The following is a 56,640-nucleotide window of genomic DNA, read 5'->3' as shown; positions in this document are numbered from 1 at the left end:
AGCTCGCTCAGGGCGCCAAGCCCGGCGAGGGCGGCCAGCTGCCGCCGACCAAGGTGTACCCGTGGGTGGCCCGCACCCGTCATGCGACGGCCGGCGTCGGCCTCATCTCCCCGCCGCCGCACCACGACATCTACTCGATCGAAGACCTCAAGCAGCTCATCTTCGACCTGAAGCGGGCGAACCCCGAGGCGCGCATCCACACGAAGCTCGTGAGCCAGTCGGGTATCGGCGCGGTGTCGGCCGGCGTGGCCAAGGCGCTCAGCGACGTCATCCTGGTCTCCGGCCACGACGGCGGAACGGGCGCGAGTCCCTTGAACTCCCTCAAGCACGCGGGAACGCCGTGGGAGCTCGGTCTCGCCGAGACACAGCAGACGCTCATGCTCAACGGCATGCGCGACCGCGTCGTGGTGCAGGTCGACGGTCAGCTCAAGACCGGCCGCGATGTGATCATCGGCGCGCTGCTGGGTGCGGAGGAATTCGGCTTCGCTACCGCGCCACTCGTGGTCAGCGGGTGCATCATGATGCGCGTCTGCCACCTCGACACCTGCCCGGTGGGCGTCGCGACCCAGAACCCGGTGCTGCGCGAGCGGTTCACGGGCAAGCCGGAGTTCGTCGTCAACTTCATGGAGTTCATCGCCGAAGAGGTGCGTGAGCTCCTCGCCGAGCTCGGCTACCGCTCGATCGACGAGATCGTCGGCCGCGCCGACCTCATCGAGGTCAACGCCGCGGTCGAGCACTGGAAGGCCGAAGGACTCGACCTGACCCCGGTGCTGGAAGGACCGGTGTTCCCGGCGGGCGAACCGCGTCGCAGCGGTCGCACGCAGGATCACGAGCTGGAGAAGCACTTCGACGTGCAGTTGATCGACATCGCCAAGGGCGCACTGCTCAACGGCGAGCCTGTCGTAGTCGAGTTGCCCATCGCCAACACCGAGCGCGCCGTCGGCACCATGCTGGGGCACCAGGTGACCTCCCGGCACGGCGCCGCCGGTCTGCCCGAGGGCACGATCGACGTGACGCTGCACGGCACCGCAGGACAGTCGCTGGGTGCCTTCCTTCCGCCGGGAATCGTGCTGCGCCTGGAGGGCGACGCGAACGACTACGTCGGCAAGGGACTCTCGGGCGGCGACATCACGATCCGTCCGCCGCGCGGAGCTGCCATCGCGCCTCATGAGAACGTGATCGCCGGCAACGTGATCGGCTACGGCGCGACCTCGGGGACGATGTTCATCTCGGGTGTCGTCGGTGAGCGGTTCCTCGTCCGCAACTCGGGCGCGACCGCGGTCGTCGAGGGCGTGGGAGACCACGCGCTGGAATACATGACCGGCGGGCTCGCGGTGATCCTCGGATCGACCGGACGCAACTTCGGTGCCGGTATGTCCGGGGGAGTGGCGTACGTGCACGCGCTCGACACGAGCAAGGTGAACGCGCAGTCGCTCGGCAGCGGGGAGCTCCTGCTCGAACCGCTCGACCGTGCCGACCTCGAGGTGCTGCGCAGCCTGCTGGTCGCGCACGTCGAACGCACGGCCTCGCCGCGAGCGTCCGCGCTTCTCGAGAGCTTCGAGGAGACCGCTGCAGAGTTCGTGAAGGTGCTGCCTCGTGACTTCGCCGCCGTGCGGAGCATGCGCGAGGAAGCGCTGGCCGAAGGGATCGACCCCGACGGCGACATCGTGTGGAACCGCATCCTGGAGGTGACCGGTGGCTGACCCCAAAGGCTTTCTGAAGGTGACCGAGCGGGAACTTCCCGCCCGTCGCCCCGTGCCCGTGCGCATCATGGACTGGAAAGAGGTCTATGAGCCCGGCGACAAGCAGGTCCTGCGTCGTCAGGCCGGTCGCTGCATGGACTGCGGTGTGCCGTTCTGCCATCAGGGCTGCCCGCTCGGCAACCTGATCCCCGAGTGGAACGACCTGACGTGGCGTGGCGAGGGTCGCGAGGCGATCGAGCGGCTCCACGCCACGAACAACTTCCCGGAGTTCACCGGTCGTCTGTGCCCCGCTCCGTGCGAAAGCTCGTGCGTGCTCGGCATCAACCAGCCCGCCGTGACCATCAAGCAGATCGAGGTCTCGATCATCGATGAGGCCTTCGCCAAGGGCTGGGTCGAGGCGGAACCGCCGGAGCGTCTGACCGGCAAGACGGTCGCGGTCGTCGGATCGGGGCCCGCGGGTCTCGCCGCCGCCCAGCAGCTCACGCGTGCAGGCCACACGGTCGCGGTCTTCGAGCGCGACGACCGCATCGGTGGTCTGCTGCGCTACGGCATCCCGGACTTCAAGATGGAGAAGTCGCAGCTCGAGTCGCGCCTGCGCCAGATGCAGGAGGAGGGCACCCGCTTCCGCGCGGGTGTCGAGATCGGCAAGGACATCTCCTGGCCCGACCTGCGCGCCCGCTACGACGCAGTCGTCATCGCGACGGGTTCCACGGTTCCGCGCGATCTCGCGATCCCCGGACGCGACCTCGACGGCGTGCATTTCGCCATGGAGTACCTCGTCGAGTCCAATCACGCAGTCGCCGGCGACAAGGTCACCGACCAGATCAGCGCCGAGGGCAAGCACGTCATCGTGATCGGCGGCGGCGACACCGGGGCCGACTGCATCGGTACCGCACACCGTCAGGGCGCGCTGAGCGTCACCAACCTCGCGATCGGCAAGCAGCCGGGCGACGCACGTCCCGACCACCAGCCGTGGCCGATGATGCCGACGCTCTTCGAGGTGTCCTCTGCGCACGAGGAAGGCGGCGAGCGGGTGTTCCTCGCGTCCACCGTCGAGTTCCTCGGCAACGAGGTGGGCGAGGTCCGTGCGCTGCGCGTCGCCGAGACCGAGTACATCGACGGTCGTCGTGTTCCCAAGAGCGGCACCGAGCGCGAGATCCCGGCCGACCTGATCCTGATCGCCATGGGCTTCACCGGACCGGAGCAGGACGGGTATACCGACGAGACGCTTCCGCAGGTCACCGACCGCGGCGCATTCCGTCGCGACTCCGGCTACGAGTCGACGGTTCCCGGCGTGTTCGTGGCCGGCGACGCCGGCCGTGGACAGTCGCTCATCGTCTGGGCCATCGCCGAGGGCCGCGCGGCCGCCGCGAACGTCGATCGGTTCCTGATGGGCACCACGGTTCTTCCCGAGCCGGTGCGCCCGAGCGATGTCGCGATCGGTCTCCAGCCCGCGTAGGCTGAGGCCGGCACCGTCGCCTGATTCACCTTCCCCCACTTCTACCCTGGAGAAATCTTTGAGACGCGCGAAAATCGTCGCCACCCTGGGCCCCGCCACCTCCACCTATGAGACGGTGCGTGCACTGATCGACGCGGGGGTGGATGTCGCTCGACTGAACCTCAGCCACGGCGACTACTCCGTGCACGAGAACAACTACGCCAACGTGCGGCGTGCCGCAGAGGACGCCGGCCGTCCGGTCGCGATCCTCGTCGACCTGCAGGGACCGAAGATCCGTCTCGGCAAGTTCGAGGACGGCCCCTACGAGCTCGCCAAGGGCGACATCTTCAAGATCACCACCGAAGACATCATCGGCAACAAGGAGATCTCCGGGACCACCTTCAAGGGGCTCCCGCAGGATGTGAAGCCCGGTGACTTCCTCCTCATCGACGACGGCAAGGTGCGCGTCGAGGTCGTGGAGACCGACGGCGTGACCGTGACGACGAAGGTCATCGTCGCCGGAGCGGTGTCGAACAACAAGGGCATCAACCTGCCCGGCGTCGCCGTGAACGTCCCCGCACTGAGCGAGAAGGACGAGGACGACCTGCGCTGGGGTCTGCGCATCGGCGCCGACCTGATCGCGCTGTCGTTCGTGCGCAATGCCTCCGACGTCACCCGTGTGCACGAGATCATGGCGGAGGAGGGCGTTCGCGTCCCCGTCATCGCGAAGGTCGAGAAGCCGCAGGCGGTCGACGCACTCGAAGAGATCGTCGACGCGTTCGACTCGATCATGGTCGCCCGAGGCGACCTGGGCGTCGAGCTTCCGCTCGAGGCCGTCCCGATCGTGCAGAAGCGCGCGGTCGAGATCGCCCGCCGCATGGCGAAGCCGGTCATCGTCGCGACGCAGATGCTCGAGTCGATGATCAGCAGCCCCGTCCCCACGCGCGCCGAGACCTCGGACGTCGCGAACGCCGTCCTCGACGGTGCGGACGCGGTCATGCTCTCCGGCGAGACAAGCGTCGGGGACTACCCGGTCGTGGTCGTCGAGACGATGGCGCGGATCATCGCATCCACCGAGGAGCACGGCCTGGAGCGTATCGCGCCGCTGACGACCAAGCCCCGCACGCAGGGTGGTGCGATCACGCTGGCCGCCCTCGAGGTCGCCGAGTTCGTCGACGCGAAGTTCCTCTGCGTGTTCACGCAGTCGGGCGACTCCGCTCGTCGTCTGTCGCGTCTGCGCTCGCGCATCCCCATGATCGCGTTCACGCCGGAGCCGGACATCCGCCGTCGTATGGCGCTCACGTGGGGCATCCGCTCGACCCTGGTCGACATGGTGCAGCACACCGACCTGATGTATCACCAGGTCGACGAGTATCTGCTCGGCAACGGACTCGCTGAGGAAGGGGACAAGGTCGTCGTGATCTCCGGTTCCCCTCCCGGAATCATCGGATCGACGAACGACCTCCGCGTGCACAAGGTCGGCGATGCGATCCGCGGTGCAGCCCCGATCTACAAGGCCGGCGTCTGACATTCAGCATCCAGAGGGGGCGAGACTTCGGTCTCGCCCCCTCTGTCGTGCGGTCGGGTAGTTTTTCCCTCATGAGTCGAAGCCGTCTGCCGAGGAGCACGTCATCAGCGTGCTGAGGAACGCGGGCTGGTGGCTGGCCGACTACGCGTACGCGGGCTACTGGCAGTTGCGTGCGACGTTCGATCGCACATCTCCCGCGACCTTCGCCTCAGGGAGCGCTGCGCACATCGTCGTGCTTCCGGGTGTGTACGAGACCTGGAAGTTCATGCAGCCCCTCGTGGGGCAGATGCACGCGCGCGGCCACGCCGTCCACATCGTCGACACGCTTCGTCGGAACGAGCGTCCGGTCGCCGACATCGCGGCGGCTGTCGCGGAGTTCCTGGAGCGCCAAGGGCTCACCGACGTGATCCTGGTCGCACACAGCAAGGGAGGGCTCGCCGGCAAGCTCGTCATGACCGGCCCGGCGGGGGAGCGGGTGCGCTCGATGCTCGCGATCGCTACGCCGTTCGGCGGCTCGCGCTACGCCCGTCTGATGCTGTCGCGCACCCTGCGCGCCTTCTCGCCGGAAGACCCATCGATCGTGGACATCGCCCGGCAGCTCACGGTCAATGAACGGATCGTGTCGATCTATGCGGCGTTCGATCCCCACATACCGGAGGGGAGCGAGCTGGCCGGGGCCAAGAACGTCCGACTCGAGACCGGAGGACACTTCCGGATCCTTGCGCATCCTCGAGTCCTGGCCGAACTGGCCGTGCTGGCCGAGTAGTCGCTTCAGCGCGAGGTGAAAGAAAGGAACGCGGCGATCAGGCCCGCGAGAACCAGGATGCCGATCGCGACACCGTGGACGACCCGACCGGCGACGAGCATCGGGAGGTCACGTCCGTCGTAGGACGCGGGATTGAACATCAAGCGCCGTGCACCGTGGCTCCAGCGGATGCGGAAACCGATGCCGCGGAGCGCCTGCGATGGGGCGGCGAAGGTCTGGCCACGCGCTTCGCGCGATGCCTTCCACGTCGCCTGTACCGCGTACCAGGCGATGACGAAGAACGGCATCACCAGGGATGCTGCCCACGCGATGAGCGCGACGCCGATCAGGAGTCCCGCCCCCGAACCGAGCGAGCGGTACAGGAACACGCCGAGGGCGGCGAGCCCCACTGCCGCGGGAACGAGCAGCAGACCCCAGCCCCAGCCGGGATGGAGTTCGACCGGCTGAGGGCGAGTGATCACTTCGTCTTCGGGCCAGGTCATCGCAGTCCCCTCCGGTCATCGCGTCCGCAGGCCCGGGACACGAGGTCGATCTGAGGCTGTGCGAGTGATTCAGCGGTCTCGACCGCGATTCGTGTGCCGGCGGTGGGACTCGAACCCACACGCCCTTTCGGACAAAGCATTTTGAGTGCTCCGCGTCTGCCATTCCGCCACGCCGGCTCGTGTGTCGCGTCTACGACTTTAGCGCAGGGTCGGGGCGCGATCCTCCGCCGCGAGCACCTACAGCCCGCGCACGGACCTCTCCACTAGGATGGTTCTGTGACAGAGCAAGAAGAGCAGGCCGAGCAGCCCACGTCATCCGCCCCGCGACGCGTCGTCGTCGCCGAGGATGAGTCGCTGATCCGCCTCGACATCGTCGAGATCCTCCGCGACAACGGCTTCGATGTCGTCGGTGAAGCCGGTGACGGCGAGACCGCGGTCGCGCTCGCGACCGAGCTGCGCCCCGACCTCGTCATCATGGACGTGAAGATGCCTCAGCTCGACGGCATCAGCGCCGCCGAGAAGCTGCACAAGGGCAACATCGCGCCGGTCGTCCTCCTCACGGCGTTCAGCCAGAAGGAGCTCGTCGAGCGGGCCAGCGAAGCAGGCGCACTCGCCTACGTCGTGAAGCCGTTCACGCCGAACGACCTGCTGCCCGCGATCGAGATCGCCCTCGCCCGCCACGAGCAGATCATCACGCTCGAGGCCGAGGTCGCCGACATGGTCGAGCGCTTCGAGACCCGCAAGCTCGTCGACCGCGCCAAGGGCCTGCTCAACGAGAAGATGGGCCTGAGCGAGCCTGAGGCGTTCCGCTGGATCCAGAAGGCATCCATGGACCGTCGTCTGACCATGCAGGACGTCGCCAAGGCCATCATCGAGCAGCTCGCCCCCAAGAAGTAGCGGTGAGCGCCGGAGTCCTCCGGCTCGATGGCGAGCACATCCTGCGGCCCGTCCGTATCGGTGACGGTGCAGCGCTCTCGAGGGCGTATCTGTCGAACCGGGAGCACCTCGCACCGTGGGAGCCGACTCGTGGCGAGTCCTTCTTCACGATCGACTCCCAGGAGCGCCACGCTCAGGAGTGCGTCACCGACGCCGCGTCCGGCCGTAGCATCCGTTTCGTGATCGAGTCGGACGACGGTGAGATCCGTGGACGGATGAACATCAACAACATCGTCCGTGGCGCGTTCTGGAGCGCCGACCTCGGCTATTGGGTCGACGCCGCGAGGCAGCACCGCGGACTCGCGACCCGCGCGGTGTCACAGATCCTGGAGTATTCGCGCATGGAGCTGCGCCTCCACCGGATGCAGGCCGCGACACTGCTGCACAACATCGGATCCCAGCGTGTGCTGCTCGGAAACGGTTTCGAGCGCATCGGACTGGCTCCGAAGTACCTCCGCATCGCGGGGGAGTGGCAGGATCACGTACTGTTCCAGCGACTGCTGGAGGAGCCGCTCAGCGCTCGGCGGGAACGTCCTTGATCATGTTGGTGATGCGGATCGTCGAGCAGCGCCGACCCTGATCGTCGGTCACCACGATCTCGTGCACGGTGATGCTCCGGCCCAGGTGCACGGGCGTGCACACGCCGGTCACGACTCCGGAAGTGGCCGAGCGCGTGTGGGTGGCGTTGATGTCGACGCCGACCGCGAGCCGCCCGACGCCGGCGTGGAGGTTCGCGGCCATCGAGCCGAGCGATTCTCCGAGCACCACGTACGCGCCGCCGTGCATGAGCCCGACCGGCTGCGTGTTGCCCTCGACGGGAATCGTCGCCACGCAGCGTTCGACGCTGAACTCGACGAACTCCATGCCCATCTTCTCGGCCAGAGCACCCATCCCGCGGGCCGTGGCCCAGTCGAGTCCTTCGCTCGTCGCGACGTCGCTCATGCATCCTCCTCAGCGGGTGTCTGTCGTCCTCGTTAGGCTGACAGGGTGACGGACTCCGCAAAGCCTACCCTCATGGTCGTCGACGGCCATTCGCTCGCCTATCGTGCCTTCTTCGCCCTTCCGGTCGAGAACTTCACGACCAAGGACAACCAGCACACGAACGGGATCTACGGGTTCCTGTCGATGCTGGTGAACCTCATCAAAGCCGAGCAGCCGACGCACCTGGCCATCGCCTTCGACACCTCGCGGCACTCGTTCCGCACCGATGAGTATCCGGAGTACAAGGCCACGCGCTCCGAGTCGCCGCAGGAGTTCAAGGGACAGATCCCGCTCCTGCAGGACTGCCTCGCCGCCATGTCGATACCGGTTCTGACGAAAGAGGGGATCGAGGCCGACGACATACTCGCGACGCTCGCGTCCCAGGGTGCGGAACAGGGCTACGACGTGCTGGTCGTCTCGGGCGACCGCGACACCATCCAGCTCGTCAACGACGATGTCACGCTGCTCTACCCCTCGGTGCAGGGCGTCTCCCAGCTCAAGCGGTATGACCCGACGACCGTCCAGGAGCGTTACGGGGTCCGGCCCGAGCAGTACCCCGACATCGCGGCACTGGTCGGCGAGACCAGCGACAACCTTCCCGGTGTGCCGAAGGTCGGCGAGAAGACTGCGGTCAAGTGGCTCACGCAGTTCGGCTCGCTCGACGAGCTGATCGCACGGGCCGATGAGATCAAGGGCGTGGTCGGCGGCAACCTCCGCGATCACATCGAAGACGTGCGTCGCAATCGCAAGCTCAACCGTCTGCTCACCGACGTCGAGCTTCCGGTCGGACCTGCTGATCTCGAGGTCGCCCCGATCGACGCACAGGCGGTGCGCGACATCTTCGCGCGTCTGGAGTTCCGCACCCTCCTGCCGCGGGTGTTCGAGGCCGTCGGCGCCGGCGAAGTCGCCGATGATCCTGCCTCCGTCGTCGTCCTCCCTGTGCCGGTCGACGTCGCGCCCGCCGATCTCGCGGCCTGGGCCGCAGCGCAGGACGGCGATGTCTCCCTCCGCGTCACCACCCAGGGCGGCGCCCCGGTGCGCATCGGTGCGGCCACGCTGACCGATCTGCGCGAGGCCGACTGGACGGACACCGCTGCCGAAGCCCTGCGCGAGTGGATCGAATCCAACGCGCCGAAGGTGCTCCACGATGCGAAGCCACAGGTCAAGGCGCTGATCCGTCAGGGCCTCCGCCTCCGCGGCCTTTCGTACGACACGAGTCTCGCCGGCTGGCTGCTGCGCCCCAGTTTCCCGGACAAGACCCTCGCCGACCTGGTCGAGCGCTACCTGGGCGAGAAGCTGCCCGAAGCAGACCCGTCCCAGCTCGTGCCCGAGACCGAGGGTGCGACGCCCTCGCAGGAGGCCTGGTTCGCCCTGCGCGTCGCCGATGCGCTGCGGGAAGACATCCCGGAGTCGGTCGGCACGGTCCTCGTCGACATCGAGCTGCCGACGCTGCTCACCCTCGCCGACATGGAGGTCGCCGGCGTGGCGGTCTCCCACGAAGTGCTCTCGACCTTCTCCGGCGAGCTCGCCACGCGCGCCGAGGGGCTCGCGCAGGAGGCGTTCTCCGTCGTCGGGCGCGAGTTCAATCTCGGCTCGCCGAAGCAGCTCCAGGAGGTGCTGTTCGAAGACCTCCAGCTCCCGAAGACCCGCAAGACGAAGACGGGGTATTCGACGGATGCCGCGGTCCTCGCCGACCTGCAGGAAAGCCACCCACATCCGTTCCTGAGCCTGCTGCTGCAGCACCGCGAAGCCACAAAGCTCCGTCAGATCATCGAATCGCTCGACACGGCGATCGGCGATGACCACCGCGTCCACACGACGTATGTGCAGACCGGAAGTCAGACCGGACGGCTCTCCAGTACCGACCCCAACCTGCAGAACATCCCGGTGCGCACCGAGGAATCCCGCCGCATCCGCAGCGCGTTCGAGGTCGGAGAGGGCTACGAGGCTCTCCTCACCGCCGACTACTCGCAGATCGAGATGCGCATCATGGCGCACCTCTCGGGCGACGAGGGGCTGATCGAGGCCTTCAACAGCGGGGAAGACCTGCACCGTTTCGTGGGCGCACGGGTGTTCGGCGTCGATCCGAGCGATGTGACGCCCGCCATGCGCACCAAGGTCAAGGCGATGTCGTACGGCTTGGTCTACGGACTCTCGGCGTTCGGGCTGTCCAAGCAGCTGCGCATCGAGCAGTCCGAGGCCAAGCAGCTCATGGTCGAGTACTTCGCCCGTTTCGGAGCAGTGCGCGACTATCTGCGTGCGTCGGTCATGAAGGCCAAGGAAGTCGGCTACACCGAGACGATCTTCGGTCGTCGCCGTCCGTTCCCCGACCTCGCGAGCCCGAACCGGGTGCTGCGGGAGAACGCCGAGCGTGCGGCGCTCAACGCGCCGATCCAGGGCAGCGCGGCCGACATCATGAAGATCGCGCTGCTGCACATCCACGACGATCTGCGGTCCGAACAGCTCTCCTCGCGGGTGCTGCTGCAGATCCACGATGAGCTCGTGGTCGAGGTCGCTCCGGGGGAGTGGGATGCCACCGAGCGCATCGTCCGCGCGCGCATGGGAGATGCGGCCGAGCTGACCGTGCCGCTCGACGTGCAGGTCGGCCGTGGTCGCGACTGGAACGAAGCCGCGCACTGACCTCCGGCGGTGGAAGGGGGGCGGGGATTAGGCTGGCAGCTATGACTTCAGCTCCTCGCACCCCCTCCGCCATCGACGCCGTCGCCGATGAATGGGTCGACAAGATCGCGGTTCTGGCGCCCACTCTCGGCACCTACATCGGCCGCGACGAGGTGAACGATCGTTTCGGCGATCTGAGCCCGGCCGGCCATGAGGAGATCGCCGCGGCGACCCGATCGACCCTCGACAAGCTGTCTGCTCTCACGCCCGTCGACGCGATCGACGAGGTCACCAAGACCGATCTCAGCGCGGAGCTCCGCCTGGACCTCGAGCTTCACGACGCCAAGTGGCATCTGCGCGACCTCAACGTCATCGCCTCCGCGGCGCAGGACGTGCGCTCGGTGTTCGACCTGATGCCGACGTCGACAGTCGAGGACTGGGACGTCGTCGCGACGCGCCTGGCCGCCGTCCCCGGCGCTCTCCGCGGCTACGTCGAGACGCTTCGCACCGGCATCGCCGAGGGCGTCATGCCCGCACGTCGTCAGGTGGTCGAGGTCGCCACCCAGATCGACCGCTACACCGCCGATGACGGGTTCTTCGCTGCCTTCGTGGCGGAAGCCGACCCGGACGAGGGTCAGCTTCCCGCCTCCCTGGCTCGTACGCTCGCCGACAATTCCGCCGCCGCACGGGTCGCCTACGACGAGCTACGTCGATTCCTGGCGGAGGAGCTCGCCCCGGCCGCCGGCGACGTCGATGCCGTGGGGCGTGAGCTGTACGCGCTCAACTCCCGCCGGTTCCTCGGCGCGACGATCGATCTCGACGAGACGTACGAGTGGGGCCGTGAGGAGCTCGCGCGCATGGTGGCGGAGCAGACCGCGATCGCGAACGAGATCCTTCCCGGAGCCTCGGTCGAAGAGGCCGCTGCTCATCTCGAGGCCGATCCCACCCGCAAGCTCGTCGGCACGGAAGCGCTGCAGAAGTGGATGCAGGAGACCAGCGACCGTGCGGTCGCCGAACTCGGCGCCTCGCACTTCGACATCCCGGAGGCTATCCGCACACTGGAGTGCATGATCGCCCCGACGCAGGAGGGTGGGATCTACTACACCGGCCCGACGGACGACTTCTCCCGTCCCGGTCGCATGTGGTGGTCCGTTCCCGAGGGTGTCACGGAGTTCGACACCTGGCGCGAACTCACCACCGTCTTCCACGAGGGTGTGCCCGGCCATCACCTCCAGATCGCGCAGGCGGTCTACAACCGTGCCGAGCTCAACTCCTGGCGCCGTCTGCTCGCGGGCACCTCGGGCCATGCCGAGGGATGGGCGCTCTATGCGGAGCGTCTGATGGAGCAGCTCGGATACCTCGACGACCCGGCCGACCGTCTCGGCATGCTCGACGGACAGCGGATGCGCGCGGCCAGGGTCGTCCTCGACATCGGCGTGCACCTGGGCAAGCCGCGCCTCGACGGTACCGGCGTGTGGGATGCCGAGTACGCGCTCGACTTCATGCGCCGGAACGTCAACATGTCCGACCAGTTCGTGCAGTTCGAAGTGAACCGGTACCTCGGCTGGCCGGGCCAGGCGCCCTCGTACAAGGTGGGGCAGCGCATCTGGGAGCAGGTTCGCGACGGCGTGCGTGCCGCCGAGGGCGACGCCTTCTCCTTCAAGGACTTCCACAAGAGGGCGCTCGACCTCGGCGGCGTCGGACTCGACACGCTGCGCACCGCGCTGTTGCCGCGCTGACGGGAATGCGGCCGAGCTATCGCGTGTTCATTCACGTGAATAGGAAGGCATGACATGAGCATCGAATTCGGGCTGGACACCTTCGGGGACATCACCAGGAACGCGGATGGGGAGCTCCTCACCGCGGCTCAGACGATCCGCAACATCGTGGCGCAGGCGGAGCTCGCAGACACCGTCGGTGTGAACTTCTTCGGGGTGGGGGAGCACCACCGCACGGAGTTCGCCGTCTCCGCGCCCGAGATGGTGCTCGCCGCCATCGCCGCGCGCACCGAGCACATCCGACTCGGCACCGCGGTCACCGTGCTGTCGTCCGACGACCCGGTGCGCGTGTTCGAACGGTTTTCGACTCTCGATGCACTCTCGAACGGGCGGGCCGAGGTCGTCCTGGGTCGAGGCTCGTTCATCGAGTCCTTCCCGCTGTTCGGCTACGACCTCCGCGACTACGACGCACTGTTCGAGCAGAAGCTCGAGCTCTTCGTCGAACTGCTCAAGGAGGAACCGGTCACCTGGTCCGGGACGATGCGCGCCTCTCTGGAGAACGCGAACGTGTTCCCGAAGACCGAGAACGGCCTGCGCACGTGGGTCGGCGTCGGCGGCAGCCCGGAGTCGGTCGTGCGGGTCGCCCGCCACGGCCTCGGTCTGATGCTGGCGATCATCGGGGGCCCGGCGCACCGGTTCAAGCCGTTCGTGGACCTCTACCACCGCTCGGTCGCCTCGTTCGGCACGACGTCGCATCCGATCTCGGTGCACTCTCCGGGGCACATCGCCGAGACGGACGCCGAAGCGTGGGATGCTGCCTACTCCGGCTTCGAGGCGATGAACAACACGATCGGGCGGGAGCGCGGATGGCCCGCCTACAGTCGCGCGCGATTCCAGAACGACGTCGGACCGGAAGGTGCGATCTACGCGGGGTCACCGGACCGGGTGGCCGCGAAGATCGCCGATACGATCACCACTCTCGGACTCGGCCGCTTCGACCTGAAGTACGCCACCGGCACGCTGTCCCACGACTCGATGATGCGCAGCATCGAGCTGTACGGCACCGAGGTGATCCCGCGGGTCCGCAAGCTCCTCGCCGACCGCGACTGAGTCGTCATCCGGGCGGGGCGGGGGGTTGCGCCGGCTCTACGATGAGGAGCATGGCCAACACCGCCCTGCCGAGCCGCACCTCGCTCGCTGAGCGCCTGGACGGGCTCCCGTTCACGCGCCGTCACCTCCGCCTGCTGACCGGTTCCGGACTCGGCTGGGCGTTGGATGCCATGGATGTCGGCCTCATCTCCTTTATCCTCGCCGCTCTCACCACGCAGTGGGATCTGAGCAAGACCGACGCCGGCTGGATCGCCTCCATCGGGTTCGTCGGGATGGCGATCGGCGCCACTCTCGGTGGGCTTCTGGCCGATCGGTTCGGACGAAGGCAGGTGTTCGCGCTCACTCTGCTGGTATACGGCGTCGCCACGGGCGCGAGCGCACTCGTCGGTGGACTCGCCGCCCTCCTCGTCCTGCGGTTCCTCGTCGGTCTGGGCCTGGGCGCCGAACTTCCCGTCGCGTCGACGTACGTGAGTGAATTCGCTCCCGCGCGCATCCGAGGACGTCTGATCGTCGTGTTGGAGGCCTTCTGGGCGTTGGGCTGGACTGCCGCGGCGGTGATCGGGTTCCTCGTCATCCCGGCCTCCGACGATGGATGGCGATGGGCATTCGCGCTGGGCGCCATCCCCGCGGTCTATGCACTGTTCGTTCGTTGGCGGATGCCGGAGTCGCCGCGCTGGCTGGCCTCCCGCGGACGCATCGCGGAAGCGGACCGCATCGTCTCGGCGTTCGAGGCGGATGCCGGCGTCGTTTCGGCACCGGCGATTCGGAAGGAACCACCCTCTCGTGCGATCGCGATCACGGCGCGCGCACGCCTCGCAACCCTGTGGAACCCGGAGTTCCGGCTACGGACGCTGTGCCTGTGGCTGGTCTGGCTCGGGGTCAACTTCGCCTACTACGGCGCCTTCATCTGGATCCCCAGCATCCTCGTCGACGCGGGCTTCGACCTCGTCAAGTCCTTCGGCTTCACCCTCATCATCACGCTCGCCCAGCTCCCCGGATACGCTGTCGCCGCCTGGCTGATCGAGGTCTGGGGGAGACGCCTGACCCTCTCGGTCTTCCTGGTGGGTTCGGCCGTTTCGGCCGTGATCTTCGGTACGGCGTCCACCGAGGGCGCGATCATCGGCGCGGGAATGGCGCTGTCCTTCTTCAACCTCGGCGCCTGGGGCGCGCTCTACGCGGTGACGCCCGAGATCTACCCCACGTCTCTGCGGGGGACCGGAGCGGGATGGGCGGCCGGGATCGGTCGAATCGCCTCGATCGTGGCGCCGCTGTCCGTCCCCGTCATCCTTCTCGCCGGGGGAGCGCCCCTGCTGTTCGCGGTGTTCGGCGTGTGCTTCCTCGGCGCAGCCGCCGCCGCCTGGGGATTGGTCGACCGCGGCGGAGAGGCTCTCGACGACCGCTGACGACGCGGGCGCATCCGCTGCGAAGCGACCGCCGTGTCGTCGGGCCGCAATAGGCTGGGACGATGGCAGATGTGCGCTTCGTGGCTATCGGCGACTCGTTCACAGAGGGCGTCGGCGACGTTCTCCCGAACGGGCAGGAGCGCGGCTGGGCCGATCTCGCGGCGCAGGGGTGGGCGGACGCCGTCGGGCACCCGATCCAGTACGCGAATCTCGCCATCCGCGGCAAGCTGGCCTGGCCGATCGTCGAGCAGCAACTCGAACCCGCGCTGGCTCTGCGACCCACTCACCTCTCGTTCAACGGCGGTGGCAACGACATGCTGCGCCCTCGTACCGATGTCGAACACATCGCGGATGCGTTCAGCCGGGTGCTGCGCCGGTGCGACGAGGAGGGTGTGACGATGATCCTCCTCTCCGGCGCGAACCCCAGCGGGCAGCTTCCGATGGGGTCGCTGGTGCAGCGCAGAGGGGATCTGCTCTCCGAGGCGGTGATACGTCGGATCGAAGAACGTCCCGACGTCATCCGAGCGCTCAACTGGCCGGACCGGGAGCTCTCCCGGGGCGCGTACTGGGCCGATGATCGTCTGCACATGAACGCGGCCGGACATCACCGCGTGGCCGCCCGGGTGCTCCACGCGCTGGGCTTCGAGCCTCCGGAGACCTGGTGGGCGCCGAGCGATCGCCTGGGAGCCGGTCCCTCCGGTCTCGCGTACTACCGAGAGTTCGTCGGTCCGTGGGTGCGGCGTCGTGTGACACGCACGTCATCCGGAGACGGCCGTGCCGCGAAGTATCCCACCTGGGTCGAACGGATTCCCTCGTGAGACCCGCCTGGCTACGGCGGATAGGGTCGTGAGCGACCTCGAACTGGCTCGCATCCACGCGGGCGTCATGACCTTGAACGATGCCCGTCGTAAAGAGCAGCGTGTGGTCGAGCTCGAGCCGTTCGAGATCGGGATCTATCCGGTCACGGAGGAACAGCTCGCCGACGTTCTCGACGTCCCCATGCGCCATCCGCGGCGCCCCGCATCCGATCTCTCGTGGCTGCGAGCCGTGCACTTCTGCAATGCCGCGTCCGAGTGGGAAGGCCTCGACCGGGTGTACCTGTTCGATGGCGAGGATGTGAGCTGGGACACCACCGCAGACGGCTACCGCCTGCCGACCGAAGCGGAGTGGGAGTTCGCGTGCCGCGCCGGCTCTACGGGTCCGCACTACGCGCCCCTCGCCGACGCCGCGTGGACGAGTGCGGACGGCGTGTCCACTCCGCAGGACGTCGGCGGCAAGCTCCCGAACCTGAACGGTCTCTTCGACACGCTCGGCAATGTCTGGGAATGGTGCTGGGACCTGCTGGATCCTGCCCGTTACGACGACTATCGCGTGTTCCGCGGCGGAGGGTTCGCCGACGACGCGTGGAGCGTTCGCGCGTCGGTGCGTCGTGGGGGAGCGCCGCGCATGCATCACGAGGACGTGGGTCTCCGGCTTGCGCGGGGAGCCTTCGACATTCCGGGGGAGGCCCAGGGGTGGTCGGCCCAGGGAGACCGGGAACGAGCCGTGCAGGACGGCCCCTTGCCTTCCGGGTGGACGCCACGCAGGCAGTGAGCCGCGCCGCCGGGCGACTTCTGCAGAGGACGCAACGACGGTGCGGTGATCGCCCGTTTGGTCGGTCGTCCCACGAGTGAAAAGCTGGACGCATGGCATCCGCGTACTCGCTCATCGTCTCTCAGGGTCGCGTCGCCGACCGTACCGACGGCGCCCTCATCGGTGCTCATCGAGTCGGCGAGGCGGTGTCGTCGTTGCTCGGTCTCGTCCCTCAGATCGTCGGAACGCCGACGGCGAGCACGGAAGACGATTGGTCCGTCGCGCTCCCGCAAGCGGAAGAGACACTGACCGGACTGCGCGATGCGCTGCGGAGTGCCCTCAGCGCAGGAGCGACACCGCTGCTCATCACCAACACCTGCGCGGCGAGTCTCGGCACGCTTCCGACGGTCGCCGAGCACCATCCCGATGCGATGCTGCTGTGGATCGACGCGCACGGCGACTTCAACACCCCGGAAACGACGGGGTCCGGTTACCTGGGCGGAATGGTTCTCGCGGCGGCATGCGGGCTGTGGGACAGCGGCCACGGATCAGGGCTCGATCCGAGGCAGGTCGTCGTTGTCGGCGGACGCGACATCGACCCGGCCGAGGGCGAGCTGCTCGCCGGCGCGGGCGTGACGGTGCTCGCCCCCTCCGAGAGCACACCGGAGCGGGTGCTGGAGCTCGTCTCCGGTCGGCCCGTGTGGATCCACGTCGACTGGGACGTGCTCGAACCGGGGTACATCCCGGCCGCGTACCGCGTCGGAGGTGGTCTGCTGCCGCACCAGATCGCGGCGATCTTCGCCGCTCTGTCATCGGGCTCCGTCCGAGGCGTCGAGCTCGCGGAGTTCGAAGCCGGCGACACAGAGGTTCCCGAACGCGTGAGCGTCGAGCTGATCGTCGAGACGCTGCAGCACCTGCTCCGCTGAGTCCCCAGCACGACGCCACCCCCGCCGGCGAGTCAGCCCCGCCCTGCGTCACCATGTAACGCTTCGGATCATCCGGCACGGCGAAGCCGCACGGGGCGTGGAGCCCGCGTGCGGTGGACGTCGTGAGAAGCGGCGCTCAGCGACGACGCTCAGGGTCGAGGCCCATCCGGATCCGCGTCCGCTTGCGCTCGACGAGGATGAAGGTCGTACCGATGATCCAGAGGGGGATCGGCATGAGGAAGGCGAGGCGGAACGCCTCGAGCGTGTATGTCTCGGGCGTACCCGCGCCCTGAAGGTCGAGAGCGAGTCCGATCAGGAAGATCGCGATGAGAGCGGCGATGAACCCGCCGGCGTTGGTGACGCCGGTGGCGGTGCTCAAACGATGGCTCGGGTTGTGGGTGCGGGCATGATCGAACGCGATCATGGACGCGGGCCCACCGGTTGCCAGCGCGACGGCGAGAACGTAGAGCAGCCAGATGGGAGCGGTGTCGGGCAGCGCGATGACAGCGATCCAGGCGGCCATCTGCACACCGACCGCGGGAAGCACGAGCGCGAGCGAGCGGTGATTGGGCAATCGACGGGAGAGATCTCCGATGATGGGCCCGAGAAGCATGCCGGAAACGACATATACAGAGATGATCCCCGCAGCATGTGCGGCATCGAGGCCTTCGGCCGCTGTGAGGAACGGCATTCCCCACAGCAGGACGAACGCGGTACCCGCGAACGGCGTGGTGAAATGCGACCAGAAGGCGAGGCGGGTTCCCGGGTGAGCCCACGCCGCGCGGATGCCGACGCCCGTGTCGATCGCGGAGGTGACAACGCGGATCACGCCCGTGTCGGTGTTCACGGTGACGTCGGCGCCGCGCTCGGCCGGGTGATTGCGGATGACGAGCGCCACGAGGATCGTGAACAGCACTCCGAGCCCGGCGATGCTGCCGAACGTGATGCTCCATGTCGTCGCATGCAGCAGTGCAGCGAGGGGGACCAGGGCGATCAGCTGACCGGTCTGCCCGATGATCCCGGTGAACTGCACCATGATCGGACCCCGCTGCGCGGGAAACCAGGTCGCGACGAGTCGTAGCACCGCAGGGAAGATGGCCGCGTCGCCGGCACCGAGTAGAACCCGCGCGAAGATCGCGATACCGATGCTGGGGGAGAGGGCCATGGTGAGCTGCCCCGCCGCCATCAGCAGCATGCCGATCGTCATGATCGGGCGAGAACCGAAGCGGTCGAGCAGGACCCCGATCGGAATCTGCATCCCTCCGTAGACCGCGAGCTGCACGACGGCGAACAGTGCGAGTGTCGACGCATCCGCGTCGAAGCGGTCAGCGGCCTCCACTCCGACGGCACCGAGCGACGTGCGGTTCGTGATGGAAAGCACATAGGCCGCGACACCGACGGACCAGATGATCCATGCGCGAACTCCTGGTGTGGACACGGGGGAGTGGGGGACCTGCGGCACGTATCAACGCTACTCCTGCGACGGCGGCGCCCCGTCCGTGGTCGATGTCGGAGGTGGCGACTAGCGTGACGCCATGACCAGTTCACCGCTGCACCACTCACTCGACTACGTCGAACTCGTCGTCACGGATCTCGAAGCATCGAAGCGGTTCTTCGCCGAGGCGTTCGCGTGGAGCTTCACCGACTACGGGCCGGGCTATGCCGGCATCATGTCGCCGCGAGGTGACGGCAGCGAGGTCGGTGGGCTCCTGCTCGCCGACGAGCCGCGTCCGGCCGGAGGCCCGCTGGTACTGCTCTACTCGGACGACCTCGACGCGACGATGAGCGGCATCATCGCCGCCGGTGGCACGATTCTGCAAGACCCGTACGCGTTCCCCGGCGGAAGACGCCTGCACTTCTCCGACCCCAGCGGCAACGAGCTCGGCGTCTGGTCCGCGCAGTAGATTCACGTCCCGCTCAGGGGGGATGCCTCTACCGCGAATCAGAGGAGCGCTGGCTGAGCCGGCGGTGGCCATCCTGACGCGATCTGACATAATGTGCATTATCGGCTATAGATCAACCGAGACCGTGCTCCAGGAGATCGAACGCCGATGGCGCAGGAAGACCTCACGAGGCTCAGCCGACACGCGCCGCCGAGTTCAGGCCACACGCAACTCCCGCATCCGATCGCCCCGGAGACGGAACCCGGTATCGGCGTCGACTTCTCGACTTCGCAGTTACCTTGTCGCGAGCGACGCAACCTTTCCTGCGGATTGCTCGCATTCCCACACGTAACACGCCCGCGCCCCATGCCAGCCCCACGCACTCGCCGAGTATGTCCTCGCGCGCGGCATCAATGCCGTCATATGTAAGATGTTACGCGATACAGTATTGGTGACGGCGACAGATCAGCTGATCCCCTCGAGCGAAGGACACCGATGAACTCTCGAACGACACGCGTGACAAGAGGACGCTGCATCGCTCGCCGACTCGCACTGGGATTGGTCGCGATCCTCGTTGGGAGCGTGCCGGCGCTGTTCGCCACCGCTGCCGCGACTGCGGCGCCCGTGACGGCGATCACCGGCGTAGAGATCATGAACGCGCCACCCCTTATGACGGAAACGCCCTACACGGTCGAAGCGACCTGGGCGGTGGATGACACCGCGATGGCGGGCGACACCTTCAGCCTCGATTTTCCCGATTCGATGTCCGGATACGCGGCGTCCTTCGCACTGCGGGACGACGACGGAGCTGAGGTCGGAAGCTGCGTCGTCTCGTCCGGGTCTTTCCTCTGCACACTCGGGGACTATGTCGAGACCCACACGAACGTAAGCGGTTCGCTGCACTTCCAGGCACGTTTCACATCTGCATTCGATGACGAGTCCGTCGTCTTCACCGCGGACAACGGCCTGACGTTCGACATGGCGACTCCCGGCGGCGTGGGCGACAACGCTGCCAGCCTCCCCCAGAGTCCGGAGAAATGGGGATCCGTCAACTTCGACGGAGAGTCCATGACGTGGGCTCTGAACATCCCGGCCGAGGTCTTGGCGTCGGCCGACGGCCAACCTGTGACGATCGTTGATGAGTACGACGAGCAGCTCACCTTCGATCCGGCGGCGACCTCCGCACGCTGGACTCTCGACTCGGACTGGGGCGACGACGTCTGGCACACCGTTTCGCACGGCACGGGCGCGGGGACCTACTCCCTCGTCGCGGATGCGGCCTCTCACACTTTCACGGTGACCTTCAACGAACCGGTGACCAGCGATGACCGCGTCTACCAGTTCATCACCGTGATGGACTTTCCGTCCGGCGTCCAAGATGGCGAGGCTTTCGGCAACAGCATGACGGTCGCCGGTCGTACGGTCACCGCAACCCCCGTCGCCTACGTCGCGTCCGGAGGTGACGGTGACGGTGACGGTCTCGGTGGGTTCGATGTGACCAAGACCGTGAGCGGGAACGGCGCGAATGCGGTCGATGGGGCTCAGTACACGATCGACTACTCGTTCATCGTTTCCGGTTCCGCGACGACCGGCGAGTTCGGGCTCACGGATGGCGCGACCGGTGGACTCACCGACCTGCCCGTGGGCACAGCCGTCACACTCTCTGAGGCTGCTGCCGCGGGCGAGGACGTCATCTACGGAACGCCGATCTACACCGGTACCGGCGTCAGAGACAACCGCGACGGCACAGCGACGTTCACGATCACCGACGACACCGTCGCGATCAGCCTGGAGAACCCGGTGTCGCTGGTTCCGCCCACGGACCCGCCTTCGGTCCCAGATTCGCCCGTGAGCCCTGGCACGCCGGGCAGTCCCGGCACGCCGAACGTCCCGGAAGGACAGGACGGCTCACTCGCCGTCACCGGCGCTGACGCCACTCCCCTGGTTCTGATCGGTGCCGCCACCCTGCTGACAGGCGCCCTTCTCCTGATCGTGCGCAGGGTTCGTCGCAGAGGCTGACGGTCCGGGCCGATGCGAGGATGGGAAGCATGAAGCCCGCCCTCAGCATCAACGGCCTGGCCAACGCCCGGGATCTCGGTGGGCTCGAGCGCGTCGACGGAACGACCACGCCCGATCGCATCTTCATTCGCGCCGAACGTCTCGATGAAGTCGATGCTTCCGGGTGGGAGGCTCTGCTCGCATACGGAGTGCGTACCGTCATCGATCTCCGTCGCCCCGACGAGTCCAGCGGCGAGGTGCCGTCTCCGCTCGCCCACGTACGGGTGGACCTCGACGGCGACGACGTCGGTTTCTGGGCGCCCTATGAAGCGGACGGACGGTGGGGAACGCCGCTCTACTACCTGGCACATCTGCAAGAGCTGCCTCATCGCCTCGCTGAGGTGCTCACCGCGATGGCATCCGCCGACGATGGTGCGATCCTCTTCCACTGCTCTGCCGGGTGGGACAGAACGGGGCTCGTAGCCGCGGTGCTCCTCCGTGCGCTCGACGTCACCAGTGATGCAGCCGTTCGCGACTACATGGGATCGTTCGCGAACGCCGAACGGATGGCGCTCCTGCACCGACGCTCGTTCGAGGTCGAGGAAAGACACCAGATCCTCGGCCGTTTCGGGCACACACCCGATTCGGCGTTCCGCGACATGTACGAGAACCTTCGCATCGACGACTGGTTCGCGGAAGCCGGCCTCGACCATGAGACGCGCACTGCGATCACGACGTGGCGGGGCGCGGTTCCGCGAACCTGATCGGCCTCATGCACTCATGGCTCAGGCGCCGACGTACTCTGCGAGGTGCTCCCCCGTCACTGTCGACTTCTGGGATACCAGATCCTTCGGCGCTCCCTCGAAGACGACCCGTCCGCCATCGTGGCCGGCGCCAGGGCCGATGTCGATGATCCAGTCGGCATGTGCCATGACCGCCTGGTGGTGCTCGATGACGATCACGGTCTTCCCCGAGTCGACGAGTCGATCGAGCAGTCCGAGGATCTTGTCGACGTCTGCGAGGTGCAGGCCGGTCGTCGGCTCGTCGAGCACATAGACGTCGCCCTTCTCCCCCATCTGGATCGCTAGCTTGATCCGCTGGCGTTCGCCGCCCGACAGAGTGGACAGCGGCTGCCCGAGCGACAGGTACCCGAGCCCCACGTCTTCCATGCGGCCGAGGATCGCCGTGGCGGCGGGGAGGGTGGACTCCCCTTCGCTGAAGAACACTCGCGCCTCGGCGACTGACAGATCGAGAACCTCGGTGATGTCCTTTCCCGCGAGCTTGTACTCGAGGACGCCTGCCTGGAAGCGCTTGCCGTCGCAGTCCTCGCACGGGGTCTCGATCGTGTCCATGAATCCGAGCTCGGTGATGATGACACCCGCGCCCTTGCACGAGGGGCAGGCGCCCTCGGAGTTGGCGCTGAACAGGGCGGGCTTCACACCGTTCGCCTTCGCGAACGCCTTTCGGATCGGTTCGAGCAGCCCCGTGTACGTCGCCGGGTTGCTCCGCCGGGAGCCCTTGATCGCGGCCTGATCGATCGCCACGACTCCGTCGCGCTTCGACACCGAGCCGTGGATGAGCGAGCTCTTTCCCGACCCGGCGACACCGGTCACGACAGTGAGGACACCGGTGGGGATGTCGACATCGACGTTCTGCAGATTGTTCGCCGTGGCGCCACGCACCTCGATCGCCCCCGATGCCGACCGCACAGCATCCTTCAGCTGCGCCCGGTCATCGAGATGGTCTCCCGTCTTGGTGCCGCTCGCCTTCAATCCCTCGACCGTGCCCTCGAAGCAGACCTCTCCACCGGCGCTTCCCGCGCCCGGACCCAGATCGACGACATGGTCCCCGATCGCGATGGTCTCCGGTTTGTGTTCGACGACCAGGACGGTGTTGCCCTTGTCGCGCAGCTGGAGCAGCAGTCCGTTCATGCGCTGGATGTCGTGCGGGTGCAAACCGATGGTCGGCTCGTCGAAGACGTACGTGATGTCGGTCAGGGACGAGCCGAGGTGACGCAACATCTTGATCCGCTGCGCCTCTCCCCCGGACAATGTGCCCGACGGTCGCTCCAGGCTGAGGTATCCCAGGCCGAGCGTCACGAAGGCGTCCAGGTTCGCGCTGAGCGCCTGGAGCAGCGGTCCGGCTCCGGGAAGATCGAGTCCGCGGACCCAGGCGGCGAGGTCCGTGACCTGCATCCGGCAGGCATCGGCGATGCTGATGCCGTCGATCTTCGAGGAACGCGCGCCCTCCGTCAGCCGGGTCCCATCGCACTCGGGACAGACCGCGAACGTGGCGACGCGCTCGACGAAGGCGCGGATGTGCGGCTGCAACGCGTCGAGATCCTTCGAGAGCATCGCCTTCGTGATCTTCGGAATCAGACCCTCATAGGTCATGTTGATCCCCGAGATCTTCACCTTCGTCACCTCGCCGTAGAGGAAGAGATGGCGCTGCTTCTCGGTGAACTGCGCGATCGGCTTGTCGGCGGGGTAGAACCCGGACTGCGAGAACCCCTTCACCATCCAGCCGTCAGCGGTGTATCCCGGCACCATGATCGCGCCCTCGTCGAGCGACTTCGACTCATCGACGATCTGAGCCAGGTCGAGGTCGGAGACTGCTCCCCTGCCCTCGCACCGTGGGCACATGCCCCCGAGGTAGATCGCATCCTTCACGATCTTCTTCTCTCCCCCGGGCCCGGTCATCACTCCGCTGGCCTTCTGAGTGGGGATGTTGAAGGAGAACGCCGTCGGACCGCCGATGTACGGCTGGCCGAGCTTGCTGAACAGGATGCGGAGCATCGCGTTCGCATCGGTGACGGTACCGACGGTCGACCGCGGGTTCGCGCCGAGACGCTCCTGGTCGACGATGATCGCGGTGGTCAGTCCCTCCAGGACGTCGACATCCGGGCGCGGCACCGACGGCATGAACCCCTGCACGAACGCGCTGTAAGTCTCATCGATCATGCGCCGGGACTCGGCGGCGATCGTGTCGAAGACGAGCGAGCTCTTGCCCGACCCTGACACCCCGGTGAAGACCGTCAGCCGCCGCTTCGGGATGTCGACGCTCACGTCTTTCAGATTGTTCTCACGTGCGCCCTGCACGCGGATCAGGTCATGGGTGTCCGCGGGGTGCTGGTCGTCGGTCATCTGCGTCCTTCGTGAATCGGAGAGTGTTCAGGCTGCTTGATTGATACGCAGCAGGTTGCCCGCGGGGTCGCGGAACGCGCAGTCGCGCACGCCATACGGCTGATCCATCGGCTCCTGCACGACGTCGGCACCGCTGTCGACGAGGCGGGAGAACAGATCGTCGACGTCATCGCTCGCGAGGGTCAGCGCCGCGTAGCTGCCCTTGGCGATGAGCTCGAGTATCGTCTGACGCTCGGTCTCCGTGATTCCCGGGTCGGTTGCCGGCGGATGCAGCACGATCGAGGTCTCCGGCTGACCCTCGGGACCGACCGTGAGCCAGCGGAGACCGTCGTAGCCGACGTCGTTGCGCACCTCGAACCCGAGGGCGTCCCGGTAGAACGTGAGAGCGGCCTCGGCGTCGGTGTGGGGAAGGAAGGCGTAATGGATGCTGATCTTCATGGTGTTCACGTTAGATGCGTGTCGGTGCGCGGTGCTTCTTGATTCCTGATCGGTCTGGTGACCTGCTTCACCTGGAACGAGGGAATCCCCTCGACGTTCGCGGCGCGTTCACGGTACACGCTGGGTGGGACACCCACCAGCTCCGAGAATCTCGTGCTGAAGGTTCCGAGCGACGAGCACCCGACTTCGAAGCACACTTCCGTCACCGTGAGGTCTCCGCGTCGCAGCAGTGCCATCGCGCGTTCGATCCGACGCGTCATCAGATAGGAGTAAGGCGACTCGCCGTATGCCTCCCGGAAGCACCGGCTGAGGTGCCCCGCCGACATGTGCACTCCGCGCGCGAGCGCCTCCACATCGAGGGGTTTCGCGTACTCCCGATCGATCCGGTCTCTAACCTTGCGCATCACGATGAGCTCGCGCAAACGCGTCTCGTCCGGGCCTGTCACCCGTCGATCCTGTCATGTCGCCCCGAGTCCCGCGATGACTTCGAGCAACACGGTCGGCGGAGCTTGCCCCACGTCTGCCTGCGAGAGCGCTACCCTGAGGGTGCATCCTCACAGGAACTTCTCAGAAAGGGGTCCCCACCATGTCTGAACCACTCACCCAGGCGAAGTCACTGTTCAAGTCGATCCGTGTCTCGCTGGCCGTAGCGGGCGTTCTCGCTCTCCTCGCCGGAATCGTCCTCCTGGTCTGGCCGGTGAAGTCCGCGGTCATCGTGACGGCGATCTTCGCCTCCTACCTCGTCATCGCCGGCCTGGTCTACATCGGCCTCGGGATCTTCTCGGGCGCGAAGGGCGGATGGGCTCGCGTGGGACACATCGTCCTCGGCCTGCTCTACGTCGTCGCCGGCGTCATCGCGTTCTTCAACCTGAGCGCCGCGGCGGCAACGCTGGCCTTCGTCGTCGTGATCTTCATCGGTGTCAGCTGGATCGTCGACGGCGTCGTCGCCCTGACGCTCCTCGGCAGCGACGGCTCGCGGGTATGGACCGTCCTGTACGCCATCCTCAGCATCATCGCGGGAATCATCGTGCTGTTCTCGCCGCTGATCGCCGGGTTCGCCTTCTGGCTGCTGCTCGGCATCTCGCTGATCGTGCTCGGAATCATCCAGATCGTGCGTGCCATCACGCTCGGCAAGGATGAGAAGGAGTACGTCGCCGCTGTCCAGGGAGAGCCCGTCAGCTGACGTCTCCCCCCATCGCCGAATCGGCCCCGTCCTGCGTCAGCAGGACGGGGCCGATTCTCGTCTGCGGCTACTCGGCGACGAACGCGCTCACATCTCCGACGAGCCGCGTGTTGTCGGAGGGCACCGGGTCGACCGCGGCCTTGGCTACCTCGGCGGCGAATTCGGAGACGTTGTAGAGCTTGCCGGCCGATTCCCGGCGTTCGGCGATCGCGCCCGGGTTCGCCCGCTCCAGCAGGGTGGCGGTGATCGTGCCCTCGATCATGTCGCCGGAGACGACCGTGAAGCCGATCCCCTTCTCGGCGAGAGCCGGGATGAGCTCACGGAGTGCATCCTCCCCTGCTCGCTTCGACAGGGCTACCGGTTCGTACTCCGGCATGGTCGGTGTCGTCCGGATGAAGTGCGCCTGGTGGCTGGTGACGAACACGACGCGCGCCCCGTCGCCCAACAGAGGGGTCGCCGCGTTCAGCACGTTGAGCTGCGCATCCCGGTTGAGCGTGAGCGCGTAGTCCTCGGCCATCCCCGACTCCATGCCACCGGAGGCGTTCAGTACGAGGACATCCAGACGTCCGTACTCCGCGCGGACGGCGTCGAACATCTGGGCCACCGATGCGGGATCGGTGAGGTCGGCCCCCACCACGAGCGCCCGACGTCCGAGCTCGCGCAGCTGCGCGGCGAGCTTCTCGGCGCGCGGTGCCTTGTTGCGGAAGTTGATGACGACATCCGCGCCGGCCTCGGCGAGGTAGCGGACGGTGTCTGCGCCGATCCCGCGTGATGAGCCGGTGACGAGCGCCACCTTGCCGTCGAGGGAACCTGCGGGAAGAACGTCGGTCACGGTGACTCCTCATGATGCGCGAAAAGGCCGTGATCGCACGGCTCACTCACACTATCAAGGGAGCGCTGTGGCACCCGGATCGGCGGTCCCCCGCGTGATACGTTGACCACAAAGGAGGCCGCATGGACAACTTCACGACATTCGTCACGTTCATCGACCAATGGGCTTGGATCGGCTGGCTGGTCCTGATCGCCGTGTTCCTCGTCATCGAGATGCTCTCGTTGGACTTCACGTTCCTCATGCTCAGCTTCGGCAGTGTCGTCGGACTGTTGACTGATCTGCTGGGTGTCCCGGTCTGGGTGCAGGTGATCATCGCGGCCGTGGCGGCGGCAGCGTTCATCCTCTTCCTCCGACCGCCGTTGCTCAAGCGCCTCCGGCGCGGCGAAGACCCGACGAAGTCCAACGTGGACGCTCTCGTCGATCTGCGCGGCATCGCGCTGGCCGAGATCACGCAGATCTCCGGCCAGGCGAAGCTCGCCAACGGCGACACCTGGACCGCGCGCACCGCTACGCCGGTCGCCATCCCTCAGGGAGCCCCGATCGCCGTGAGCGCGATCAACGGCGCGACCGCCATCGTCCGACCCGTCAACGACTAGGAGAACCCCCTTGGACGACGCATCGTTCATTCCCGCAGCGATCGGCTGGATCCTCGCCATCGCGGTGATCATCTTCGTGGTGGTCACCGTCGCACGCGCCATCAGGATCATCCCCCAGGCGACGGCCGGCGTCGTCGAACGCCTCGGCCGCTATCACAAGACCCTCACCCCCGGACTCAACATCCTGGTCCCCTTCATCGACCGGCTCCGGCCGCTGATCGACATGCGTGAGCAGGTCGTCTCGTTCCCGCCGCAGCCGGTGATCACCGAGGACAACCTCGTCGTCTCGATCGACACGGTCGTGTACTTCCAGGTGACGGATGCCCGCGCGGCGACGTATGAGATCGCCAACTACCTCGGCGCCGTCGAGCAGCTCACCACGACGACGCTGCGAAACGTCGTCGGTGGCCTCAACCTCGAGGAAGCCCTGACCAGCCGTGACAACATCAACGGCCAGCTCCGGGTGGTGCTCGACGAGGCGACCGGCAAGTGGGGCATCCGCGTGGGCCGCGTCGAGCTCAAGGCGATCGATCCGCCCATCTCCATTCAGGACTCCATGGAGAAGCAGATGCGCGCTGAGCGTGACCGTCGCGCCGCGATCCTGACGGCGGAGGGCACCAAGCAGTCGGCGATCCTCGAGGCAGAAGGCGCTCGCCAGGCCGAGATCCTCCGAGCCGAGGGTGACAAGCAGGCCGCCGTCCTCCGCGCCCAGGGTGAGGCCGAGGCGATCCAGAACGTCTTCACCGCCATCCACCAGGGTGCGCCCGACGACAAGCTCCTCGCCTACCAGTACCTCCAGATGCTGCCGAAGATCAGCGAGGGACAGTCCAACAAGCTGTGGATCATCCCGAGTGAGCTCACCGAGGCGCTCAAGGGCATCGGCAGCGCGTTCACGCCGAAGCCGGGTCAGGGCCCGACGAACACGCTTCCCGGCGCGTGACCCACCCGTACTTCACGAAAGCGCGGCATCCTCGGGTCCTCGCTCACCGCGGTCTGGTCACCGCGGAGGGCGAGGATTCGGGCATCTGGGAGAACTCCGCTGCTGCCTTCGCCGCCGCACACGCGGCGGGCGCCGAGTATGTCGAGACCGACTGCCAGGTCACGGCGGATGGCGATGTGGTGCTGTTCCACGACTCGACACTTGAGAGGCTCGTCGGTGACACGCGAGCAGTGCGGGACGTGCGCACGCTGGAGCTACGCGAGATCCTCTCCGCCCACGGCGGACTGCTCACGGTGGCGGAGGCGCTCGACTCGTTTCCCGATGTGCGCTTCAACATCGATGTGAAGACACCCGCCGCTGTCGAACCGCTCGGACCGATTCTGGTCGAACACACCCACCGCGTGCTCGTCACGAGTTTCTCAGACGCGAGCCGCCGCGCCGCCGTCTCCTCCGTCTTGCGGGCCGGCGCCTCGCTTCGGCCCGCGACATCGGGCGGAAGCCGCACGATCGCGGGGCTTCGCGCGCTGTCCGCGCTCCGCCTCTCCTCCGCACGCGTGCTCCAGGGAATCGACGCGCTCCAGATCCCCGAGCGACACGGAGCGCTCACCGTGCTCACCCCTGCCCTCGTCCGCGCCGCCCACCGACGCGGTGTCGAGATACATGTGTGGACGGTCAACGATCCCGCCGATATGCGCCGTCTCGTTGCCGCCGGAGTCGATGGGATCGTCTCGGATCGGTCTGACGTCGCCCTTCGGACTCTGTCCTGAACCGACGACTCCCGACGCGACCCATAACCTCCGGCACTGAGATTCAGCTGTGAATCGCGCCGAGATGCCGCCCGCGTGGATGAAGCGCACAGGCTGGAGCGTTATACCTGACAGCGACGAGAGGACCACAAAATGGCAGATCGCAGCCTGCGCGGCATCCGACTCGGCGCCCAGAGCCTACAGAGCGAAGAGGGCGTCGTTTTCATGGAGCGCCGTGAGACCACCTACACCTGTGACACCTGCGGCCACGTCACGAACCTGATGTTCGCGGCCGACGCCGAACCGCCCCAGACCTGGGAATGCCGCGCCTGCGGTGCCGAAGCACGCCTGAACGTCGACGGCCAGGCCGTGACGCTCGAAGCGAGCGATGAGAAGGCCGCTCGCACCCACTGGGACATGCTCATGGAGCGCCGTACCCGTGCGGAGCTCGAAGAGTTGCTGGAAGAGCGACTCGCCTTCATCCGCGCCCGCCGCGGCGCCGGAGAAGACCCTACCCGCGAGAAGATCGGGGCGTAGTGCCCCGGGCGCGCCACCACCCGAGGAGAAGCGCGCCCAGACCGCCCCACAGCAGGAACTGCTGAATCCAGGGGCCCAGGACAACCCCCGCCGTGAGGCCGGAACGAAGCTCGACATCTTCGAGCAGCGCTCCGGCCTTTCCTGCATCCAGGCTGGCCATGGTCGATCCATCGGATCTGATGACCTGACTGGTACCGACGGTCGACACGTTCACGACACTGCGACCTGTCTCGATGGCGCGCATCCGGGCGAAGGACAGCTGCTGCAGATTCTCGTCGGTGCCTCGGAAGTCGGCATTGTTGGTCTGGAAGACCAACACCTCGGCGCCGTCGTTCAGCCCTTCCCGGATCACGTCGTCGTAGATGACGTCGAAGCAGATGGCGAGCCCGATCGCGACGCCGTCGACCTCGACGATCGGCGGGTTCGACCCCGGCGTGTACTCCCGCTGGATGAGGCCGATCAAGTCGGGGGCCAGGGCGTTGAAGAACGCTCGGTCGGGCACGTATTCGCCGAAGGGAACGGGGTGTCGTTTGTCGTGCGTCTGCGTGGCCGTGCCGTCGGCGGTCCACAGCATCGAGGTGTTGAAGTAGAGATCGTCCCGCGCGGTCGCCGCATTCGCGAGCAGCGGCGCATCGATCCGGTTCGATACGAGAGTCATCCTCCGGGCGATCGCCGCGTTCTCGAAGGGGTCGGCGTCCAGAGAACCCTCCGGCCACACGACGAGATCGACATCCTCCCCGTAGAGCGGTACCGTCGCGTCGGTCTGCGCCTGGATCACCGAGAACGGCTCGCGTTCGTCGAAATACCCGGTCGGTCCGTTGCCCTGAACCGCGGCGATCCTCATCGACCCCGACGACATGGTTGGGAACAGCGGAGTGAAGAGCAGGACCACGACCAGCACCGCCGGTACCAGCAAGACGAGCGGACGACGCCACCCGCGCGTGCGGACGAGCTCGATCAGCATCGCGACCAGCAGCACCATCAGGAAACTGAGACCGCTCACCCCGAGCCATGAGGAGATTGGCGCGAGGGGGCTCTCGGCCTGGCTCATCCCGATCCGCGCCCAGGGGAAGCCGCCGTACGGCCAGGAGCCGACGAAGAGCTCACGCCCGACCCACAGGGCCGCGACGACCATCGGAAGCCCCAGGACACGCCCTGCAGCGCCGGGGAACGCACGGGGCAGCCATCTGTAGGCGAGTGCGATGGGCACGAGCGCGATGGCGGTGAGACCGCCTTCCACGACGCTGAGCGCCGCCCACGGAATCGGCCCGAGGTAGCGAGACGTCCAGGAGACCAGTAGAGCGAAGAAGAGGATGCCGTAGACCAGACCGACCAGAAGTGCGCCGCCGAACCGTCTGCCGATCAGCGCCACGAGCACAAGAGCTGTGGCGGGGAATGCGAGAGCCCATACTGCGGCGCCCGGATAGGCGAGGTTCATCAGCAGTGCCCCGAGCGCGGCTGTGGGCACCGCTGCCCACAGGGGCAGCAGCGCGCGCTCGGGCGCAGCGGCGTTCGCGGACGTCGTCGCCATCATCACATCGACGAATAGGCGACGATGCCGCGGCGCACACCGTCGAGGGCACTGCGTGCGGTGCGAGCGACAGCCGCATCCTCGGCCACGATGGACAGCTGATCGAGGAGGTCGATCGTCTGCTTCGCCCAGCGCACGAAGTCTCCCGCGGCCATGTCGGCGTCGATCAGCACCCGGTCGAGCATGCCGCCGCGAGCCCAGGCATGCATCGCGCCGGCGAGCCCGGCGGCGAGCGGTTCGCTGCCCGGCAGGCGATGATCCTGTTCGAGGTCGTCGAGTTCGGCCCAGAGCGTCGTCGTCTTCTCCCAGGCCGTGCGGAATGCTCCACGCGGGAGACCCCGCTCCCCCGAGTTCACCTCGTCACGGCGCGGTTCGTACACGAGGCAGCACGCCATCGCCGCGAGTGAGGGGGCATCGAGGCCCGCCCAGAGTCCCTGGCGCAGCGACTCTGCGACGAGGAGATCTCGCTCACCGTAGATCCGGCGCATCGTGCGCCCGGCTTCCGTCAACGTGGTCTCGCCATCGACTTCCGTGAGGTAGTCCAGAGTCTCGAGTACCTCGACGACCCGATCGAACACGCGCGCCACCGTCCCGGTTCGGGTCTCGATCTGACGCCGGATCCGATCGGTCTGGCGCTTGAGCTTCCAGTAGCGTTCCGCCCAGCGCGCGTGTGCTTCCCGATCCGGGCAGCGATGGCAGGGGTGGCGCTGCATCTGCGTGCGCAGCGTCTGGATGCGTTTCATCCGTTTGTCACGCGACGCCCGCGGCGCCTGGGAATCCTGACGATTCTTCTTCTCGAGATCGCTGAGCTCCCGGCGAATGGCGGCGTACTCGGGGAAGTCGCCGTGCTCGCAGGCCATCGAGCTCTGGTATCCCGCCAGCGACGCTTCAGCTTCTCGCACCTGGCGCGCCAGTCCGACGACGGCGCGATCCGCCTGGAACTGCGCGAACGACGACTCGAGGATCTCACGAGCCCTGGCCTTGCCGAACATGTCGATCAGGTTCACGGCCATGTTGTAGGTGGGGCGGAAACTCGAGTTCAACGGGTACGTGCGGCGCGACGCCAGCGCGGCGACGGCCTGTGGGTCCATGCCTTCGGTCCACTGCACGACCGCATGACCTTCGACGTCGATCCCCCGCCTTCCGGCGCGACCGGTGAGCTGGGTGTACTCCCCCGAGGTGATCGCGACCCGGGCCTCGCCGTTGAACTTCTCCATCTTCTCGAGCACGACGGTGCGGGCGGGCATGTTGATGCCGAGCGCCAGAGTCTCCGTCGCGAAGACGACCTTCACGAGTTTGCGTCGGTACAGCTCCTCGACGACTTCCTTGAACGCCGGCAGCAGACCCGCGTGGTGCGAGGCGACGCCGCGCTCGAGGTTGTCCAGCCACTCCCAGTAGCCGAGCACGTCGAGGTCTTCGTCCTGGAGAGTCCGGGTGCGGTCCTCAACGAGCGCACGGATCTCCGCGCGTTCCTCGGCGGACGTCAGCCGAACCCCGGCGCGCCGCACCTGCTGCACTGCGGCGTCGCACCCCACGCGACTGAAGATGAAGAAGATGGCGGGGAGGAGGTTCGCTCTCTCCAGGAGGTGTACGACTTCCGGACGATCCATCCGCTCGATCCGGCGGGCGTTGGCGGCGCGCACGGGCCGTCGTCCACCCCGCGGCGGACGCTTCGCCTGTCGCCCGGCATGGCGGTCACTGCGGTACGACTGCACCTGCCGGTTGTTGTCGTAGTTCGACCCGGTCGACGAGCGGATGCGCATCAGCTCCTGGTTCACCTGTGCGGTCGCGATGCCCGCACGATCGTCGAAGAGCGGAAGCAGGTCATCGCGGACGAGGACGTGCTGCTCCAGCGGCACGGGCCTGATCTCGGAGACGATGACGTCGGTCTCGCCGCGCACCGTGTCGAGCCAGTCGCCGAACTCCTCAGCATTGGAGACCGTGGCGCTCAGTGACACCAATCGCACCCGCTGAGGCAGGTGGATGATGACCTCTTCCCACACCGCGCCGCGGAAACGATCTGCGAGGTAGTGGACTTCGTCCATGATCACGTAGCGCAGGTCGCGGAGCGCGGCGGAGTCGGCGTAGATCATGTTGCGGAGGACCTCGGTGGTCATCACCACGATCCGCGCGTTGCCGTTGATGTTGGTGTCACCGGTGAGCAGACCGACCTGATCCGCTCCGTACACCTCGACCAACTCACGGAACTTCTGGTTCGAGAGCGCCTTCATCGGCGTGGTGTAGAACGCCTTGTCGCTCGGGGTCCGCATCGCGAGATGGATCGCGAACTCGCCGACGATCGTCTTGCCAGCCCCCGTCGGTGCGGCCACCAGCACACTGCGGCCGTTCTCCAGAGCATGGCATCCCGCGACCTGGAACGGATCGAGCTCGAACTTCTGCAGTGCCGCGAACGCCGAGGTCTCCGGGTGCTCCGCTGCCTGCTGCGCCTGCGCGTACCTATCGGACGGCGAACTCATACCGCGTCCGGCAACAGCCCGGTCGCTTCGTCGCGCTTGCGTTTGCGCCGGTCGAACAGCAGAGAAAGGCCGGCGGCAGCGAAGAAGAGGACGATCAGGATCCCCGCGAGCATCAGCATGCTGACCACGTCGGCGGCCGGGGTCGCGAGCGCGGCGAACACCGTCGCGATGATGATGGCGATGCGCCAGCCCTTGAGGATCGCCCGGCCCGACATGACCCCGGCGAGGTTCAGCGCGACGAGGAACACCGGCAGGACGAACGAGACGCCGATGACGATCATCAGCTTGAAGACGAAGTCGTAGTACTCCTGCGCGTAGTAGAAGTTGGTCGCACCGTCGGGCGTGAAACTCCACATGAGTTCGATCACGTGCGGCATGATCATCACGCCCAGGTAGCACCCCGCGAAGAACAGCGGGACGGCAGCAACCACGAAGCCGACTGTGTACTTGATCTCCTTGCGGGTCAGGCCGGGCATGATGAAAGCCCACACCTGCCACAGCCAGACCGGCGCCGAGATGAAGAGGCCGATCGAGAAGGCGATCCGCATGCGCATGTCGAACGCGGCAGTCACCGTACCGAAGTTGAGCGCGCTGAAGTCATCACCGCGTTTCTCGGTGATGATGCGGATGGGCTCCGTGATGAAGTGGATGACCGGGTCGGCGACGATGAACGCCACGACCATGCCCACGACCAGAGCGAGCGCCGCGTACATCAGACGCTTGCGCAATTCGACGAGATGCGCGCCCAGCGACATCCGCCGATCCCGATCCGCCTTCGGCATCACGGTCGGTTCGATGGCTGCCACGGCCGTCAGGCGCGAGGCGGAGTCTCAGGGTCTGCGCCCGAGTCCTTGACCGACGTGGGGTCGGCGACGGTCGAGTCGGCGCGAGGCGCGTCCTCTTCCTTCATCGCCTTCATCTCACCCTTGAAGACGCGGGCGGACTGGCCCATGCTCTTCGCCAGCGCCGGCAGCTTGGCGGCACCGAACAGAAGGAGGATGACGGCGAGCACGATCAGAAGGTGCCAGCCTTGCATTCCAGCGAACATGTAAGGATTCCCGTCGTCGATGAGCGTTCGGTTCAGTCTACAGATCAATGCTCGGCATCGGGGCGGCGATACAGCGCGAGTCCCGACGCGGCCCAGTCCCGCGTGGCGGATCGGGCGATACCCGGCTCCAACACCTCCATCGCGCCGCCGAATCGCCCGGCGAGCCTCTTGACGCCGCGCGGATCGGCGAGGTGGAGCGTGGTGGTCACCGCCCCGTCGACCACGTCGGGTTGCCCGGTGGGAACGAAGCCGCTCAAAAGGGGGGCGAGGCGCTCCGGCACACGCACGGTGACCTCGCGCTCGTCGTCGAGACCGGCGAAAGCCTCGGGAACGTGTTCACCGCCGTGGGTGATCGGGATGTCGGTGAGGGTCGGTGCGCTGACGCGGTCGAGATGGAACGTCCTCATCGCCTGCCGCATATGGCACCACCCCTGCAGATACCACTGGCCGTTCGTGATGAGGATCTGCATCGGGTCGACCGTTCTGGTCGTCGGCGCGGCATCCGGAGCCTGATAGGTGAAGGCGATCGCGACGCCCTCGTGCAGCCCCCGAGCGACGGCTTCGCGCACCTCGTCGACGGCGCTCGGCGCGACGACCACCTCGGCGGGAGCATCCGCGGCACCGCGGGACAGCTTCGAGATGAGCCCGGCGACGAGCCCAGAGTCCGAGACGGCCGGAACCGCTGCGACCATCTGCAGTCCGGCGAGGAGCGCCGCCGCCTCACGGGCGGTGAAGCGCGGAACTCGACGCAGGGCCACGTCGTTGGTGATCTCGATGACGTCCTCGAGGTCGAGCAGATCCCAGTTGATGTCGAACATCTCCTGCGGCTGCTGCCAATAACCGGATTCCCCGGGGAGTCCGATCACCGTCAGCTTCTCGACCATGCCGCGCATCTCCTGCGGCGTCACGCCGAATTCCCCTGCGGCTTCGGTGAGAGACACCTGGCCGTGCTCGAGCAGGTACGGCACAAGAGTGAGGTAGAGGCGGACGCGGTCGGCTGCGAGCAACGGCTTGGACTTCGCGCTCATGACGCCTCCGCCTGATCGGTGTGCGATTCGACGACCGCTCGCAGCCGCTCGATGACCGCATCGCGCAACGCGACCGGTTCGACCACCCGCACCTCGGGTCCGTAGGAGGCGAGCTCATCGGCGAAGATGTGCAGGTCGACGAACGGGACGCGGATTCCCTGCGGCGCCGACGTCGCACGACGCCCGAGCCGCAGTGCTGCCTCGGTGCCGGGCGTCACCTCCAGCAGAGCCGAGTTCGCAGCCGCCACGCGCTCCAGGCCGGAGAGCGCCCGCTCCCCCGCTCCGTCACGGAGCGCGGAGTCGAAGGTCGTGGGGCTCACCTTGACGGCGCCCACGATGCGACTGAGCAGGAACGTCCTGTCCTCCTCGACGTCCACGTCGATGCCGAACACGTGCCACCGGGCCTCGTAGTCGACCAGTGCCAACGGACGGATCCGCCGCCGCCGAGGCGCATCCTCCCCGGGCTTCAGATAATCGAAGGCGACGACGCGGCACCGCTCGATCGCATCCTGGAGCGGCGCGAAGGCGGCGTCGCGGGCGGTGATGCGCGGCGCGAAGCCGATGATCGGCTCGTCCCCGTCGATGCCCAGGGCACGGATCTTGCGGACGCCCGATTGCGCGTCGCCAGAGACGGACTCCGCGCTCCAGACGCTCCCGGCCAGCTGCAACACGGCCATTTCTGCGGCGGAGAACTCGATGTCACCGGGAAGGTCGTATTCCGCTTGCGGAATACGGTAGCGGGCTTCTCGGAGGTCGTTCGGATCAGCCGCGTCTCCGATCGTCTCGATCGGCACGCCGAGGGTGCGCAACTCGTCTTTGTCCCGCTCGAACATCTTCTCCAGCGCGTCGGAGCGCGTGCCCGCATCCGCTCGCTGCCGATATCCGGAGACGTTGTCGAGGATCTGCTGCTTGGTCAGCCCGATCTCCGTGGCCATCAGCGCCACGACGAGATTCGTCAGGCGCTCTTCCGCGGGGATCCGACTGGCCATCACTGCGTCGGCGCCGTGACTGCGCCCAGGATGTCGACGACGTACGCCACGGCAGGACCGGCGTCACCTGCCGGGGTCACGACGAGGATCTGCGAGCCCACGGTCTCGCCGACGAGCGCCTCTGCGACGGTCGGTGCCGAGGTCGAGAGATCACCGGTCGGTCCCTGGCCCCACGTGCTGTTGATGACCTTCTTGTCATCCCAGCCCACAGCCATCACGTTCAGGAGGGGGATCTGGCCCGCTTCGACCTCATCACCGTCGCCCTTGATGAGGGTCTGGACAACCTGCTCCGTGGGTGCGGCGCTATCCGGAATGATGACGCCCGGCGTGCCATCAGGAGCGCGCACCACGGTCGGCATGCCCTTCGCGTCGTTGAATTGCAGGGAACCCTCGGCGCGGGAGAGGAACACATCGACCACGTCGATGACGAACACCGCGTTGTCGTCGGCCGCGAGACCGAACCCTTCGAGGTTGTTGGCACCGAAGTCTTCCGGGGTGAGTGCGGCGACGATCCGGGACCCTTCCGTCGCGCACTCGAACACCGACTCGAGCCCGGGCGACTGCGTCGCCCAGTAGTCGGCCGTGGAGACCTGCCCCTTGGACTCGTCGTATGAGGTCGAGTAGACCTGCTTGCCGGTCTCACCGCTGAAGATCGAGAGCTCCACCACGAGAGCCTGCGCGTTGTCGAGGATCTTCCGGCCGTCGCCCACCGTCGTGTCGGCGAAAGCGGTCTCCTTGAGGTGCAGCGGGCTGAACACGCTCACGTCCGGCGTCGACCCGACGTCGCCTTCCACGGTCACGGCGTCACGGATCTCGTTCGATCCGGCCCCGCGATCACACGCGACGCCGCCATCGGGTGCCGCGGCGGTGCAGCCGGTCAGAGCGAGGACGGCAAGGCTGAGGGAGGCCAGAACGGCGGACGTTTTACGCACGCGCTCCAGTCTATTCCGTCGCGTGCCCTGAATCGCGCGACGCCGCAGCAAGGCGTGCCCCCTCGGCAGCCTTCTCGGCCTCCCGCGCCCGCTTGCGCAGGTTCTTGTCACTGATCTCCCGGTCGCCCACGGCTCCAGGGGTCCATGCCTCGACATCCTCGTCGCCGTAGCTGCTCTTGGAAGCGCGTCGCTTTACCGAAGGCGCGACGGCGCCCGGCGCGAGTCGTCGCGCCGTCAGCAGGAACCCGGTGTGAGCGACCATGCGGTGATCCGGACGCACGGCGAGCCCCTCGACATGCCACCCGCGGACCATCGTCTCGGAGGCATCCGGCTCGGTGAAGAGCCCGGTGCCTCGGATGTACTCCGCGACACGCGACAGCTGCGTCGCCGTGGCCACGTAGCAGAGGACAACACCGCCGGGGGTGAGCGCATCGGCGACGGCATCCATGCACTCCCAGGGAGCGAGCATGTCCAGTACCACCCGGTCGACGGTGCCGGCCGGCACCTCATTCGGGAGCGACTCGACGAGGTCGCCCACGACGACGCGCCAGGTGTCGGGGTGTTCGCCGAAGAACGTCTCGACGTTGCCGCGGGCGACGTCGGCGAAGTCCTCGCGGCGTTCGAACGAGATCAGGTTTCCCACCGGGCCGACGGCCCGCAGGAGCGAAAGGGAGAGCGCCCCGGATCCGACCCCGGCCTCGACGACCGTCGCTCCGGGGAAGATGTCGGCCTGCATCACGATCTGCGCCGCATCTTTCGGGTACACGATCGCTGCACCGCGGGGCATCGACATCGCGAAGTCCCTCAGCAGGGGACGGAGCGCCAGGTAGTCGTGTCCGGAGCTGTTGGCCACGACGGAGCCGTCGGGAAGGCCGATCAGGTCACGATGGCGCAGCACGCCCTGGTGCGTGTGCAGCTCCCCGTCCTCGCGGAGCGTCACCGTGTGCAGGCGGCCCTTCGGACCGGTCAGCTGCACTCGATCGCCTGGTCGGAAAGGACCACTCGGCCTCGGTACGCGGCTCTCGGTCATCGGGGTGCTCCTGTCCGGGCGTTGATGCTGTCGAAGAGATCGGTGAGGTCGCCGGTATTCCTTCCGGCGAGCGTCGTCCACAGCTCGTGCGCCCCGAGGTGGTCGAGCGGCACGATGTGCGGCACGGCGAGCGTCAGCGCGCCCGAGGCGAGTCCGGCGCGGACGCCGGTCGGCGAATCCTCGATGACGATCACATCGGCGATGTCGACGTCGAGGAGGGCCGCTGCCTGCAGGTAGGGCTCCGGGTGCGGCTTCGGGTTGTCCACATCGTCCCCGGCCACGACGAGGTCGAACGCCTCGAAGTCGATCAGATCGACGACGCTCAGCGCCATCCTCCGCAGGGACATCGTCACGAGACCCGTCGGAATTCCCGCGCTCCGAAGGTCGCTCAGGAGTTCGCGAGCTCCCGGGCGGAACGGCACGCCACTGGTGCGGAGCGAATCCTGCACGGCGTCGGTCAAATGGTCGACGATCGCCTGGGCCTCCATCGTGACGCCGGCCCCCTGGAGGATCACCGCGCTGTCGAGCAGGCCGCTTCCGACGAGCTGCAGCGCATCCTCGTGACTCCACGATCCGCCGAAGGATTCGACCAGCGCCGTCTCGGCCGCCATCCAATAGGGTTCGGTGTCGACGAGTGTTCCATCCATGTCCCACAGGACCGCGCTGGGCTTTCTGCTCACTGAACCCATGCTAGCCGGGGTACCGCCCGCATCCCGCCGTCGCGGACTAGCCTGGAAGGATCTCGTCCACGATCTCGAAGGGAGCACACGATGGATGTTCTCGGTCAGCGCATCGTCATCGCCGCCTTCGACGGCTGGAACGATGCGGGTGAAGCGGCGAGTGGCGCCATCGAGGCGCTGCGGGCTTCATCGGAGTACGACCTCGTGCACTCCGTCGATCCCGAGCTGTACTTCGATTACCAGTACACGCGACCGTCGAGCCGGATGGACGCCGAGGGGCGACGTCGACTGACATGGCCGGAGGCCGGGCTGTGGCGTCCCCGCGATCCGGGGCCGGGACCCGAGTTCTGGCTGCTCACCGGCGCGGAGCCCGCGCGAACCTGGCAGGCGTTCGCCTCGGAGTTCATCGACGTGGCTCTGCGCGATGACATCACCGGACTCGTCACCCTCGGCGCGATGCTCTCGGACGTCCCCCACACCCGGCCGATCTCGATCTTCGCCTCCAGCCAGAACGAGCAGGTGCGGGAAGCTCACGACCTCGAGCGCTCGCTCTACGAGGGCCCTGTCGGCATCCTTTCCGTCATCGAGCACTTCGCCGAGAACGCGGGGATCCCCACCGCCAGCCTATGGGCCAGCGTGCCGCATTACGTCGCGTCGGCGACGCCCTCGCCGAAGGTGACTCTCGCCCTGCTCGACCGGCTCGAGGAGCTGACCGGTGCCGACGTGGATCGCCAGACGCTGCGCACCGAGGCCGCGGCCTGGGAGGCTTCGATCGATGCGGCCGCGTCGGAGGACGAAGACATGGCCGAGTACATCCGTCAGCTCGAGCGCACGCGCGACACGTGGGACTCCCCCGAGGCGTCCGGCGATGCGATCGCGCAGGCATTCGAGCGGTATCTCCGCCGTCGCGATGACGGTCCAGGAGACCGCAAGCGCTGAGTCCGGGTCAGGCCGCGATCACACCGGTACCGAGTAGGACCAGGAGCACGGTGCCGAGCAGGATCCGGTAGATCACGAACGGCAGGAAGCTGCGCTTCGAGATCCAGTTCATGAAGAACGCGATGACGCCGAGCGCCACCACGAACGCGATGCCCGTCGCCGCGAGCGTGTCGCCGAACGAGAAGAACGACGGCTCGTCCCAGCTCTTGAACACCTGGTAGAAGCCACTGCCGAACACCGCGGGGATCGCGAGCAGGAAGGCGTAGCGGGCGGCAGCGGCGCGCTCGTAACCGAGGAAGAGCCCCATCGTGATGGTGCCGCCCGAGCGGGAGACGCCCGGGATCAGCGCCAGTGCCTGCGCGAATCCGAAGGCGATGCCGTGCGGGTACGTGAGGTCGTTCAACTTCCGGCGCTTCGCCCCCACGTGGTCGGCGACACCGAGCAGGATGCCGAAGACGATGAGCATGATCGCGACGATCCACATCGAGCGGAGCACAGTCTCGATCTGGTCCTGGAAGAGCAGCCCGAGCACCACGATCGGGATGCTGCCGATGATGATCATCCAGCCCATCCGTGCATCGGGATCATTGCGCGGCGCCTTGCCGACGAGTGAGCGGAACCACTGGCCGATAATGCGGACGATGTCGCGCCAGAAGAACACGACGACCGCGGCCTCGGTACCGATCTGAGTGATCGCGGTGAACGCCGCACCCGGGTCCTCGCCCGACGGGAGGAACGTGCCGAGGATGCGGAGGTGGGCGCTGGAGGAGATCGGGAGGAACTCGGTGAGTCCCTGGACGATACCCAGGATCAATGCTTCGAGCAGGTGCATGGAGAGGCTTTCGGTGTCAGACGGCACGGAGCGGGCGGCGCTCAGTACGTGCGCAGCAGATCGGCCAGCACCCGCTGGCCGAAGACAAGCGATTCTACGGGTACTCGTTCATCGACTCCGTGGAACATGCCTGTGAAGTCCAAGTCGGCGGGGAGCTTCAACGGCGCGAAGCCGTACCCGGTGATGCCCAGGTAGGCCAGCGCCTTGTTGTCGGTGCCGGCGCCCAGGAGGTAGGGGATCACCGGCACGCCGGGGTCATGCCGTCCGATGCTGGCGACCATCGCCTCGACGAGTTCGCCCTCGAACGGTGTCTCCATGCCGATGTCACGGACGACCGTCTGAATCTCGATGTCGTCACCGACGATCTGCTGCAACTCGGCGAGCACATCGTCTTCGGTCCCGGGGATGACGCGGACATCAATGAGTGCCTCGGCACGCTCCGGGATCACGTTGTGCTTGTATCCAGCAGTCAGAGCCGTGGGATTCGTGGTGGTCCGGAACGACGACCTCAGGAACGCCTCCGCGGGGCCAGCGGCAGCGGCGAGGGCATCGGGGTCGTCGGCACTGCGCCCGCTCAATGCGCTGAGTCCCTCCAGCAGTGCCGTGGTCGTCGGCGTCAGACGGATCGGCCAGCGTGTGCGCCCGATCGCCGCGACCGCCTCCGAGAGCTTCGTCACGGCATTGTCATCGTGCAGGCGGCTGCCGTGACCCGCACGACCCTTCGCCACCAGGCGGATCCAGATCAGCGCCTTCTCGCCGACCTGCAGCAGGTACGCACGCCGATCGTCCACGGTGATCGAGTAGCCCCCGACCTCGCTGATCGCGGCCGTGGCTCCTTCGAACCACTCCGGACGATTCTGGACGACGAGAGCCGAACCTTCGACGCCCCCGTTCTCTTCGTCGGCGAAGAACGCCAGGATGAGGTCGCGCTCCGGCTGCTCCCCCGCCCGCAGGATCTCGGCGACGGAGGTGAGGATCATCGCGTTCATGTTCTTCATGTCCACGGCGCCGCGTCCCCACAGCATGCCGTCCTGGACGAGGCCGGCGAACGGATCGACGCTCCAGTCGTCGGCCATCGCGGGCACGACGTCGAGATGTCCATGCACGACGAGTGCGGGTTTGGTCCGATCGCGGCCCGGAACACGGGCCATCACGTTGGTACGGCGCTCGATCGGCTCGTAGTACTCGACCTCCAGCCCGAGCTCCTCGAGGTAGGCGCCCACGTACTCCGCAGCCTCACGCTCGCCCTTCGCATTCCCTCCACCGAAGTTGGATGTGTCGAAGCGGATGAGGTCGCTGGCGATGCGCACGACCTCGGGAAGAGAGGGATCGGTCATGTGCTCCAGGCTATCGAAACGGCGAGCCACGCCCGGGCGTACCGCTCGGTTCGAGAGGCCGCGGGGAACGTGGTAATGTCATTCTTCGGTCGGCAACGATCATCCAAAACCTGCGCGGGTGGCGGAATGGTAGACGCGCTACGTTGAGGTCGTAGTGCCCGTAAGGGCGTGGGGGTTCAAGTCCCCCTCCGCGCACAGGTACAAGAAGGCCCCGGATCCCACAGATCCGGGGCCTTCTTCGTTGCCTGCCGTCGGACCTGCGGAGCCGGCTCCCTGACCGGCCCCGCAGCACGCGCCCCGGACTCAGACGGCCCCGACGCCGAACACCAGGCCCAGAACATAGGTGATCGCGGCGGCGCCGAACCCGATCGCGAGCTGACGGAGGGCCCGACGCAGGGGCGGGCCGCCGGAGAGCACGCCGACCATCGCGCCGGTGCTCAGCAGTGCGACGCCGACCAGGACCAGGGCGACGATGATCGCGGCCGTGCCGTGGAGCCCGAAGATCCAGGGCAGGACCGGGATGATCGCGCCTGAGGCGAACAGAAGGAAGCTCGAGATCGCCGCCGTCCAATCGCTTCCGACGATCTCGTGATCGCCTCCAGCCTGGATGTTCACAGGCCCGGTCGCCGCACGGCTGACGCCCGCCTGCGCCGCCGCGACGATCCGTCGCGCGCGCGACAGCGATTCCTCCTGATCCATGCCACGCGCCCGATACACGAGCGCGAGTTCGTTCTCGTCGATGTCGAGGTCGCCGGCTGCAGCATGAGCGTCCTCATTCGCCTCTGTCGCGGCCAGCAGCTCGCGCTGCGAACGCACCGACACGAACTCCCCCGCCCCCATCGACAGCGCGCCGGCCAGGAGCCCGGCGATGCCGCTGAAGAGGACGAATCCGGAACTGACCCCGGTCGCACCGATGCCGAGCACCAGCGCGAGGTTGCTCACGAGACCGTCGTTGGCGCCGAAGACGGCGGCGCGGAACGACCCGGAGAGCCGCCTCCGCCCCCGCGCGGCGAGTCCGCGGACGACCTCGTAGTGCACCTTCTCGTCGGCGCGCATCGCCGGGGTCGCGTACTGCTCGGAATCGTAGGGCGAGCGCGCCTCGGCGCTCTGCGCGAGCGCGAGCACGAAGATGGACCCGAAGCGGCCCGCCATCCAACCGAGCAGCCGGGAGCGGAAGCCGGCGCGCGGCAACCGTGCGGGCTCGGCCCCGAGAAGGTCGAGCCAGTGCTGCTCGTGGCGGCGCTCGGCGTCGGCGAGCCTCAGGAGGATCTCCCGCTCCTCCCCCGTGCGGCGTGCCGCGAGCTTCTGATACACGGCGCCCTCGGCGCGTTCCTCGACGAGGTAGCGGGCCCATCGCTTGCGATCAGCAGGGGTCGGGTCGGCGGCAGCAGGCGCTGTCATGGATCCTCCAGGTGTCCGGTGCCCGATGCGAGGGCAACCGTTCAACGCTAGCCTCGGAGGCTCGACGCGACCGCGCTCAGACGCGGATTGACAGCATTTCGGGGATCCGAAGCACGGCCGCCGAACAAGGCCGGCAGACGATCGCTCAGGAGCGTACGCGCTTGCGCAGGACCTCGATACGCGACTGCAGCTGTGTCACGGTCGCCTGCGCCACCGCCGGTCCGCCGCAGATACGTCGGAGCTCGGCATGCACCGCTCCGTGCGGCTCGCCTCTCTGCCGGGCATAGAGGCCCACCAGACTGTTCAGGAGCTGACGCTGCTCCTTGAGGGTGCGATGGAGAGGCGGCGGAAGCGTCGTCGTCTCCGTCGGCCCGGTGGACGCCTCGCGCGCCTCTCTCAACCGGGACTGACGCGACTGGCGCTGCATGAGCAGCTCGTGCACGTGCTCGGGTTCGAGAAGACCCGGGAAACCGATGAACTCCTCCTCCTCAGGGGTGCCGGGCTCAGCCAGCTGGCCGAACTCCTGGCCCTCGAAGACGACGCGGTCGAAGTGCGCGACCGAGGAGAGCGCCTGGTAGCTGAACTCCTGCGTCAACGCATCCGAGGTCTCCTCTTCGCGGTTGGCGCTTTCGAGCAGGGAGTCGTCGAGTCCGTCTTCTTCCTTGGACTGGCGGTCGAGCGCATGGTCTCGCTGCTTGTCCATCTCGTTCGCCAGACCCATGAGCACGGGCACCTGTGGCAGGAACACGCTGGCGGCCTCGCCCCGACGACGGGCCCGCACGAATCGGCCGATCGCCTGTGCGAAGAAGAGTGGGGTGGACGACGACGTCGCGTACACACCGACCGCGAGTCGCGGTACGTCGACGCCCTCCGACACCATGCGGACCGCGACCATCCAGCGGGAGTCGTTCGCGCTGAACTTCTCGATGCGCTCCGAGGCGGTCGCGTCATCGGAGAGCACGATCGTCGGCTGCTGCCCCGTGATGCTGTGCAGGATCTTCGCGTACGCGCGCGCGACCGTCTGATCGGTGGCGAGCACGAGGCCGCCGGCGTCCGGAACATGGTGGCGGATCTCGGTGAGGCGGCGATCTGCGGCCGACAGCACGGCCGGCATCCACTCGCCTTCGGGGTCGAGCGCCGTGCGCCAGGCCTGCGACGTCACGTCCTTCGTGTTGTCCTGGCCGAGGTGCGTCTCGAGTTCATCGCCGGTGGTGGTGCGCCAGCGCATCTTGCCCGCGTACATGTGGAAGAGCACGGGGCGCACGACCCCATCGGCGAGGGCACGGCCGTAGCCGTAGTTGTAGTCGGTGCGCGAGACGCGTGCGCCGGATTCGTCGGGGTGGTACTCCACGAACGGGATCGGCGCTGTGTCGCTGCGGAACGGCGTTCCGGAGAGCAGCAGTCGGCGTTTCGCGGGGCCATAGGCGTCGCGGATGGCGTCGCCCCAGCTCAGCGCGTCCCCACCGTGATGGACCTCGTCGAGCACCACGAGTGTCTTGGCGTCTTCCGTCAGATGCCGATGCACGGACGACTTCGCAGCCACCTGCGCGTAGGTGACGACGGCACCGTGGTAGTGACGTGCCGGCGCCCAGTCGCTGTTGCGGAATCGCGGGTCGAGCCGGATGTGCACGCGCGCCGCGGCATCCGCCCACTGCGTCTTGAGGTGCTCGGTCGGCGCCACCACGATGATGCGGTTCACTTCGCCGATGCGCATGAGCTCGACCGCGAGGGTGAGGGCGAAGGTGGTCTTGCCTGCACCGGGTGTCGCCGCGACGAGGAAGTCTCGCTGATCGGCTTCGAAGTACTGTTCCAGCGCCTCCTGTTGCCAGGCGCGCAGCTTGCTTGCGGTTCCCCAAGGGGCACGCTGGGGAAAGGACGGAGAGAGCATCGACTCCACGATAATCGGTGCTGCGGACACTGGCGCACGTGCCGCGCTTCTCGCGCGCGCCCCTCCCTCGGGCCGGCGCGTGCGGGTAGGCTCGGTCACTGCGCTGCGGCCACCGCCGCCTCGGCAGACGTTCGCGAAGGAGAGCTGGATGACCGACCAGGATTCGACTCGGACCCCGTACATCCCCAACGAGACCGCACACCCGTGGCGACGTTTCGTCGCCGTCGGAGACTCGTTCACGGAGGGCATCGGAGACCCGGATCCGGCGCACCCCGGCAGCCACCGCGGCTGGGCCGATCGGGTGGCTGAGGTCCTCGCCGCTCAGGTGGACGACTTCGCCTACGCGAATCTCGCCGTCCGCGGGAAGCTCATCGCGCAGATCGTCGCCGAGCAGATCGAACCGGCCGTCGCGCTGCGTCCCGACCTCATCTCGATCTGTGCCGGGGGCAACGATGTGATCCGCCCTGGCACCGACCCCGACGCCATCGCGAGTCAGCTCGAGGATGCCGTGGCGCGGCTGTCATCGACGGGAGCGGCCGTCCTCCTGTTCACGGGCATCGACACCGGTTTCACGCCGGTTTTCCGCGCCTTCCGCGGAAAGGTGGCCATCTACAACGAGAACATCCGCGCGATCGCCGAGCGCCACGACTGCATCGTCGCGGACCAGTGGGCGCTCAAGGTCGTGCAGGACATGCGGTTCTTCGACGACGACCGGTTGCACTACAACGCGCTCGGCCACCACGAGGTCGCACGCATGGCGCTCCGTGCCCTGAACGTCCCGAACGACCTCGAGGCCATGCAGCCCGAGCCGTACCCGCTGCGGACCTGGCGCGAGGCCCGATCCGAAGACCTCGGGTGGGCGCGCGAGCACCTGATGCCCTGGGTGCTTCGTCGACTGCGGCACCAGTCGTCGGGCGACAACCTGGCCGCGAAGCGCCCTGAGCCCTCGCCGATCATCCTTCCGCCGCGGGACTGACCTGGGGTCAGCCCTTCACCGCCCACAGCGCCACGGCTGCTGCAGAGGCGACGTTGAGAGAGTCGACACCACCGGACATCGGAATCGTGACGACGGTGTCGGCACTGTCGATCACCGTGCGGGAGAGACCGTCGCCCTCCGAGCCCATGACGAGGGCGACGCGCTCGGGGCGGTCGGCGACGTAGGCGTCGAGTGTCACCGCATCGTCGCGCAGAGCCAGCGCTGCGATGTCGAAATGCGCGGCATGGAGGTCTTCGACGGCTGTATCCCAATCGGTGATCCGCGTCCACGGGACCTGGAAGACCGTCCCCATGCTTACGCGCACGCTGCGTCGGTACAGCGGGTCCGCTCCCCCGGGCGACACCAGCACGGCGTCTGCCCCGAGACCGGCTGCCGCACGGAACGCGGCACCGACGTTCGTGTGATCGCCGATGTTCTCGAGGATGAGCACGACGGAGGCGCCGTCGATCACGTCTCGAACCGTCGGCAGCTCCGGGCGGTGCATCGACGCGATCGTTCCACGGTGCACGGCGAAACCGGTCACCGATTCCGCCACATCGTCAGGGACGACGTACACGGGCACGTCGAGATCGCCGACGATTCCACGGATGTCCTCCACGCGGCGCTCCTGCACCAGCACAGAGCGCGGACGATGCCCGGCTGCCACCGCACGGGCGATGACCTTCGTCGACTCCGCGATGTACAGCCCGCCCACCGGTTCACGGATGGTGCGCAGCGCCGTGTCGGTGAGCCCGCGGTAGTCGTCGAGGCGCGGATCGTCGGCATCGGTCACAGGCACCAGTCGCATGCGTCCCACTCTGCCACTGCTCGCACCCCCGCTCCGACGCACCGTGCGCCGTCGACGAGCTGCTCGCTGAGTCCGTCGCATCTCGCCACGCCGTAGACTCGCTCGAGGAGGTCCTGTGAGCGTCTCGAACACCGCCGAGCTGTCGGCCGCCATCGCCCACGCCGCCGAGCTGCTGCGTGACAGGCGCATCGCCCTCTTGACAGGCGCCGGCATCTCCACTGACTCGGGGATACCCGCGTACCGCGGAGAGGGCGCCAGAACCCGCAGCGACCCGATGACGATCCAGACCTACTTGGGCGACGAGGTGGCACGACGACGTTATTGGGTCGGTGGCCACCTCGGCTGGCGTGCTTTCGCGCGAGCAGAGCCCAACGCCGGTCACCTCGCGGTCGCACAGCTCGAGACTGCCGGGAACGTCTCGGGCGTCATCACCCAGAACGTCGACGGACTCCATCTGCGCGCCGGGAGTTCGCACGTGATCGAGGTGCACGGCACGATGCGTCGCGTCTTCTGCCTGCAGTGCGGCCAGGTCTTCGATCGCCGTGACATCGCGGTGCAGATCGAGGAGCGAAACCCCTGGATCACCATTCCGGAGAATGTGGCACTCGCCCCAGACGGCGACGTCCTCCCCGAATCCACCGAGGGGTTCATCGTCCCGGTGTGCACGGTGTGCGGCGGGATGCTGAAACCCGATGTCGTCTTCTTCGGAGAGTATGTCCCGCTGGACCGCTTCCGTGCGGCAGAGTCGCTGCTTCGCTCCAGCTCCGCCCTCATCGTCGCCGGCTCCTCGCTCGTCGTGAACTCCGGCGTGCGGCTGGTCGAGCGGGCCCGACGCCGCAACATCCCTCTGATCATCGTCAACCGCGAGCCGACGCGTGCGGATGCCTGGGCCGATGTCACCATCGCCGCAGGCACCAGCGACGTGCTCCCCGCACTCCAGGAACTTCTCTCGTGACCCACCTCACCCTCATCCGCCATGGCCAGACCGATTGGAACCTCGCTCGACGAATCCAGGGTTCGACCGACATCCCGCTGAACGAGACCGGGCGAGAAGACGCGCGGAGGGCAGCCGAGACCCTCGCCGCCAGCACGCATCACGCGGTGTACACCAGTCCGCTGCTGCGCGCCAAGGAGACGGCCGAGATCATCGCCGACAGGCTCGGACTCGAGGTGGTCGGTGTCATTCCCGACATCCGGGAGCGCGAGTTCGGCGACGGCGAAGGCATGCTCGTCGAGGACTACATCTCGACGTACGGCGACTGGCACGCCGAGGTTCCGGGCGCGGAGTCCTTGGAGCAGGTCGGCGAGCGTGCCATCGCTGCGCTCCACGCGATCGCCCGTGAAGCGCGGCGCCGCTCGGCCCCGCAAGCGGAATCGGTGCTCGTGGTGGCACACGGCGGCGTCATCCGCGCTGTGATCGATCATGTCTCCGGCGGGACGCTTCCCCGCGACGGGGAGGTCCTGCGCAACGGGTCCGCACACCGCTTCGTGGCGGCACCCGGTTACCTTCGACTCCTCGAGGAGTCGAAGGTCCTCTGATCAGCTGACGCGGGTGACGACCGATCGCGCGTGCCGAAGCACCGGTTCGTCGATCATCCGTCCCTCGAAGCGGAACACGCCGCGTTCCGTGGCCGCAGCCGCGAGCACCGCCCGCGCCCAGGTCACCGCACCGTCGTCCGGCCGATACGCGGCCCTGATCGCCGACACCTGGTTCGGATGGATGCAGGCGGTGGCATGGAACCCCGAGGCCGCAGCGTCCATCGCCTCGCGTTGCAGCCCCTCGGCGTCGTCGATGTCGATGTGCACCGCGTCGATGGCCGCCTTGCCGTGGGCGCCGGACTCGAGGAGGACACGAGCACGGGCATAGCGGGCGATATCCCGATAGCCGCCCTCAGCATTCCGCGACGAGGTTCCGCCGAGAGACGCCACGAGATCCTCTGCGCCCCACATCACCGCGGTGACCAGGGGGTGCGCGGCGATCCGGTCGGCCGCATGGATGCCGCGCGCGGTCTCGCACAGGGCGATCAGCGAGTACCGCTCGTCGAACGCATCGAGACACTCGGCGCTCTCCGTCTTCGCCACCATCACCGTGCGGAAGTCCGTCTCGGCGAGTGCGTCGAGGTCGGCCGTGAACGCTTCGGTGCCCGGAGCGTTCACGCGCACGATAACCCGCTCGGCGTCGATGTCCGCATCGATCACGTTCCGGCGCGCCACGGCCTTCGCCTCCGGGAGTACGGCATCTTCGAGGTCGAGGATGATCGCGTCCGCCCGGTCCTGAGCCTTGCGGAAGCGCTCCGGACGGTCCGCGGGGCAGAACAGCAGGGCCGGTCCGAGTTCGAAAGTCACTTCGCGACTCCTTCCGGGAGGCAGTGGACGAGAACCGACCTCACTGCGGTCGCCACGACCGTCTCGTCCTGATTGCGTCCGGTGTGGGCGATCTTCACGATGCCCTGACCCGGGCGTGAGGACGACAGCCGTTTGTCGACGATGACGCTCTCGGTATAGAGGGTGTCACCGGCGAACAGCGGGTGCGGGAAGACGATGTCGCCGAACCCGAGCTGTGCGACCAGCGTGCCCTGCGTCAGCTGCGCGACCGAGGCGCCGACCATCGTCGACAGCGTCCACATCGAATTCATGAGCCGCGCACGGAACGGGTCCTGCGCATCGGCGAACGCCGCATCGAGGTGCAGCGCCTGCGTGTTCATGGTGAGCGTCGTGAACAGCACGTTGTCGGCCTCGGTCGCCGTGCGGCCGGGGCGGTGCAGGTAGCGGGCGTCGAGCACGAACTCCTCGTAGTACAAACCCCTCTGAAGGATGTCGTGGGTGGTCACTTCGACTCCGTTCGTCGCTCAGTACGGCGCATGGGGCCACGCTACCCGGCGAGTCCGAGTCCGCGCGCGATGACGAGGAGCTGCACCTCGGTCGTCCCCTCGCCGATCTCGAGGATCTTCGAGTCGCGGTAGTGGCGAGCGACCGGGAATTCGTTCATGAACCCGTTTCCCCCGAAGATCTGGGTGGCGTCCCTCGCATTGTCCATCGCGGCCTCCCCGCCCACGAGCTTGGCGATCGCTGCGGCCTCCGCGAACGGCTTCCCCGCATCCCGCAGTCGCGCCGCGTGACGCCAGGCGAGCCGCGCGGTGTGAACGCGCGCCCGCATACGGGCCAGGGTGAACTGAGCATTCTGGCGTGTGCTCAGCGCTGCGCCGAAGATCGTCCGGCTCTTCGCGTATTCGACCGCCGCCTCCAGACACCCCTCGGCCGCGCCGGTGGAGAGGGCGGCGATCGCGATGCGACCCTCGTCGAGGATGCTGAGGAAGCTCCGGAAGCCGCTCCCCCGCTCCCCCAGCAGGTTCGTCGCCGGAACCCGCGCTCCGTCGAACGTCAACGGGTGGGTGTCCGAGGCGTTCCACCCGACCTTGTCGTAAGGAGCTTCGACCGTGAACCCGGGAGTGCCGTTCGGGACGATGATCGTGGAGATCTCCTTGCGCCCGTTCTCGTTCCCGGTCACCGCAGTGACCGTGACGAAGCGGGTGATTGGAGTTCCCGAGTTGGTGATGAACTGCTTGGAGCCGTCGATCACCCACTCATCGCCCTCCAAACGCGCGGTCGTCCTGGTCGCGCCAGCGTCGCTTCCGGCTTCCGGCTCGGTCAGGCCGAAGCCCGCCAGCGCGCGCCCCGCGAGCAGATCGGGAAGCAGCTCCTGCCGCTGTTCCTCGGTGCCGAAGCGGTAGATCGGCATGGCACCGAGGCTCACTCCTGCTTCGAGTGTGATCGCGATCGACTGGTCCACCCGCCCCAGGGCCTCGATCGCGATGCCCAGCGCCATGTAGTCACCGCCCTGACCTCCGTACTGCTCGGGGAACGGCAGGCCGAACAGGCCGAGGTCACCCATCTGCGAGACGACCTCCATCGACAGCGTGTGCGTGCGGTCGGCCTCGTACGACTGCGGTGCGACCACCGTCTCGGCGAATTCGCGCACCATCGCGGCGAGCTCGCGCTCCTCCTCTGACAGGTCTTCCATGTTCAGCTCTCCTCTGTCGTCACGCGGGCGACCGGTTGGTCGCGCCGCACCTGATCGCCCACCGCGACCAGCAGATGCACCACACCGTCATGGGGTGCGAGCACCTGGTGCTCCATCTTCATCGCCTCGATCGCGACGAGCGGGTCGCCGGCCGACACCGGATCCCCGTTCGCGACGAGCACGGCCACGACGCTGCCCGGCATGGGCGCGCGCCCCTCGGGCTCGGTCGCTGCCGCCCCTGACTCGCGCTGAGCGAGACGGTGGAGCATCCTGCGCCGCCTGTCGAGCGGACGCAGACGCACCGTGCGGCCGCTCTCGGACACCCAGACCGCGCCATCTCCGTCCATCGCCGCGTGCACCGCCCCGTTCGGGGCGGATACGTCCGCTGCACCGAGTTCAACCACTTCGTCGTCATCCGTGAGGGCCGCGAACGTCGCCTCCGGCACGGCCGCGGCACCCAACCGCCACCCCGGACGATCCCGCCAGAGCGCGCTCGTCCGCAGCGGTTCGCCTGCTCCGGTCGCCGACATCTTCCTCGCCGCAGCCAGCTGAGCGGGAGACGGGCGCTCCGCTTTCCAGGGCAGCAGCGTCTCGATGAGCCCGGTGTCGAGATCGCCCGCGACCACACGCTCGTGACGGCAGAGGGTCCGCAGGAAGGCCACGTTGGTGTCGACCCCGAGCACCACCATGCGTGCGAGAGCCTCATCGAGCCGTGCCAGGGCGGCTCCACGATCGTCAGCGAACGCGATCACTTTCGCGATCATGGGGTCGTAGAACCCAGTCACCTCACTCCCCGTCTCGACGGCGGAATCCACGCGCACGCCGGGCGGCGGATCGAACAGGAGGATCGTGCCCGTCGAGGGCAGGAAACCGCGCTCGGGGGACTCCGCATACACACGCGCTTCGACGGCGTGCCCTCGCAGTCGCGGCGTGACGTCCAGCGGAAGCCCGTCGGCCGCACGGAGTTGAAGCGCCACCAGGTCCAGACCGGTGACCTCTTCGGTGACGGGATGTTCCACCTGAAGGCGTGTGTTCATCTCGATGAAGAAGGCCTCGTCCGGCGCGTCGGCGTCGATGAGGAACTCGACCGTGCCCGCGCCGACGTACTGGACGCTCTCCGCCGCCAGTACGGCCGCCGAGAGCAGCCGCTCCCTCGTATGTGCGGGGATGCCAGCCGACGGTGCCTCCTCGATGACCTTCTGATGACGACGCTGCAGCGTGCACTCGCGCTCGCCGAGGGCGATGACCGTTCCGTGGGCATCGCCGAAGACCTGCACCTCGATGTGCCGTGGGCGACGGATCAGGCGCTCCAGGATGAGCGAGTCATCTCCGAAGGCGGCTGACGCGACCCGACGAGCCGAGGCGAGCGCTCCGCGCAGCCCCGCAGCGTCGGAGACGATCTCCATGCCCTTTCCTCCGCCACCTGCACTGGGCTTGACCAGCAACGGGTAGCCGACGTTCTCCGCCTCCTCGGCGATCTCGAGGTCGGAGAGGCCTTTGGCGTCGAAGCCCGGAACGACAGGCACGCCGTAGCGCAGCACATGCTCGCGGGCGCGGGCCTTGTCTCCCATGATCTGCAGAGCGTCGACGGAGGGGCCGATGAAGACGACGCCGCTCTCGGCGCAGGCCTCGGCGAGACCGACACTCTCGGAGAGGAACCCGTAGCCGGGATGGATCGCCTGTGCACCGGTGCTGCGGGCCGCGGCGATCACCGCATCGATGTCGAGGTAGGACTCGACGGCGGGCGCGGGACCGATCCGCACCGCCAGATCCGCTTCGCGTACGTGGGGCGCGGACGCATCCGCATCGCTGTACACGGCGACGCTGCGGATCCCGAGGGTGCGGAGAGTGCGGATGACTCGACGGGCGATCTCGCCACGATTGGCGACGAGGACGGTGTGGAAGGAAACGGTCGGTGATGACATGGCACTCACATCCGGAAGACGCCGAAGCGCGGTTCGGGCAGCGGACTGCGGGCGACGACGTCGAGCGCGAGCCCGAGCAAGTCGCGGGTCTGCGCGGGATCGACGATGCCGTCGTCCCACAGCCGTGCCGTGGCGTAATAGGGCTCCCCCTGGCGCTCGTACTGCTCACGGATCGGCGCTTCGAACTCGCCGCGCTCCTCGGCGCTCCACGACTCGCCTCGAGCGGACAGTTGATCCTCCTTCACCGTGGCGAGCACTGATGCGGCCTGCGTTCCGCCCATCACAGAGATGCGGCTCGCAGGCCAGGTCCAGAGGAACCGCGGTGAGTACGCCCGTCCGCACATCGAGTAGTTGCCCGCCCCGAACGAACCACCGATGATGACGGTGAGTTTCGGCACCCTCGTACTCGCCACGGCCGTGACCATCTTCGCGCCGTCCTTGGCGATGCCGCCTGCCTCGGCATCGGAGCCCACCATGAACCCCGTGATGTTCTGCAGGAACAGCAGTGGTATCCCCCGTTGATCGCACAGTTCGATGAAGTGCGCTCCCTTGAGTGCGGATTCGCTGAACAGCACGCCGTTGTTCGCCACGATACCCACCGGATGCCCATGGAGTCGGGCGAACCCCGTGACCAGGGTCGTGCCGTACTCGGGCTTGAACTCGAGGAACGTGTCGCCGTCGACGAGGCGCGAGATGACCTCACGCACGTCGTACGCGGCGTTCACGTCGACGGGAACGGCATCGTACAGGCTTGACGGCTCAGCGGGCGGGCGGCTGCTCAGGACCTCCCAGGCGGGTGCCGCGGGCGGCGGAAGAGTGGCGACGATGTCGCGCAGGATCTCGAGCGCGTGCTCGTCGTCCTCCGCGAGATGGTCGACGACACCGCTACGCCGTGCGTGCAGCTCGCCCCCGCCGAGTTCTTCGGCGGTCACGACCTCGCCGATCGCTGCCTTCACCAGCGGCGGCCCGCCGAGGAAGATCGTTCCCTGACCGCGCACGATGACCGTCTCGTCGCTCATGGCAGGCACGTAGGCGCCTCCTGCGGTGCAGGAGCCCAGGACCGCGGCAAGCTGCGGAATCCCCTCGGCCGACATCCGCGCCTGATTGAAGAAGATCCGCCCGAAGTGCTCGCGATCGGGGAACACCTCGTCCTGTTTCGGCAGGAACGCTCCCCCCGAATCGACCAGGTACAGGCACGGCAGCCTGTTCTCGAGCGCGATCTCCTGGGCGCGCAGGTGCTTCTTGACCGTAAGGGGAAAGTACGTGCCACCCTTCACCGTCGCGTCGTTGCAGATCACCATGACGTGGCGACCGTGAACGAGTCCGATGCCGGCGATGACTCCGGCGCCTGGAGCGTCTCCCCCGTACAGACCATCGGCGGCGAGCGGGGCGACCTCGAGAAACGGGCTGCTCTCGTCGAGCACTCGCGCGACGCGATCTCGGGGCAACAGCTTGCCCCGAGACACATGGCGTTCACGGGATGCGGTCGGGCCCCCGCGCGCGGCTGCCATGAGGCGCTCGCGCAGCTCCTGCGCCAGGGACTCCTGCGTTGCGGGCATCGTGATGTCCTCCTCGACTCACGTCCGCGCGGGCGACGCCCTGGCGCGGTGCAGGCATATTCGGTTAGTGTGCACTAACCCGTTGATTCAGGTTAGCGAGGATTAACTGAGATGACAAGCCCGGTCACCGCCCGAGACCGCGCAAAGGCCGAACGGTCTGATGCGATCCTGCACGCCGCCGCGCGCCTCTTCGCCGCGCGCGGATACAGCGGCGTGAGCCTGGAAGACATCGGCGCCGCCGTCGGCGTGTCCGGCCCGGCTGTCTACCGACACTTCGCCGGCAAGCAGGCATTGCTCGGCGCGGTTCTCGTCAAAGTCAGCGAGGACTTGATCAACGGCGGGCGGCGGGTGGCGGAGAACACCCCGAGCCCGGATGAGCGGATGCACGGGCTGATCACCTTCCATGTCGATTTCGCCCTCGGGAACGCCGAGGTGATCCAGGTGCAGGACCGCGACGTCGCCCACCTGTCCGAAGCGGATCGGGCAGCCGTCCGTCGGCTGCAACGCGCGTACATCGACCTCTGGATGGACGCCCTCGCGCCGCTGCACACCGCGGGCGCCGGCGGAGCGGACCAGGAAGAGCTCCGCCTTCGAGTCCAAGCCTGCTTCGGCCTCATCAATTCCACGCCACACAGCACGCGTGCGGCAGCACGGCGCCACTCCGCCACCGCGACCGTGCTGGTCGCGATGGCGGACGCCGCACTTCGCGCGACTATCTGAGAAGCATCGCCCGGCCCGGCTCCTCGAGGATGTCCGCGACGTCCTTGAGGAACCGCGCGCCTTCCGCGCCGTCGACGAGCCTGTGGTCGAACGAGAGGCTGAGCGTCATCACCTGACGGAGGGCGATCTCTCCGCGGAACTCCCAGGGCTGACGACGCACGGCGCCGACCGCGAGAATCCCGGACTGGCCGGGCGGGAGGATGGGTGTGCCGGCATCGACGCCGAACACCCCGATGTTCGAGATCGAGAAGGTGCCTCCGGCCAGCTCCGCCGGCGAGGTCTTCCCCGAACGCGCAACCTCGGCGAGAGCTCTCACCGCGCCCGCGAGTTCCACCAGAGTCAGCCGCTCCGCGTCGCGGATCATCGGCACGATGAGCCCGCGATCTGTCGCGGCCGCGATCCCCAGGTCGACGTAGTGGTGCTGGACGATCTCGCCGGCAGCCTCGTCCCACCGGGAGTTGAGTCCGGGGGTGCGTCCGAGGGCGAGGCACACGGCCTTCGCCACCACTGCGAGTGGTCCGATCCGATGCTCGCTGAGTGAGCGATCGTCTCGAAGGCTCGCAAGGAGGTCCATGGTCGCCGTCACGTCCACCGTGTGGAAGACGGTCACGTGAGGTGCCGTGAAAGCGCTCTGGACCATCGCCGCGGCCGTGTGCTTGCGGACTCCGCGAATCGGTACGCGGGTCTCACGCGCCCCGTCGCCGGGAGCACCGGGCGTGAGCGGCGACGACGGGGCGGCGACGGGGACGTCAGCCGTGGCCTGACTGCGCACTCCTACCCTTTCGGCGTAGGCGTCGACGTCAGCGCGAGTGATCACCCGGTCTCCGACCTCTGCGGCCACCAGCACCAGGTCGATCCCGAGACGCTTCGCGTGTGCGCGGACCGGAGGCGTCGAGCGCGGCCGCTCCACCACGGAGTCGACCGCGGACGATGGCGTGGCGTCGTGCGGCGCAGCCTCGAGCACCGCTGTGTCGACAACCGCCGGCACCGCTCCGCTGCGACGTGCGCGACGGGCCGGTCGTCCGGTCGCGGTGGGGGCAG

Annotated in this window: 53 protein-coding genes and 2 tRNA genes (2 of these 55 cut by a window edge); 27 read left to right on the top strand and 28 right to left on the bottom strand. The window is 67.4% G+C overall.

Annotation, left to right across the window (positions count from 1 at the left end; all coding sequences use genetic code 11):
- From gltB to GZ67_RS0109805, 4 genes are all read left to right on the top strand, one after another.
- Nucleotides 1-1,703, top strand: partial view of a glutamate synthase large subunit gene (gene gltB / locus GZ67_RS0109820; protein ID WP_136025890.1) — the end only. 2,821 nt of this gene lie to the left of the window's left edge; 1,703 of the gene's 4,524 nt are visible here — the last part of the coding sequence; its start codon lies off the left edge, out of view; its stop codon occupies nucleotides 1,701-1,703.
- Nucleotides 1,696-3,162 (top strand): glutamate synthase subunit beta, encoded by a 1,467-nt coding sequence (locus GZ67_RS0109815; protein ID WP_029263373.1) that lies wholly within the window; start codon nucleotides 1,696-1,698, stop codon nucleotides 3,160-3,162. The genes gltB and GZ67_RS0109815 overlap by 8 nt, the downstream gene beginning before the upstream one ends.
- A 58-nt stretch (nucleotides 3,163-3,220) precedes the next feature.
- Nucleotides 3,221-4,669 carry a pyruvate kinase gene (gene pyk, locus GZ67_RS0109810; protein WP_029263374.1) on the top strand — a complete coding sequence of 483 codons (1,449 nt, stop codon included), beginning with the start codon at nucleotides 3,221-3,223 and terminating at the stop codon, nucleotides 4,667-4,669.
- A 109-nt stretch (nucleotides 4,670-4,778) separates the two neighbouring features.
- Entirely contained in the window at nucleotides 4,779-5,435 is a 657-nt protein-coding gene (locus tag GZ67_RS0109805; RefSeq protein ID WP_442921993.1) for an esterase/lipase family protein, read from the top strand.
- A 5-nt stretch (nucleotides 5,436-5,440) separates the two neighbouring features.
- On the opposite strand, the gene GZ67_RS0109800 is transcribed toward GZ67_RS0109805, so the two are convergent.
- Both GZ67_RS0109800 and GZ67_RS0109795 read right to left on the bottom strand, forming a co-directional pair.
- Nucleotides 5,441-5,917, bottom strand: a complete 477-nt coding sequence (locus GZ67_RS0109800; protein WP_029263376.1) for a hypothetical protein — start codon at nucleotides 5,915-5,917, stop codon at nucleotides 5,441-5,443.
- A gap of 94 nt (nucleotides 5,918-6,011) precedes the next feature.
- Nucleotides 6,012-6,094, bottom strand: a tRNA-Leu gene (locus GZ67_RS0109795).
- A 99-nt stretch (nucleotides 6,095-6,193) separates the two neighbouring features.
- On the opposite strand from GZ67_RS0109795, the gene GZ67_RS0109790 reads away from it, so the two are divergent.
- Both GZ67_RS0109790 and GZ67_RS0109785 read left to right on the top strand, forming a co-directional pair.
- Entirely contained in the window at nucleotides 6,194-6,814 is a 621-nt protein-coding gene (locus tag GZ67_RS0109790; RefSeq protein WP_017830602.1) for an ANTAR domain-containing response regulator, read from the top strand.
- Between the two features lie 2 nt (nucleotides 6,815-6,816).
- A complete protein-coding gene (locus GZ67_RS0109785; protein ID WP_029273872.1) occupies nucleotides 6,817-7,392 on the top strand; it encodes a GNAT family N-acetyltransferase in 576 nt (191 codons plus the stop codon).
- On the opposite strand, the gene GZ67_RS0109780 is transcribed toward GZ67_RS0109785, so the two are convergent.
- Nucleotides 7,367-7,795 carry a hotdog fold thioesterase gene (locus GZ67_RS0109780; RefSeq protein WP_029263378.1) on the bottom strand — a complete coding sequence of 143 codons (429 nt, stop codon included), beginning with the start codon at nucleotides 7,793-7,795 and terminating at the stop codon, nucleotides 7,367-7,369. The genes GZ67_RS0109785 and GZ67_RS0109780 overlap by 26 nt on opposite strands.
- Before the next feature lie 45 nt (nucleotides 7,796-7,840).
- Here GZ67_RS0109780 and polA point away from each other — a divergent pair, with 45 nt between their 5' ends.
- The 7 genes from polA (at nucleotide 7,841) to GZ67_RS0109745 (ending at nucleotide 17,182) form a co-directional block, all read left to right on the top strand.
- The gene (gene polA / locus GZ67_RS0109775) at nucleotides 7,841-10,474 is read left to right on the top strand and encodes a DNA polymerase I (RefSeq protein ID WP_029263379.1); all 2,634 of its coding nucleotides are present in this window, start codon (nucleotides 7,841-7,843) and stop codon (nucleotides 10,472-10,474) included.
- Nucleotides 10,475-10,515: 41 nt separating this feature from the next.
- Nucleotides 10,516-12,192 carry a DUF885 domain-containing protein gene (locus GZ67_RS0109770; RefSeq protein WP_029263380.1) on the top strand — a complete coding sequence of 559 codons (1,677 nt, stop codon included), beginning with the start codon at nucleotides 10,516-10,518 and terminating at the stop codon, nucleotides 12,190-12,192.
- A gap of 54 nt (nucleotides 12,193-12,246) precedes the next feature.
- Nucleotides 12,247-13,281, top strand: a complete 1,035-nt coding sequence (locus tag GZ67_RS0109765; protein WP_029263381.1) for an LLM class flavin-dependent oxidoreductase — start codon at nucleotides 12,247-12,249, stop codon at nucleotides 13,279-13,281.
- 50 nt (nucleotides 13,282-13,331) lie between these two features.
- Nucleotides 13,332-14,684, top strand: coding sequence for an MFS transporter (locus GZ67_RS0109760; protein ID WP_029263382.1), 1,353 nt, complete (start codon nucleotides 13,332-13,334; stop codon nucleotides 14,682-14,684).
- A 62-nt stretch (nucleotides 14,685-14,746) separates the two neighbouring features.
- Nucleotides 14,747-15,502 (top strand): SGNH/GDSL hydrolase family protein, encoded by a 756-nt coding sequence (locus tag GZ67_RS0109755; RefSeq protein WP_029263383.1) that lies wholly within the window; start codon nucleotides 14,747-14,749, stop codon nucleotides 15,500-15,502.
- Nucleotides 15,503-15,530: 28 nt separating this feature from the next.
- Nucleotides 15,531-16,277, top strand: coding sequence for a formylglycine-generating enzyme family protein (locus tag GZ67_RS0109750; RefSeq protein WP_029263384.1), 747 nt, complete (start codon nucleotides 15,531-15,533; stop codon nucleotides 16,275-16,277).
- A gap of 92 nt (nucleotides 16,278-16,369) precedes the next feature.
- Nucleotides 16,370-17,182 carry an arginase family protein gene (locus GZ67_RS0109745; RefSeq protein ID WP_029263385.1) on the top strand — a complete coding sequence of 271 codons (813 nt, stop codon included), beginning with the start codon at nucleotides 16,370-16,372 and terminating at the stop codon, nucleotides 17,180-17,182.
- Between the two features lie 136 nt (nucleotides 17,183-17,318).
- Here GZ67_RS0109745 and GZ67_RS0109740 read toward each other — a convergent pair whose 3' ends face one another.
- On the bottom strand, nucleotides 17,319-18,644 hold the full coding sequence (locus GZ67_RS0109740; protein ID WP_029263386.1) for an MFS transporter: 1,326 nt from the start codon (nucleotides 18,642-18,644) through the stop codon (nucleotides 17,319-17,321).
- Nucleotides 18,645-18,717: 73 nt separating this feature from the next.
- On the opposite strand from GZ67_RS0109740, the gene GZ67_RS0109735 reads away from it, so the two are divergent.
- From GZ67_RS0109735 to GZ67_RS0109725, 3 genes are all read left to right on the top strand, one after another.
- Nucleotides 18,718-19,086 carry a VOC family protein gene (locus GZ67_RS0109735; RefSeq protein WP_029263387.1) on the top strand — a complete coding sequence of 123 codons (369 nt, stop codon included), beginning with the start codon at nucleotides 18,718-18,720 and terminating at the stop codon, nucleotides 19,084-19,086.
- 495 nt (nucleotides 19,087-19,581) lie between these two features.
- Nucleotides 19,582-21,084: an Ig-like domain-containing protein gene (locus GZ67_RS0109730; RefSeq protein ID WP_136025875.1), complete on the top strand. Its 1,503-nt coding sequence runs from the start codon at nucleotides 19,582-19,584 to the stop codon at nucleotides 21,082-21,084.
- 29 nt (nucleotides 21,085-21,113) lie between these two features.
- The gene (locus GZ67_RS0109725) at nucleotides 21,114-21,827 is read left to right on the top strand and encodes a tyrosine-protein phosphatase (RefSeq protein ID WP_029263389.1); all 714 of its coding nucleotides are present in this window, start codon (nucleotides 21,114-21,116) and stop codon (nucleotides 21,825-21,827) included.
- Between the two features lie 21 nt (nucleotides 21,828-21,848).
- Here the strand turns inward: GZ67_RS0109725 and GZ67_RS0109720 are convergent, their stop codons facing one another.
- The 3 genes from GZ67_RS0109720 to GZ67_RS0109710 are packed head-to-tail and all read right to left on the bottom strand — an operon-like array spanning nucleotide 21,849 to nucleotide 25,048.
- Nucleotides 21,849-24,206: an ATP-binding cassette domain-containing protein gene (locus tag GZ67_RS0109720; RefSeq protein WP_029263390.1), complete on the bottom strand. Its 2,358-nt coding sequence runs from the start codon at nucleotides 24,204-24,206 to the stop codon at nucleotides 21,849-21,851.
- Nucleotides 24,207-24,233: 27 nt separating this feature from the next.
- Nucleotides 24,234-24,644 carry a VOC family protein gene (locus GZ67_RS0109715; RefSeq protein ID WP_029263391.1) on the bottom strand — a complete coding sequence of 137 codons (411 nt, stop codon included), beginning with the start codon at nucleotides 24,642-24,644 and terminating at the stop codon, nucleotides 24,234-24,236.
- A 5-nt stretch (nucleotides 24,645-24,649) separates the two neighbouring features.
- Nucleotides 24,650-25,048, bottom strand: coding sequence for a helix-turn-helix transcriptional regulator (locus GZ67_RS0109710; RefSeq protein ID WP_051662469.1), 399 nt, complete (start codon nucleotides 25,046-25,048; stop codon nucleotides 24,650-24,652).
- Between the two features lie 182 nt (nucleotides 25,049-25,230).
- Here GZ67_RS0109710 and GZ67_RS0109705 point away from each other — a divergent pair, with 182 nt between their 5' ends.
- A complete protein-coding gene (locus tag GZ67_RS0109705; protein ID WP_029273870.1) occupies nucleotides 25,231-25,827 on the top strand; it encodes an HdeD family acid-resistance protein in 597 nt (198 codons plus the stop codon).
- 67 nt (nucleotides 25,828-25,894) lie between these two features.
- On the opposite strand, the gene GZ67_RS0109700 is transcribed toward GZ67_RS0109705, so the two are convergent.
- Nucleotides 25,895-26,659: an SDR family oxidoreductase gene (locus GZ67_RS0109700; RefSeq protein ID WP_029263394.1), complete on the bottom strand. Its 765-nt coding sequence runs from the start codon at nucleotides 26,657-26,659 to the stop codon at nucleotides 25,895-25,897.
- Between the two features lie 122 nt (nucleotides 26,660-26,781).
- Between GZ67_RS0109700 and GZ67_RS0109695 the strand changes: the two genes are divergently transcribed.
- From GZ67_RS0109695 to GZ67_RS0109680, 4 genes are all read left to right on the top strand, one after another.
- Entirely contained in the window at nucleotides 26,782-27,255 is a 474-nt protein-coding gene (locus tag GZ67_RS0109695; protein WP_029263395.1) for an NfeD family protein, read from the top strand.
- A gap of 10 nt (nucleotides 27,256-27,265) precedes the next feature.
- Nucleotides 27,266-28,195 (top strand): SPFH domain-containing protein, encoded by a 930-nt coding sequence (locus tag GZ67_RS0109690; RefSeq protein WP_051662450.1) that lies wholly within the window; start codon nucleotides 27,266-27,268, stop codon nucleotides 28,193-28,195.
- The gene (locus GZ67_RS0109685) at nucleotides 28,192-28,962 is read left to right on the top strand and encodes a glycerophosphodiester phosphodiesterase family protein (protein WP_029263397.1); all 771 of its coding nucleotides are present in this window, start codon (nucleotides 28,192-28,194) and stop codon (nucleotides 28,960-28,962) included. Before GZ67_RS0109690 ends, GZ67_RS0109685 begins: the two co-directional genes overlap by 4 nt.
- Nucleotides 28,963-29,094: 132 nt before the next feature.
- Nucleotides 29,095-29,478: an RNA polymerase-binding protein RbpA gene (locus GZ67_RS0109680; protein ID WP_029263398.1), complete on the top strand. Its 384-nt coding sequence runs from the start codon at nucleotides 29,095-29,097 to the stop codon at nucleotides 29,476-29,478.
- Here the strand turns inward: GZ67_RS0109680 and lnt are convergent.
- The 9 genes from lnt to GZ67_RS0109635 are packed head-to-tail and all read right to left on the bottom strand — an operon-like array spanning nucleotide 29,453 to nucleotide 39,202.
- The gene (gene lnt / locus GZ67_RS0109675; protein ID WP_136025878.1) at nucleotides 29,453-31,009 is read right to left on the bottom strand and encodes an apolipoprotein N-acyltransferase; all 1,557 of its coding nucleotides are present in this window, start codon (nucleotides 31,007-31,009) and stop codon (nucleotides 29,453-29,455) included. The two genes, GZ67_RS0109680 and lnt, sit on opposite strands and share 26 nt — an antisense overlap.
- Before the next feature lie 2 nt (nucleotides 31,010-31,011).
- A complete protein-coding gene (locus GZ67_RS0109670; RefSeq protein ID WP_029263400.1) occupies nucleotides 31,012-33,486 on the bottom strand; it encodes a DEAD/DEAH box helicase in 2,475 nt (824 codons plus the stop codon).
- A complete protein-coding gene (gene tatC, locus GZ67_RS0109665) occupies nucleotides 33,483-34,241 on the bottom strand; it encodes a twin-arginine translocase subunit TatC (protein WP_029263401.1) in 759 nt (252 codons plus the stop codon). The genes GZ67_RS0109670 and tatC overlap by 4 nt, the downstream gene beginning before the upstream one ends.
- Nucleotides 34,242-34,297: 56 nt before the next feature.
- Nucleotides 34,298-34,534, bottom strand: a complete 237-nt coding sequence (gene tatA / locus GZ67_RS0109660; protein WP_029263402.1) for a twin-arginine translocase TatA/TatE family subunit — start codon at nucleotides 34,532-34,534, stop codon at nucleotides 34,298-34,300.
- A 44-nt stretch (nucleotides 34,535-34,578) separates the two neighbouring features.
- Nucleotides 34,579-35,562: a helix-turn-helix transcriptional regulator gene (locus GZ67_RS0109655; RefSeq protein WP_029263403.1), complete on the bottom strand. Its 984-nt coding sequence runs from the start codon at nucleotides 35,560-35,562 to the stop codon at nucleotides 34,579-34,581.
- The gene (locus tag GZ67_RS0109650) at nucleotides 35,559-36,551 is read right to left on the bottom strand and encodes a helix-turn-helix transcriptional regulator (protein ID WP_029263404.1); all 993 of its coding nucleotides are present in this window, start codon (nucleotides 36,549-36,551) and stop codon (nucleotides 35,559-35,561) included. The genes GZ67_RS0109655 and GZ67_RS0109650 overlap by 4 nt, the downstream gene beginning before the upstream one ends.
- A complete protein-coding gene (locus GZ67_RS0109645; protein WP_029263405.1) occupies nucleotides 36,551-37,483 on the bottom strand; it encodes a hypothetical protein in 933 nt (310 codons plus the stop codon). Before GZ67_RS0109645 ends, GZ67_RS0109650 begins: the two co-directional genes overlap by 1 nt.
- A gap of 10 nt (nucleotides 37,484-37,493) precedes the next feature.
- Nucleotides 37,494-38,513, bottom strand: coding sequence for a tRNA (adenine-N1)-methyltransferase (locus GZ67_RS0109640; RefSeq protein ID WP_029263406.1), 1,020 nt, complete (start codon nucleotides 38,511-38,513; stop codon nucleotides 37,494-37,496).
- A complete protein-coding gene (locus GZ67_RS0109635) occupies nucleotides 38,510-39,202 on the bottom strand; it encodes an HAD family hydrolase (RefSeq protein ID WP_374956806.1) in 693 nt (230 codons plus the stop codon). The genes GZ67_RS0109640 and GZ67_RS0109635 overlap by 4 nt, the downstream gene beginning before the upstream one ends.
- An 81-nt stretch (nucleotides 39,203-39,283) precedes the next feature.
- On the opposite strand from GZ67_RS0109635, the gene GZ67_RS0109630 reads away from it, so the two are divergent.
- Nucleotides 39,284-40,132, top strand: coding sequence for a PAC2 family protein (locus tag GZ67_RS0109630; protein ID WP_029263408.1), 849 nt, complete (start codon nucleotides 39,284-39,286; stop codon nucleotides 40,130-40,132).
- Nucleotides 40,133-40,139: 7 nt separating this feature from the next.
- Here the strand turns inward: GZ67_RS0109630 and GZ67_RS0109625 are convergent, their stop codons facing one another.
- On the bottom strand, nucleotides 40,140-40,964 hold the full coding sequence (locus tag GZ67_RS0109625; RefSeq protein ID WP_029263409.1) for an undecaprenyl-diphosphate phosphatase: 825 nt from the start codon (nucleotides 40,962-40,964) through the stop codon (nucleotides 40,140-40,142).
- Nucleotides 40,965-41,005: 41 nt separating this feature from the next.
- A complete protein-coding gene (locus GZ67_RS0109620; protein WP_029263410.1) occupies nucleotides 41,006-42,301 on the bottom strand; it encodes a M20/M25/M40 family metallo-hydrolase in 1,296 nt (431 codons plus the stop codon).
- A gap of 112 nt (nucleotides 42,302-42,413) precedes the next feature.
- On the opposite strand from GZ67_RS0109620, the gene GZ67_RS0109615 reads away from it, so the two are divergent.
- A tRNA-Leu gene (locus GZ67_RS0109615) sits at nucleotides 42,414-42,496 on the top strand.
- A 108-nt stretch (nucleotides 42,497-42,604) separates the two neighbouring features.
- Here the strand turns inward: GZ67_RS0109615 and GZ67_RS0109610 are convergent.
- Both GZ67_RS0109610 and GZ67_RS0109605 read right to left on the bottom strand, forming a co-directional pair.
- Nucleotides 42,605-43,702, bottom strand: coding sequence for a VIT1/CCC1 transporter family protein (locus tag GZ67_RS0109610; RefSeq protein WP_029263411.1), 1,098 nt, complete (start codon nucleotides 43,700-43,702; stop codon nucleotides 42,605-42,607).
- 145 nt (nucleotides 43,703-43,847) lie between these two features.
- Nucleotides 43,848-45,590, bottom strand: coding sequence for a DEAD/DEAH box helicase (locus tag GZ67_RS0109605; protein ID WP_029263412.1), 1,743 nt, complete (start codon nucleotides 45,588-45,590; stop codon nucleotides 43,848-43,850).
- A 148-nt stretch (nucleotides 45,591-45,738) separates the two neighbouring features.
- On the opposite strand from GZ67_RS0109605, the gene GZ67_RS0109600 reads away from it, so the two are divergent.
- Entirely contained in the window at nucleotides 45,739-46,566 is an 828-nt protein-coding gene (locus GZ67_RS0109600) for an SGNH/GDSL hydrolase family protein (RefSeq protein ID WP_029263413.1), read from the top strand.
- A gap of 7 nt (nucleotides 46,567-46,573) precedes the next feature.
- On the opposite strand, the gene GZ67_RS0109595 is transcribed toward GZ67_RS0109600, so the two are convergent.
- Nucleotides 46,574-47,374, bottom strand: coding sequence for a TrmH family RNA methyltransferase (locus GZ67_RS0109595; protein ID WP_029263414.1), 801 nt, complete (start codon nucleotides 47,372-47,374; stop codon nucleotides 46,574-46,576).
- A 115-nt stretch (nucleotides 47,375-47,489) separates the two neighbouring features.
- Here GZ67_RS0109595 and GZ67_RS0109590 point away from each other — a divergent pair, with 115 nt between their 5' ends.
- A complete protein-coding gene (locus tag GZ67_RS0109590) occupies nucleotides 47,490-48,329 on the top strand; it encodes a Sir2 family NAD-dependent protein deacetylase (RefSeq protein ID WP_029263415.1) in 840 nt (279 codons plus the stop codon).
- Nucleotides 48,326-48,913, top strand: a complete 588-nt coding sequence (locus GZ67_RS0109585; RefSeq protein ID WP_029263416.1) for a histidine phosphatase family protein — start codon at nucleotides 48,326-48,328, stop codon at nucleotides 48,911-48,913. Before GZ67_RS0109590 ends, GZ67_RS0109585 begins: the two co-directional genes overlap by 4 nt.
- Here GZ67_RS0109585 and GZ67_RS0109580 read toward each other — a convergent pair whose 3' ends face one another.
- The 5 genes from GZ67_RS0109580 to GZ67_RS0109560 are packed head-to-tail and all read right to left on the bottom strand — an operon-like array spanning nucleotide 48,914 to nucleotide 54,879.
- A complete protein-coding gene (locus GZ67_RS0109580) occupies nucleotides 48,914-49,720 on the bottom strand; it encodes an HpcH/HpaI aldolase/citrate lyase family protein (RefSeq protein WP_029263417.1) in 807 nt (268 codons plus the stop codon).
- The gene (locus GZ67_RS0109575; protein WP_029263418.1) at nucleotides 49,717-50,205 is read right to left on the bottom strand and encodes a MaoC family dehydratase; all 489 of its coding nucleotides are present in this window, start codon (nucleotides 50,203-50,205) and stop codon (nucleotides 49,717-49,719) included. The genes GZ67_RS0109580 and GZ67_RS0109575 overlap by 4 nt, the downstream gene beginning before the upstream one ends.
- 41 nt (nucleotides 50,206-50,246) lie before the next feature.
- Nucleotides 50,247-51,395, bottom strand: coding sequence for an acyl-CoA dehydrogenase family protein (locus GZ67_RS0109570; protein ID WP_029263419.1), 1,149 nt, complete (start codon nucleotides 51,393-51,395; stop codon nucleotides 50,247-50,249).
- A 2-nt stretch (nucleotides 51,396-51,397) separates the two neighbouring features.
- Nucleotides 51,398-53,320 carry an acetyl/propionyl/methylcrotonyl-CoA carboxylase subunit alpha gene (locus GZ67_RS0109565; RefSeq protein ID WP_029263420.1) on the bottom strand — a complete coding sequence of 641 codons (1,923 nt, stop codon included), beginning with the start codon at nucleotides 53,318-53,320 and terminating at the stop codon, nucleotides 51,398-51,400.
- 5 nt (nucleotides 53,321-53,325) lie between these two features.
- Complete coding sequence (locus GZ67_RS0109560; protein WP_051662449.1) at nucleotides 53,326-54,879, bottom strand: carboxyl transferase domain-containing protein; 1,554 nt, start codon at nucleotides 54,877-54,879, stop codon at nucleotides 53,326-53,328.
- A 111-nt stretch (nucleotides 54,880-54,990) separates the two neighbouring features.
- Between GZ67_RS0109560 and GZ67_RS0109555 the strand changes: the two genes are divergently transcribed.
- On the top strand, nucleotides 54,991-55,599 hold the full coding sequence (locus GZ67_RS0109555; RefSeq protein ID WP_029263422.1) for a TetR/AcrR family transcriptional regulator: 609 nt from the start codon (nucleotides 54,991-54,993) through the stop codon (nucleotides 55,597-55,599).
- Here GZ67_RS0109555 and GZ67_RS0109550 read toward each other — a convergent pair.
- On the bottom strand, nucleotides 55,592-56,640 hold the 3' portion of the coding sequence (locus GZ67_RS0109550) for a dihydrolipoamide acetyltransferase family protein (RefSeq protein WP_029263423.1). 313 nt of this gene lie beyond the right edge of the window; 1,049 of the gene's 1,362 nt are visible here — the last part of the coding sequence; the start codon falls outside the window, past its right edge — the gene reads right to left on this strand; its stop codon occupies nucleotides 55,592-55,594. The genes GZ67_RS0109555 and GZ67_RS0109550 overlap by 8 nt on opposite strands.

It is taken from the genome of Microbacterium sp. Cr-K20 (assembly GCF_000708325.1).
GTDB lineage: Bacteria > Actinomycetota > Actinomycetes > Actinomycetales > Microbacteriaceae > Microbacterium.
The sequence above is the reverse complement of the archived record's forward strand: the minus strand, read 5'-3'. Positions and strand labels throughout refer to the sequence as shown.

Bases quoted from the DNA above. Each gene is read 5' to 3' on its own strand.
- GZ67_RS0109770 (WP_029263380.1), top strand. From the start codon at position 10,516: ATGACTTCAGCTCCTCGCACCCCCTCCGCCATCGACGCCGTCGCCGAT.
- GZ67_RS0109695 (WP_029263395.1), top strand. From the start codon at position 26,782: ATGGACAACTTCACGACATTCGTCACGTTCATCGACCAATGGGCTTGG.
- GZ67_RS0109630 (WP_029263408.1), top strand. From the start codon at position 39,284: ATGGATGTTCTCGGTCAGCGCATCGTCATCGCCGCCTTCGACGGCTGG.
- GZ67_RS0109780 (WP_029263378.1), bottom strand. From the start codon at position 7,795: ATGAGCGACGTCGCGACGAGCGAAGGACTCGACTGGGCCACGGCCCGC.
- tatA (WP_029263402.1), bottom strand. From the start codon at position 34,534: ATGTTCGCTGGAATGCAAGGCTGGCACCTTCTGATCGTGCTCGCCGTC.
- GZ67_RS0109705 (WP_029273870.1), top strand. From the start codon at position 25,231: ATGTCTGAACCACTCACCCAGGCGAAGTCACTGTTCAAGTCGATCCGT.
- GZ67_RS0109800 (WP_029263376.1), bottom strand. From the start codon at position 5,917: ATGACCTGGCCCGAAGACGAAGTGATCACTCGCCCTCAGCCGGTCGAA.
- GZ67_RS0109725 (WP_029263389.1), top strand. From the start codon at position 21,114: ATGAAGCCCGCCCTCAGCATCAACGGCCTGGCCAACGCCCGGGATCTC.
- GZ67_RS0109640 (WP_029263406.1), bottom strand. From the start codon at position 38,513: ATGACCGAGAGCCGCGTACCGAGGCCGAGTGGTCCTTTCCGACCAGGC.
- GZ67_RS0109565 (WP_029263420.1), bottom strand. From the start codon at position 53,320: ATGTCATCACCGACCGTTTCCTTCCACACCGTCCTCGTCGCCAATCGT.
- GZ67_RS0109555 (WP_029263422.1), top strand. From the start codon at position 54,991: ATGACAAGCCCGGTCACCGCCCGAGACCGCGCAAAGGCCGAACGGTCT.
- GZ67_RS0109570 (WP_029263419.1), bottom strand. From the start codon at position 51,395: ATGGAAGACCTGTCAGAGGAGGAGCGCGAGCTCGCCGCGATGGTGCGC.
- GZ67_RS0109755 (WP_029263383.1), top strand. From the start codon at position 14,747: ATGGCAGATGTGCGCTTCGTGGCTATCGGCGACTCGTTCACAGAGGGC.
- GZ67_RS0109710 (WP_051662469.1), bottom strand. From the start codon at position 25,048: ATGCGCAAGGTTAGAGACCGGATCGATCGGGAGTACGCGAAACCCCTC.
- GZ67_RS0109670 (WP_029263400.1), bottom strand. From the start codon at position 33,486: ATGAGTTCGCCGTCCGATAGGTACGCGCAGGCGCAGCAGGCAGCGGAG.
- GZ67_RS0109560 (WP_051662449.1), bottom strand. From the start codon at position 54,879: ATGCCCGCAACGCAGGAGTCCCTGGCGCAGGAGCTGCGCGAGCGCCTC.
- GZ67_RS0109595 (WP_029263414.1), bottom strand. From the start codon at position 47,374: ATGCGACTGGTGCCTGTGACCGATGCCGACGATCCGCGCCTCGACGAC.
- GZ67_RS0109625 (WP_029263409.1), bottom strand. From the start codon at position 40,964: ATGCACCTGCTCGAAGCATTGATCCTGGGTATCGTCCAGGGACTCACC.
- GZ67_RS0109765 (WP_029263381.1), top strand. From the start codon at position 12,247: ATGAGCATCGAATTCGGGCTGGACACCTTCGGGGACATCACCAGGAAC.
- tatC (WP_029263401.1), bottom strand. From the start codon at position 34,241: ATGTCGCTGGGCGCGCATCTCGTCGAATTGCGCAAGCGTCTGATGTAC.
- GZ67_RS0109735 (WP_029263387.1), top strand. From the start codon at position 18,718: ATGACCAGTTCACCGCTGCACCACTCACTCGACTACGTCGAACTCGTC.
- GZ67_RS0109620 (WP_029263410.1), bottom strand. From the start codon at position 42,301: ATGACCGATCCCTCTCTTCCCGAGGTCGTGCGCATCGCCAGCGACCTC.
- GZ67_RS0109745 (WP_029263385.1), top strand. From the start codon at position 16,370: ATGGCATCCGCGTACTCGCTCATCGTCTCTCAGGGTCGCGTCGCCGAC.
- GZ67_RS0109650 (WP_029263404.1), bottom strand. From the start codon at position 36,551: ATGGCCAGTCGGATCCCCGCGGAAGAGCGCCTGACGAATCTCGTCGTG.
- GZ67_RS0109600 (WP_029263413.1), top strand. From the start codon at position 45,739: ATGACCGACCAGGATTCGACTCGGACCCCGTACATCCCCAACGAGACC.
- GZ67_RS0109655 (WP_029263403.1), bottom strand. From the start codon at position 35,562: ATGAGCGCGAAGTCCAAGCCGTTGCTCGCAGCCGACCGCGTCCGCCTC.
- GZ67_RS0109610 (WP_029263411.1), bottom strand. From the start codon at position 43,702: ATGACAGCGCCTGCTGCCGCCGACCCGACCCCTGCTGATCGCAAGCGA.
- GZ67_RS0109720 (WP_029263390.1), bottom strand. From the start codon at position 24,206: ATGACCGACGACCAGCACCCCGCGGACACCCATGACCTGATCCGCGTG.
- GZ67_RS0109760 (WP_029263382.1), top strand. From the start codon at position 13,332: ATGGCCAACACCGCCCTGCCGAGCCGCACCTCGCTCGCTGAGCGCCTG.
- GZ67_RS0109605 (WP_029263412.1), bottom strand. From the start codon at position 45,590: ATGCTCTCTCCGTCCTTTCCCCAGCGTGCCCCTTGGGGAACCGCAAGC.
- GZ67_RS0109635 (WP_374956806.1), bottom strand. From the start codon at position 39,202: ATGGGTTCAGTGAGCAGAAAGCCCAGCGCGGTCCTGTGGGACATGGAT.
- GZ67_RS0109680 (WP_029263398.1), top strand. From the start codon at position 29,095: ATGGCAGATCGCAGCCTGCGCGGCATCCGACTCGGCGCCCAGAGCCTA.
- lnt (WP_136025878.1), bottom strand. From the start codon at position 31,009: ATGGCGACGACGTCCGCGAACGCCGCTGCGCCCGAGCGCGCGCTGCTG.
- GZ67_RS0109715 (WP_029263391.1), bottom strand. From the start codon at position 24,644: ATGAAGATCAGCATCCATTACGCCTTCCTTCCCCACACCGACGCCGAG.